We start from the raw sequence: 57,405 nt of genomic DNA, 5'->3' as shown, positions 1-57,405 counted from the left end.
CGACTCGGCGATCGAGCAATGCACCACCACTTCGTCGTGCTGAAAGAACACCAACTCGCTTCCGCTCCCGGAATTCTGGTCGTTCCTGCGGGCTCCGCTCCCTTCGTCGGAATTCCGGTCGCTCCTGCGGGCTCCGCTCCCTTCGTCGGAATTCCGGTCGCTCCTGCGGGCTCCGCTCCCGGCCAACCGTCCGCGCAGATCGGCCAACAGACACAGCGCCCACTCGGCGGCGGTGGCCTGCACGACGAAATTTCGAGTGAACCGGCCACGCGCATGGGCGTCACCGGCGGACCACCACTGCGCCGAGGGCGGTGGGCAGGCCCGTCCCAGCCAGGAACGAACGACCTCGCCCCGTTCACCGGCTCGGGCGGCCTCCTCCACCAGTGCAACGGCACCGGGGAACTTGGCCCGTAGTCGCGTCAGCAGAGCGCGCGCGTCACCCGAGGTCGCGCCGTACAGCACCCCGAGAACGGCGACCTTGGCGTGGCTGCGATCGCCGTCGAACGATTCTGCGGCCACCGGTGCGTACAGATCCGCGGTGCCTGCCGCGGCGACCATACGGGGATCGCCGGACATCGCCGCGAGGATGCGTGGTTCGAGCTGGCCGGCGTCGGCGGCCACGAAGGTGTGGCCGGGATCGGCGATCACACTGGCGCGCAGGGGTTTCGGGATCTGAAGGCCGCCCCCGCCGCGGCTGGCCCACCGACCCGACACCACAGCGCCGGGAACATAGACCGGCCGGAAACGATCGTCGCGAACCCACGCGTCGAGCCACGCCCACCCGTTCGCGGCATGCAGCTTCGAGAGGTCACGGTGCCGCAGCAGTAGCGGAACCGCCGGGTGGTCGATGTCGCGGATGGTATGCGCGCGAGTCGATGTCAGTTCGATACCGACGCGCGCGAACGCGGCCACCAACTCCACGGGCGAGGCAGGATTGACGCGTCGGCCGAACGCCGAGGAGATTTGATTCTCGAGTTCTACGAGGGCCGGGGGAGGGGATCCATCGAGCGGCCGGGTACCGAGCATCGTCTCGAGATGACGGCGATGCGCCGCCGCCGAGAACGGCAACCCGTCGAAGGTCATCTCCGCTGCGGCCAGCCCTCCGGCCGACTCGGCTGCTGCCAGCAGGTGCAGTGCGCGATCGTCGCCGATGTCCCGGAGCTGACGCCGATACTCGGCAAGCACCGCCGCCGGATCGGAGTTCGGGTTCGCGTCGAACAGACCCGGCCTCAGGTCGGCGGGAGCCGACGGCACAGTCGCCGAGCCGGCCCGCATCGCCAGAATGGCACCGACCAGTGCGAGGTCGTGACAGCGGCGTACGCGGACTCCTCGTTCGAGCAGCCGAGGGTAGATACGGCTCGCGTCTTCCAACACCCACCTCGGCCGTTCGTCGCGCTCGAGCTCGGCTACGGCCGCGACGATATCCTCGGCCACGGTGGGATCGCTCAGCGTCGAGCCGTCGTCGGCGAGGTGAGTCAGCACGGCCTGCTCGCCCTGAGGGACGAGCAGAACCTTCATCGGACTCGGCCGGGTCTGCGATCGGTCACGAAGAGCAAGTCTGCTCCACTCGTCGGCCGAGGTGTGGAGGGGGCTCTTCCGGACCCCACTCGACGGTGCCTCGGCCGCTCCCGACGCGTCCACGGCGTGGTTTCGGCGGCTCTGAGCAGCCGATTTGGAGAATGGGTAGTCACCTTTGATAGTCTCTATCCCGGCTCGAAACGCAGTGCACATCGATCGTGATGAGCAATTCGATTCAAGTCCATTGGGGTATGGTGTAATTGGCAACACAGCGGTTTCTGGTACCGCCATTCTAGGTTCGAGTCCTGGTACCCCAGCGAGCAGGTGAAGGCGATTTTGTCGCCGAGGCCGAGGCAGTTAAGCTGACTCAGTACGTACAAGCTCGAACACAATGCAGGTGAAGTTCCTGGCCCCGTCGTCTAGCGGCCTAGGACGCCGCCCTCTCAAGGCGGTAGCGCGGGTTCGAATCCCGTCGGGGCTACAACTGACAACACCCTCTCGATCCGCGGATCGAGAGGGTGTTGTCGTTTCGGTGCGTGCGTCTCAGACGCTCTTGCGGCGGAACATCTTCTGATGGTCGGCCGGACCGTGGACGTTGTTGACCTTCGGTCCACCGTCCTTGTGTTCTACGGAATTGTGGGACTTGCTGTTCTTCTGTTCCAGAACCTCGCGGAACTTCTTCTTCAGTTCTTCACTGCCGGATTCGGGCATGGGGTGACTCCTCGCAGTCGTCGACCGACCGGGTAGGCCGCTCGAGACGAAGGTACCCCACTCTCGCAGCTCGATCAGCTCGTTTTTTCTCGGGCCGGCGGGGCTGCGGTTTACCTCAGAGTCGCTTGTGCAGAGCGTCCGCGGCGGCAAGAAGATCCGCGGCCCACCGCGCTCCGGGCTTGCGTCCGATTCGATCGATCGGTCCGGATACCGAGATCGCCGCCACCACAGTGTCGTTGCCGTCTCGCACGGGCGCGGCGACGCTCGCCACGCCCGGTTCTCGCTCGCCCGCACTCTGTGCCCATCCGCGCCGCCGAACTTCGAGCAGGACGCGCTCGCTGAATTCTGCATCCGGCAGAACTGTTCGTTGTGTCTGCGAATCTGCCCATGCGAGAAGGACTTTGGCTCCCGATCCAGCCGTCATCGGCAGACGTGCGCCGACGAGTACGGTGTCTCGAAGTCCGGTCGGCGGCTCCATGGATGCCACGCACACCCGCACCGTCCCTTCGCGCCGATAGATCTGCACACTCTCACCGGTGATTTCGCGCAGGCGTGGGAGGATCGAGGCGGCAGCGTCGAGCAGGGTGTCCGATGCGCTCGCCGCAAGCTCTCCCAGTCCCGGGCCGGTCCGCCACAGGCCGTCGGCATCCCGTACGAGAAGGCGGTGGGTCTCCAGTCCTACCGCGAGGCGGTGGGCCGTTGCCCGGGGCAGGCTCGTTCGAGCGCACAGGTCGTTGAGATTGCAGGGCGTCTCCGCCACCGCGTGCAGCACCGTCATCGCCTTGTCGAGGACACCGATACCGCTCGATTTGTCGACGAGGCCATTGGGGCTATGCTGTCTCATAGAACGATATTAGCCTCCCGAATGCTGAGATTGCACAACTACGAGATCTTCAGTGCGTGCCGGGGGCATGATGTCGAGACGATCACGCGAGGTGGACCAGCGGAGTTCATCGGCGCGACGACGACAGGGAAGACGAGGTCCGCGACAGCGATGTCCGAAACACCGAAGACTTTGGCGGAGAAGGTATGGGACCAGCACGTGGTGGTCCGAGGCGGCGGAGAAGGCGGAGCGCGTGAGCCGGATCTGATCTACATCGATCTCCATCTGGTGCACGAGGTCACCAGCCCGCAGGCGTTCGACGGCCTTCGGCTGGCCGGCCGCGGACTCCGACGTCCGGATCTGACGATCGCAACCGAGGATCACAACGTCCCGACGGCCGACATCTTCGCGCCCATCGCAGATCTGGTCTCGCGCACACAGGTCGACACTCTTCGCCGCAACTGCGAGGAATTCGGTGTTCGGCTCTACCCGATGGGCGATCTCGATCAGGGCATCGTGCACATCATCGGGCCGCAGTTGGGTCTGACCCAGCCCGGCATGACCGTGGTGTGCGGAGACAGCCACACCTCGACGCACGGTGCCTTCGGCTCGATCGCAATGGGCATCGGTACCAGCGAGGTCGAGCACGTCATGGCGACGCAGACACTGTCGCTGCGTCCTTTCAAGACGATGGCGATCAACGTCGACGGTGAGCTCGCCCCCGGTGTGACGAGCAAGGACCTGATACTTGCCGTCATCGCACAGATCGGCACCGGCGGTGGCCAGGGCTACGTCCTCGAGTACCGCGGTGAGGCCATTCGCAAGCTGTCGATGGAAGCGCGAATGACCATCTGCAACATGTCGATCGAGGCCGGTGCACGGGCAGGCATGATCGCACCCGACGAGATCACGTACGAGTACCTGAAGGGGCGCCCGCACGCTCCTCGCGGAGCCGACTGGGACGCGGCGGTGGCGGCGTGGGACGAACTGGCGACCGATCCGGATGCAGTGTTCGACAACGAGGTCCACATCGATGCCGACACGTTGACGCCGTTCGTCACCTGGGGAACGAATCCGGGTCAGGGTGCGCCACTGGGCGATACGGTGCCCGATCCGGAGGCGATGGTCGACGAGAGCGAGCGAGCGGCAGCGCAGAAGGCTTTGCAGTACATGGGCCTCGAAGCGGGTACACCCATCCGCGAGATCGCTGTCGACACCGTGTTCGTGGGCTCGTGCACCAACGGTCGAATCGAGGATCTGCGGGCCGTCGCATCCGTTCTCGAAGGACATCGGGTTGCCGACGGAGTGCGAATGCTGGTGGTACCCGGGTCCATGCGGGTGCGAGCGCAGGCGGAGGAGGAAGGCCTGGGTGAGATCTTCACGGCCGCAGGAGCGGAGTGGCGTCAGGCCGGTTGCTCGATGTGCCTGGGAATGAATCCGGATCAGCTGGCGGCGGGCGAGCGATCGGCGTCGACGTCCAACCGGAATTTCGAGGGTAGGCAGGGCAAGGGCGGTCGCACTCATCTCGTGTCGCCTCTGGTTGCCGCCGCTACCGCAATCCGCGGAACCCTGTCCTCTCCGGCGGATCTCGCGTAACGCGCGTCCTCGCTCGGATCGATCGAACGCATAGGAGCACATTCGATGGAAGCTTTCACTCGACACACCGGTATCGGAGTTCCGCTACGGCGGTCCAACGTCGACACCGACCAGATAATCCCCGCGGTCTACCTCAAGCGTGTCACGCGCACCGGATTCGAGGACGGGTTGTTCGCGGCCTGGCGCTCGGACCCGAACTTCATCTTGAATCTCGAGCCCTACAACCGAGGTTCGGTGCTCGTTGCCGGGCCCGATTTCGGTACGGGATCATCACGCGAACATGCCGTCTGGGCACTCTCGGACTTCGGATTTCGGGTTGTGATCGCCTCTCGCTTCGCCGATATCTTTCGCGGAAACTCGGGAAAAGCCGGGCTGTTGGCCGCCGAAGTCGATCAGTCGGACGTCGAATTGCTGTGGAAAGCCTTAGAAGAACAGCCCGGTCTGGAAGTAATTGTCGACCTCGTCGACAAGACCGTAACGGCTGGAACGTTGGTGGTGCGCTTCGCGATTGACGACTACACGCGGTGGCGTCTGCTGGAGGGTCTCGACGACATCGGATTGACGTTACGCCAGGTAGAGGCCATTACGGAGTACGAAAAGTCAAGGCCTTCATACAAACCCCTGACCCTCCCGGCGCGGATCGAGACACCCTCCGAAAGCTGACCTGGCACCGGTCCGACACGCTTTGGGGCCGTGAACCATTCCGCGACACCGGAATGAAAATTGGCGTGGCGCATAGACTCTTGACGACTTGGGGTTTACCGTTGTAGTAGTCGGTCCGACGATGGACCACCATATAGCGGAGGAAATCCATGAACAAGGCAGAGCTGATTGACGCCCTGACCGAGAAGTTGGGGTCTGATAGGCGGAGCGCCACAGAGGCTGTCGAGAACATCGTCGACACCATCGTGCGCGCAGTGCACCGCGGCGAGAGTGTCACGATCACGGGCTTCGGCGTGTTCGAGCAGCGTCGTCGCGCAGCGCGTGTCGCCCGTAACCCCCGCACCGGTGAGACCGTTCGCGTGAAGCCGACCAACGTGCCGGCATTCCGTCCGGGTGCACAGTTCAAGGCCGTCATCGCGGGCGGACAGAAGTTGCCCGCAACCGGACCTGCCGTCAAGCGCGGTTCGGCTGCAGCTCCGGCCAAGAAGACTGCGGCAGCGAAGAAGACGGCCGCCAAGAAGGCAGCGGTGAAGACGACCGCCCGCAAGGCCACCACCGCGGCAGCCAAGAAGGCAACTCCGGCAAAGACCGCCGCCAAGAAGGCAGCTCCCGCAAAGACGGCCGCCAAGAAGGCAGCTCCCGCGAAGACCACCGCGCGCAAGACCACGACGGCTGCTGCCAAGAAGGCTCCGGCCAAGACGACCGCTCGCAAGGCCGCAACCACTACGGCTCCTGCCAAGAAGGCTCCGGCCAAGACAGCGGCCAAGAAGACCGTCGCCAAGAAGGCCCCGGCCAAGAAGGCTCCGGCCAAGAAGGCACCCGCGAAGCGCGCAGCGAAGAAGTAGAGCCTGCAGGTTTTCACTCGTCACTCACGCTGCCGCTGACGCGGCAGCGTGAGTGAGACAGGCTGTGAACGGTAGAAGGCCCCCGACTCGAAGATCGAGTCGGGGGCCTTCTGTTTGTCGTTTGCGCCGCTCAGCCGTCGGCGGCGAGGGTGGGCAACGGACTGGCGATGTGATCGGCCGAGATGAGCCTGCCGTCGCGGCGTGAGAGCACCCACACGCTGCCCTTGCGATTTCTGTTGGCCGGCAACGTGATTCCGTCCTTCTCGGCCCACCAACGCATCAAGTCCGGGATCACTTTTCCCTGGCTGCAGACAACGGGGGTGCCGGGAAGTTCGGCGATGTCGCGAGCGCGATGGCGGCCCTTGCGCGGGTCGTCGGCATACCCTTCCTCGGACAAGAGATGCTCGGGAGTGATGTCCACCCCCAACGATTCCGCGAACGGAGCAACGGTCTGCACACATCGAGCACGGTCGGCTGCGTACACGGCATCGCCGCCGAAAGCCCGAAGCAACGACACCAAGGATTCGGCCTGTCGGCGCCCGATCCTGTCGAGTGGACGGTCGACGTCGTTGCCCTTGAACCGTGAGCGCGACCCGGCACTGCCGTGCCGAACCAACAGCACTGTGGAGGTGTCGGCAGGCTTGGCCACGAACCGGCGAAGGATCTTGTGGTCCATGGGATACGAGAGTTCGCGGCCGACGTCCTCGGGCGCTACCCAGCGCAGTTCGTCCACCTCGACATTGGGGACGAACTCGCCCCCGGTGACCTCCGCTGCCCAGTACAGAACTTTCTTGACCCGACGGTGCCCCGGAATCGGGTACGTGACGTAGGACAGAGACCGTCCCAGTCTCGAGTCGAATCCGGTCTCCTCCTTGACCTCTCGGACTGCTGCGTCGACAGCTGTTTCACCGGGATCGAGCTTTCCCTTGGGGAACGACCAGTCGTCGTATTTCGGCCTGTGCACCAAGGCGACCTCGACGCCCGAGCCGCCGCTCGGTGAATGTCGCCACAGGATCGAGCCCGCCGCGAAGATGTTGGCGCGGGGGGAGCCGTCGGAAGTGCCCATCAGGAGCCCTGATTCCTCCGACTGCGCATCAGGTCCACCTGATGCTCACGAACTTTCTCACCCCGAGCCGGTGACGCGACCCAGCCGCCGTCCGGTCCCAGCTCCCAGCATCGAGTGGTGGGGTCGAGGGCAGAATCGAAGATGTCGCTCAGCTGGTTCGCCAACCGAGGATCCTTGACCTGAGCCATCACCTCGACTCGGCGATCGAGGTTGCGGTGCATCATGTCTGCGCTGCCGATCCAGAACTCGTCCGCACCCTGGAAGTGCAGAACACGCGAGTGTTCGAGGAATCGGCCGAGGATGGAACGCACTTCGATGTTCTCCGACAGACCGGGAACTCCTGGCTTGAGAGCACAGATTCCGCGCACCACCACCTTCACCGGCACTCCTGCCATCGATGCTCGGTAGAGCGCGTCGATGACCTGCTCGTCCACCAAGGCGTTGGCCTTGAGGCGAATTCCGGCGCTGCGGCCCTCCTTGAGGTGCTCGACCTCCGCCTCGATGCGCTCGACGATGCCGCGCCGAACTCCGTACGGTGCGACGAGAAGGTTGCGGTACTTGGACTTTCGCGAGTATCCGGTCAGCGAGTTGAACAGATCGGTGAGGTCGGCCCCGATTTCGGGCGAGGACGTCAGCAGGCCCACGTCCTCGTAGATGCGCGCTGTCTTGGGGTTGTAGTTGCCGGTACCAATGTGGCAGTACCGGCGAATGACGGATCCCTCTCTACGCACCACGAGGCACGTCTTGCAGTGCGTCTTGAGGCCGACGAGGCCGTACACCACGTGCACGCCCGCCTTTTCGAGCTTGCGGGCCCACTCGATGTTCGCCTGTTCGTCGAAACGCGCCTTGATCTCGACCAGCGCAACCACCTGCTTGCCCGCGCCTGCGGCATCGACGAGCGCGTTGACGATCGGGGAATCTCCGGAGGTCCGATAGAGCGTCTGCTTGATGGCGAGCACCTGCGGGTCGGCCGCGGCCTGCTCGATGAAGCGTTGAACGCTGGTGGAGAAGGAATCGTACGGATGATGGACCAGGACGTCGCCGTCGCGCAGGGTGGAGAAGACGCTCTTGGGTGTCTCGCGCTCACCGAATGCCGGGTGAGTGGCCGGAACGAAGGGGGCGTCCTTGAGGTTGGGGCGGTCGACGCTGTAGACCTGCCACAGGCACGACAGGTCGAGCAGTCCGGGCACCTGAATGACGTCGCCTGGATCGACATCGAGTTCGCGAAGCAACAATTCCAGCATGTGCTCGGTCATGTCGTCGGCGATCTCGAGGCGGACCGGAGAGCCGAAACGCCTACGGGCGAGCTCTCGCTCCAGTGCCTGGAGGAGGTCCTCGTCGCGGTCTTCCTCGACCTCGAAATCGGCGTTGCGCGTGATACGGAACGCGTGAGACTCGACGACCTCCATCCCGGGGAAGAGCACGTCCAGATGAGCCGAGATCAACTCCTCCATCGACAGGAAGGCGTCGATGCGGTGGTTGCCCTCGCCGCGCTTGACCCGCACGAAGCGATCGACGTTGTCGGGCACCTTCACGCGGGCGAAGTGCTCACCTGTGGTGGAGTAATCCTTCACTGTCACAGCGAGATTCAGGCTCAGCCCGCTGATGTAGGGGAAGGGGTGGGCCGGGTCGACGGCCAGCGGTGTGAGAACCGGGAAGACCTGCTCGGTGAAGTACTCCGACAGCCGGGAGCGCTCGTCACTGTCCAGGTCGGACCACCGGATGATCGCGATGCCCTCGGCGGTGAGCTCGGGCAGGATCGAATCCAGCAGCACTCGCGCATGTTTGAGCGCGAGCTCCTGGGTGCGTTGACCGATCACCGCGAGCTGCTCGCGTGGGGTCATGCCGTCGGCGGAGCGGACCGACAGTCCGGTTTCGTCACGGCGCTTGAGACCCGCAACCCGAACCATGTAGAACTCGTCGAGATTCGACGCGTAGATCGCGAGGAACTTCGCCCGTTCGAGCAAGGGGAGCGACGAGTCCTCCGCGAGCGCGAGAACGCGGGAGTTGAAATCGAGCCAGCTCAATTCCCGGTTGAGATAGCGATTTTCGGGGAGCACGGTGGCAGCGTCGACGGATTCCGGTGTGGCGGCCGGAAGCGCGGAGGGAATACTCGGCATCGTCGCCGCGATCGGAGCGCTCCATGCCGGGTCCGAACCGGTGGCCTTTCCGGTCTCGATCGGAGGATCCTGGTTCGCTGACTGCGCGTCGTCTTTGCTCACCGCACGATCATCCCCCATACCGGGCGTCGGTGAAACTCCGATGGCAGAACTCGAGTCTCCGTTCACTCGACTCCCACGGCGGTCCGCGCCATCAGGCAGTCGTCGCCGATGCTTCGTCACTCCACCCGAGCGAGTGGAGGACGGCCGCCGTCGCCGGTCCGACTCCCAGACGGTGCGCTCTGCGGACGTCGTCGGCGGTGTCCACGTCCAGTCGAAGACCCGGCCAGGTGCCGTCGAGTTCCCGTGCGCCCGAGACGGTGTGGCGACGGGCGGAGTCCCGTCCGAACAGTGGTGCCAACTCGTCGGGGGAGTCCTTGAGGATCAGGGCGGCGGTCCCCGTGCCGTGATGGTCGACCACGAGCGATCTGCCTCCCCGGCGGGCCCCGGCGTAGGCCTGCGCGAGTTCTGCCGAACGCATCGCAGGCAGGTCTGCTTGCAACGCGATGATGTCGACGCGGCGCGCGGCGACGGTCTCGCCCCCACCGACATCCACACCGACATCCACACCGACGTCACCGTGACGTAGTACGTGCGCTGCGGCCGCGAACGCGTGGTTGAGGCGTTGGTCCGGTTGCAGCGCAGGATCGCGGACCGGTTCGTCGAACACCAGTGCGCCGATTCTTCGGGCCGTCTCTGCGACGAGAGGATCCGGGGTGACCACCGTGACCGAATCGACCACCGAGACGGCGTCGGCGGCCGCGACGGTGTCGCTGAGCATCGCGAGCACCAATCGAGTCCGATCGGGTGCCGAGAACTCCGTCGCCAAGCGCGACTTCGCCGCGGTGAGATCTTTCACCGCGATGAGAACCCTGACGACACGGTCGCCGTCGTCGTCTCGTGATGCACCCATGGTGCTCGATCCTGCCAGCGTCACCGATCTGTGCCGACTCCGACCGCCCGAGCAGGTCTGCGAGTTAGGGTGATGCGCGCGTGGACAGGGCATCGGCGAAGTAGGCGAGGGGTTGGCGGAATGAGCAGAGCAGCGGTATTGGGGTCGGGTTCGTGGGGGACCGCATTCGCCAAGGTGTTGGCCGATGCCGGAACGGACGTCACCATGTGGGCCCGCCGCGAGGAACTCGCTGCATCCATCACCGACGACCACGAGAACAAGGACTACCTTCCGGGAATCGAGCTACCGTCGTCCATCCGTGCGACGAGTGATCCGGTGCGTGCCCTCGACGGAGCCGACATCGTGGTTCTCGCCGTGCCGTCGCAGAGTCTGCGGGCCAATCTGGGGGCGTGGACCGACTCGATCCCGCCGCAGGCAACGCTGCTCTCCCTGGCGAAGGGAATCGAGACCGGAACGCTCATGCGGATGAGTCAGGTGATCTCTCAGGTCACCGGTGCCGATCCCAGCCGGGTGGCGTGCCTGTCCGGGCCGAATCTTGCGCGCCCGATCGCCGAGGGGCAGCCCGCAGCCACCGTCATCGCCTGCTCCGACTCCCAGCGAGCCCTCGAGATTCAGAAGTCCTGCGCCACCGGATATTTCAGGCCTTACACCAACAGTGACGTCATCGGCGCCGAGATCGGTGGTGCCTGCAAGAACGTCATCGCCCTCGCCTGCGGGATGGCCGCAGGCGTCGGATACGGCGAGAACACCCTCGCGTCGATCATGACCAGGGGTCTGGCCGAGATCATCCGCCTCGGAGTGGCGCTCGGTGCCAAGCCGTCGACGCTCTCGGGCCTGGCCGGTGTGGGCGACCTGGTCGCCACCTGCTCGTCGCCTCTCTCGCGCAATCGCACGTTCGGAGAGCGACTGGGTTCGGGCGGCTCCCTCGAGAGTGCGCAGGAGGCAGCGCACGGGCAGGTGGCCGAGGGCGTCAAGTCCTGCACCTCGGTGCGAGCCCTCGCCGAGAGTTACGACGTCGAGATGCCACTGACCGACGCGGTGCATCGGGTGTGTCACGGTGGCATGTCCGTTCCGGACGCGGTCGGGCACCTGCTGGGACGTCGTATCAAGCCCGAGTGAGGCAGTGATGGCGGTCTCGCGACGAACAGGGCGAATCCGCGTTCGATGAGCCGCGGCGGTACGGTTTCTCATCGTGAGTACTCCCCGCATCAAAGTTGCCGTCGTCTTCGGTGGCCGCAGCAGCGAGCATGCCGTGTCCTGTGTATCGGCAGGTAGCGTGCTGCAGAACCTCGATCCGGCCAAGTACGAGGTGGTTCCGGTGGGGATCACCGCGGACGGTGCCTGGGTACTCGGCTCCTCCGACATCGATGCGTTGGCGATTCACGACCGGGTGCTGCCGACCGTCGACAAGACGGGAGCCGCGCTTGCGCTCAGTACGGACCCCGGCCACGCCGGTGCTCTTCTCGCCCTCGGCGAGGGGGAAGGCGGGACGGTGCTCGCATCCGTCGACGTCGTGTTCCCCGTTCTGCACGGACCGTACGGCGAGGACGGCACCCTGCAGGGTCTGCTCGAACTGGCCGGCGTTCCGTACGTCGGGCCGGGCGTGCTGGCCAGCGCTGCGGGCATGGACAAGGAATTCACCAAGAAGCTGCTCGGAGCCGAAGGACTGCCGATCGGTCGCCAGGTCGTACTCCGACGCGCGGTCGACGACCTGACGGCTGCCGAGCGTGAGCGAATCGGCCTGCCCGCATTCGTCAAACCGGCCCGAGGTGGATCGTCCATCGGAATCTCGCGCATCACCGCGTGGGACCAACTACCCACCGCGATCGCCGTCGCACGCGAACACGACCCCAAGGTGATCGTCGAGGGCATGATCCACGGCCGCGAGGTCGAGTGCGGGGTGCTGGAATTTCCCGACGGCACCGTGCGCGCGAGCGCCGTCGCCGAGATCCGAATTCCCGACGCGGACATCGACGATCATGCTTTCTACGACTTCGACACCAAGTACCTCGACGATGTCAGTGAGTTCGACATCCCGGCGGCACTCGACGACGCCACGAGCGACCGCATACGTGAACTCGCCGTCGCGGCCTTCCGAGCGTTGGACTGCCAAGGCCTGGCGCGGGTGGATTTCTTCGTCACCGAGAACGGTCCGGTCATCAACGAGATCAACACGATGCCCGGGTTCACCTCGATCTCGATGTACCCCAAGATGTGGGCGGAATCGGGCGTCGACTACCCGACGCTCATCGCGACTCTGATCGACACCGCCCTCGCCCGCGGCACCGGTTTGCGCTAGAGCCGTTGCGGCCCAGCGCTACTGCAACGGAGCCGGGTCGAGAGGTTGTTGGGGCAGCGCATCCGACACGGCCGAGGACGCGTCCTGCAACGGGGTGGGGCCCGAGTCGCCCGGAATCGTCAGGGCAACGTACACGCCGCGATCGACGACGAACCATGTGCTGGCATCGATCCCGTCGTCTTCCCCGGACACCTCGAACCACTGAACGCCGTTGATCACCTGCAGAGGTGCGGCCACATCGAACCCGATGGGCCGGGGCAGGCCGCACCGCAACACGACCGGCTCGGCGTTCTCCACGTCCGAGGCCCACGCGCGGACTCCGACCGGGGCCGGGTCGGCCAACTCGGCCCTGGTGTAGTCGCCGAGGTTCTCGGGCAAGGCGTCGAGCAGGGACGTGCACTGCGCGCTCGCGGCATCGGGGGAGTCGACCGGGCCCAGCGCGACCGGATCGCGAACGGGTGAGCGGTTGACCGCGATGGCGGCAACCAGAACTCCGACGACCAGCGCGACCGGCAACGCGATCGCGGTGGCGATGACTGCGGGATGGCGCTGCTCGCGAGTGCTCTCGGTCTCGGCCGGGCTGTCTTCGGTGCCGGCGTCGTTGCCGGTGTCGGGTGAATTCACGAGCTATCCGACGGACGTCGTCGACTGCGGGGCCACGGGGCAGGTGAGGGTACGAGTGATGGCATCGACCTTCTGGATGCGGGAGACGATCTCGGCGATCTCGGCGTCGGAGGCACCGTCGGCGCGCGCGATCACGTCGTAGGGCCCGACCACTGCCTCCGCCGACACGACACCGTCGACGGCCTCGATCTGCTGTGCGACGGCCGTCGCACGGCCCACCTCGGTCTGAACGAGAACGAATGCTTGCACCATCGGTGGTCCCTTTCCCCTGCCGGACTTCTCGACTGTAGGTTGGTTCGACTACGTTCTCTTCGCACGTAACCTGCTGCATCGGTACTGTCCCGACCGCCGCTAAAAGGTACCGCAGGCTCGGCGCGCGCTCCGCGTGAGACCGTCGCGCACGCACCGCGTTCTCAGGGAGGAACATCATCGACGACACCGTCACCGACTCGTCCACCGGCAGCGAGCGCACCGTCGCGCAGGTCGGTGAATTCGACGTGATCGCCCGCGCCGTGGCAGACCGTGTGCAGCCACCGTCGACCATCGTCGGGCCGGGTGACGACGCAGCCGTCGTCGCCGCGTCCGACGGTCGGATCGCGGCGTCGACCGATATGTTGGTGCACGGCAGGCACTTTCGGCTCGACTGGTCGAGTCCGATACAGATCGGCCGCAAGTCGATCGCGCAGAACGGCGCGGACATCGCCGCAATGGGCGCGCAGTGCTCGGGTTTTCTCGTCTCGCTCGGGTGCCCGGCCGACACGCCGGTGAGCGTGACCGACGGCCTCAACGAGGGCATGTGGCTCGAGGCGGTCGCTGCTGGATCGGCCATCGTCGGCGGCGATGTGGTGCAGTCGCCGGAGCTGGTGATCTCGATCACCGCGCTCGGCGACCTCCAGGGCCGGGCACCGGTTCTTCGGTCGGGGGCGCGTGCCGGTGACGTGATCGCGTACGCGGGACGGCTCGGCTGGTCGGCGGCCGGACTCGCCCTCCTGCTCGGCGACAGGGACAGAACCGGCCACGACGCCGTGGTGGACGCGCACCGAGTGCCCGTCCCTCCGTATCGCGCCGGGATCGACGCGGCAGAGGCGGGAGCGACCTCTCTCACCGACGTTTCCGACGGCTTGTTGGCCGATCTCGGCCACATCGCCGACGCGTCGGGCGTTCTGCTGGACGTCGATCCCGACCTGCTGGACATACCGGTCGAAGTACGTTCGGCCGCAACACTGATGGGTCACGATCCGCTGGACTGGGTGCTCACCGGAGGCGAGGATCACGCTCTCGTCGGCACCTTCCCCGATACCGCAGGCGTTCCCCGGGGATGGACGGTGATCGGACGTGTCCAGCACGGCGGTGACGGACAGGGCCCGCGAGTGACGGTCGGCGGACGCCCCCATTCGGGTAGATCGGGATGGTCGAGTTTCGAGGGCGAGTGAACGCGGTCGGGTTCATCGGGTCGGCTAAGTTGCAGAGATGGCTATCTACGCACTCGGTGATCGCGAACCCGACATCCACCCAGACGCCTACGTCCATCCCGACGCCGTCGTCATCGGAGCGGTGACTCTGGCGGCCGGATCGTCGGTGTGGCCCACTGCCGTTCTGCGGGCCGATTACGGCACCATTTCGATCGGCGAGGGCACCAACGTGCAGGACGGGACCGTGGTGCACTGCACCCCGATCGACGCAACGGTCATCGGTTCCGGGTGCGTACTGGGCCACAACGCGCACGTCGAGGGTGCGACCATCGGGAACAACTGCCTCATCGCCTCGGGCTCGGTGGTACTGAACGGCTCGAAGATCGGTGCCGGCTCGATCGTGGGGGCAGGCGCAGTGGTGCCGTTCAAGTTCGTCGTTCCCGAACGCTCCATGGCGCTGGGGGTTCCGGCGAAAATTCGCGAGGGGTACGAGGTTCCCGAAGGGCATGTCGACATCAACGTGCAGATGTACTCGGCCAACGCCGCGTACTACCGCGACGCGCTGCGCCGGATCGATCGGTGACGCCGCGTCCGCTCGCCGAGAGCGTCGAATCGGGGTGGGCGGCCGCCCTTGCACCGGTCGAGTCGAATGTTGCTGCCATGGGCGACTTCCTACGGGCAGAACTCGCCGCAGGCCGTCATTACCTCCCCGCCGGCGAGAACGTACTGCGCGCTTTCCGCCACCCCTTCGATGGAGTTCGCGTCCTCATCGTCGGTCAGGATCCGTATCCGACGCCGGGACACGCAGTGGGGCTGAGCTTTTCCGTTGCCCCGGATGTGCGACCCGTACCGCGCAGTCTGAGCAACATCTTCAAGGAGTACTCGGACGATCTGGGGTTGCCCACGCCCAGCAACGGTGATCTGACACCCTGGGCGGACCGCGGGGTGATGCTGCTCAACAGGGTGCTCACCGTAGAGCCGGGTCAGGCTGCGTCGCACCGGAAGAAGGGGTGGGAAGCGGTGACCGAGCAAGCAATTCGTGCACTCGTCGCCCGGGCCGAGAATCCCGACGCGCCCGGACTGGTCGCCGTTCTGTGGGGACGTGACGCGGCGAGCCTGAAGCCGATGCTCGGATCGGTGCCCTACATCGAATCCGCGCACCCGTCTCCGCTGTCCGCGTCACGCGGATTCTTCGGATCCAAGCCTTTCAGCCGTGTCAACGAATTGTTGGTCGAGGGGGGAGACGAACCGATCGACTGGACGCTGCCGTGATCGAATCAGGAGAAGTCGGGCCGACGCTTCTCGACGAACGCGTCGACGCCTTCACGTCCGGCAGGTGACGACGCGGCTGCGGAAATCGAGGCGGCTTCGGCGTCCAACTGCTGTGTCAGCGTGACCGATTCGGCGGCCCGCAGCAGAGTCTTGATTCCCTGATACGCCGATGTCGGCCCGACGGCAAGGGTTCGCGCCAGGCGCTCGGCCTCGCTGTCGACGATGTCGTCGCCCACCAGGCGGCTGAGAATCCCGAGACGAACTGCCTCCTCGCCGTTGATGATCGAGTCGTTGAGAAGGATGTCCATAGCGCGGCCCGAACCGACGATTCGGGGGAGTGTCCACGACATGCCACCGTCCGGAGTGAAACCGATCGAGGGATACGCGGGGCGAAGCTTGGTCGACGGCCCGCCGATGGCGATGTCGGTGAGGCAGACCAGGCTCATTCCTGCACCGGCAGCCCAACCGTGCACACCGGCCACGACCGGGACGCTGACGGCGGCCAATTCACGAACGAAGGCGTGGAACGTGTCGGCGACAGAACCGACGAAGGCGCCCCGATCGGCCGCACCGGCGAAATCGCGAACATTGCCACCTGCGCAGAAATTCGGCCCTCGACCGATGAGCAGGACGCTTCCGATCGCGGTGCTGCCGTCGTTGACGGAGCTCAGAGCCGCGGTGCCGTCGGCGATACCCTCCAGGTCGAGCGACGCACCGCCGGCGTCGGTGGCGACGACGATGCGCAGTACACCGTCCTCGATGCGGACCTTGCTGGAAATGTCGGCGTCCGAATAAGTCACGTTCCGGACTCTAACCGACGTCGTGATTCCGCCGTGGGGCCGCGGTGCCTCGGTACGGATCCGCGATCCCGCTTCCGGCACTTACCGGCTGTGTAACAGAACGGAACGGAACGGGCCGGAAGCACGAACGACTGTGCCCCGCCTCCGAAAATCGGGGGCGGGGCACAGTGCTCGCACGCAGTCGAGGCCGTGGAGGAAATCGAAGAGCGAGGCCGAAATCAGCCCCGGACCACCTTGCCTGCCTTCAAGCAGGAGGTGCACACGTTCATGCGCTTGGAGTTACCAGGCGCAACCTGAGCGTGAACGGTCTGGATATTCGGGTTCCAACGACGGTTGGTCCGTCGGTGCGAGTGCGAGACCGACTTACCGAAGCCGGGCCCCTTGGCGCATACGTCGCAGACGGCAGCCATAGTCGCGAACTCCTTGATAGATGTTGATCGATACATGTGGTCGAAGACATCGAAACGAACTACGAGCAGATGCAAGGATTGCAATGCGTGAAGATCGCCTCGAGGCAACCCTGCAAGAATAGCGGCGCGGCCCGCAATCACCAAACCGCCACGGCAGACGCTGCGTGAGGGCTCACGGACGGCGCGCCACCGATCATGCCCGACTAAGCTTCGGGAACTGTCCGCGAGGGAGTTCGGACCAGGTAGCGGATGTGACGCGGGGGGAGGCTGCTCGACGTGGTCGACGTTCTCGAATCGATCGATGCGGCGGCCCTACGACGGTGGGCCTACCGCTGTGTCGATTCTCTGACCGCGCGGTGCGACGAGATCGATGCACTCAACGTGTTCCCCATACCCGACTCGGACACCGGCACCAATCTCATGTTCACCTTCCGTGCCGCGGTGGAGTCGATGCGCGCAGCCGGGCCCACTGCGGACGCCCGCGCCATCGGACGGGCACTGGCCGTGGGGGCGGTCGCGGGCGCGCGGGGCAACTCGGGAGTGATCGTGTCGCAGTTGTTGCGCGCTGTTGCCGAGGCCTCAGCGGACGGCCCGCTCGACACGGTGTCGATCCAGGCGATGCTGCGACGCGCGAAAGTCCTGGTCGCAGCCGCAGTGAGCGTTCCCGTCGAGGGCACGATGCTCACGGTTCTGGACGCCGCCGATCGGGAGGCCTCCGCCCACGACGCCAACGTCGGCCTCTCGACGCTGGTGGTCGACATAGCCGAGGCCACCGCTCGGGCTGTCGACAGCACGACCGATCAACTCGCCGAACTCCGCGAGGCGGGAGTGGTGGACGCAGGCGCTCTCGGTCTCTCGGTGATCATCGATGCCCTCGTGGAGGTGGTGATCGGCCGCACCCCGCCGCGCCGGCGTTACCGTCGCCCACACGAGCACGAACGCCGGGCGGTGACCGGTGCGTCGAACGTGTCGTCGGAGTGCGGCGGTGCACCCGAGAGTGTGTCGGGGTACGGGTCGAGTCGCCCTCTCGGGTACGAGGTGGTCTACGTCGTGCACGGCCCGAACGACGCGAGGGCGGCGGAACTTCGACGGGATCTGGCCGACATCGGAGATTCCGTCGTGGTCGCCGGTGACGGTTCCGGGGCATGGTCCGCACATGTGCACACCACCGATCCCGGCAGTGCCGTGGATCTCGGCATCGCAGCCGGAGATGTTCACGGAGTGCGCATCTCGTGTTTCGGATTCGCCGAGTTCGACGGGGCGGTGAGCCCCCGAGCGCACGACGAAGCAGCGTTGTCGGTGGGTCGCGATATTTTGGCGCTGGTGGCCGGTGAGGGTGCCGCGGATCTCTACGTTCAGGAAGGCGCGACGGTGGTGCGGTGCGACGAGGCGATCGACTCCTCGGTGCTGCATCGTGCGATCGTCGGGATGAAGCACCGCGAGGTGTTGGTGTTGCCGAACGGCGCTTTGTCCGCGCAGGAACTGGTTGCCGTCGGCGCAGCTGCCCGAGCGGACGGCAAAGACGTGGTGATGTTGCCGTGCTCGGCCATGGTGCAGGGTTTGGCCGCGCTCGCGGTGCACGATGCAGCCAGGGCTGCGGTCGACGATGCATTCACGATGTCCGAGGCGGCGGCGGGCACGAGATGGGGATCTCTGCGTATCGCGCGGGAGCGATCGCTGACGTGGGTCGGCACGTGTGAGCCGGGCGACTGCATCGGGCTCGCGGGGCAGGAAGTGGTGATCGTCGCCGCTCGTCCGCTCGATGCGGGGTGTCGGTTGATCGATCAGCTCCTGGCGACGGGCGGGGAGATGGTGACAGTGCTCGTCGGTGCCGAGGCGTCGGAGGATTTCGGCGATCAGTTGGCCGAATACGTGGCGGGCGCACACCCCGGAGTCGACGTGGTGGTCTATACAGGTGGGCAGCCGGGGGATCTCGTGCAATTCGGAGTGGAATAGGGAATCTCGGACAATGGCAACGTTGGTGGACCGGCTCGATCACGTCCTCGGAGCCGCGGCGGCGACGCCGCTGGCCGACGTCTTCGGTATTCACACCGTCGAGGATCTGCTTCGGCACTATCCGCACCGCTACATGACGCACGGTTCGGAGCTGGGAGAGAAGGAGCCGCCCGAGGGCGAGCACATCACCATCGTCGCGACGGTCGAGTCCGCGACGCTGCGGTCGATGAAGAACCGCAACGGCCAGTTCCTCGCGGTGACACTCGCCGCCGACGGACAGCGCATCGAAGCCACCTTCTTCAGTCCGCACAAGCTCAAGCATGTGGTGGTGCCGGGTCGACGCGGGATGTTCTCCGGCAAGGTCAAGTATTTCGGCAAGCGGTGGAATCTCACGCACCCCAGCTACGTGATTCTCGGTGGCGACGACAACGACGGTGCCGTCGTGCCCGCAGGTCGAATCGTCGGCGGCGGCACCCTGGCCGGACTCGCTCGTGGCTCGGTCGATTCCTCCGGAGCCGTCGACATGTCGGTGTTCGATCGAGCATTCGTGCCCATCTACCCGGCCGCGAAGGACGTCGAGAGCTGGACGTTCATGCGCTGCGTGCGGCAGGTGCTCGACCAACTCGACGCAGTGGTCGATCCGCTGCCCGAGTCGGTACGTGCGCAGCGCGGTCTCGTCGACATCGACACCGCACTGCGGTCGATCCATTTCCCGGACACCGCACAGGACAAGGACTCCGCGCGCGAGCGGCTCAAGTTCGACGAGGCGCTCGCCGTTCAACTCGTCCTCGCCGACCGCCGACGCGACGCATCCACCCGGGTGGCAGCGCGATGCCCACCGATCACCGACGGTATCGCGGCGGAGTTCGATCGGCGTCTGCCGTTCGAGTTGACGGCCGGTCAGCACCAGGTCGCGGCCGAGATCGCCCACGATCTGTCGGCGCCGCATCCGATGTCGCGGCTGCTGCAGGGTGAGGTCGGCTCGGGTAAGACGATCGTCGCGTTGCGGGCGATGCTGCAGGTCATTGACGCCGGACACCAATGCGCGTTGCTGGCACCGACGGAGGTGCTCGCCTCCCAACATGCGCGCTCGATTCGCTCGATGCTCGGAAGCCTCGCAGCCGGTGGGGAACTCGGATCGCACGAGCTGGCGACCAAGGTCGCCTTGTTGACCGGCTCGATGTCCACTGCGGCCAAGCGGTCCGCGTTGCTCGATGCGGTCACCGGTGATGCAGGCATCGTGATCGGTACCCACGCCCTGATCGAGGACCGAGTGGAGTTCCTCGATCTCGCGATGGTCGTCGTCGACGAGCAGCACAGGTTCGGCGTCGAGCAACGAGATGCGTTGCGCGCGAAAGCTCGCGACAACACCAGTCCGCACTTGCTGGTGATGACCGCCACCCCTATCCCACGCACCATCGCGATGTCGACCCTCGGCGACCTCGAGACGTCGGTGCTCACCGAACTGCCCCGCGGCAGATCGCCCATCGTCAGCAACGTGGTGCCCGCCAGGAGCAAACCGGGCTGGGTCGATCGAGCGTGGCAGCGTATTCGCGAGGAAGTGGCAGCAGGTCGGCAGGCGTACGTGGTGTGCTCCCGCATCGGCGACGACGAGGACACCGAGACCGGGAAGAAGAGCGCTGCGAAGAAGAAGAGCGCGAGCGCGGAGGACGGCCCCGAGACGACGGCAGCGGTCGACCTGTACGAGACCCTCTCCACCGGACCGATGCACGATCTGCGCGTGGGGCTGCTGCACGGACGACTGTCGGGGGACGACAAGGACATCACCATGTCCGAGTTCAACTCCGGCGAGATCGACGTCCTGGTCTGCACCACGGTGGTCGAAGTGGGCGTGGACGTTCCCAACGCGACGGTCATGGTCATTGTGGACGCGGACCGATTCGGCGTGAGCCAACTGCATCAGTTGCGAGGGCGAATCGGCCGAGGCGGGCACCAGGGCCTGTGCATCATGATCAGCTATCTCAGCCCCGCGGGCGGCTCCTTCGCCCGGCTCGAGGCGGTAGCAGCGACCAACGACGGCTTCGAGTTGGCCAAGCTGGATCTGGCCACTCGTCGCGAGGGCGACGTTCTCGGTGCCGCACAGTCGGGCACGGTCAGCGGGTTGCGACTGCTCTCGTTCATCGACGACGAGGGCATCATCGCCGACGCTCAGGACTGCGCACGATCGCTGTTCGCGCGGGACCCGTCGCTGGCAAACGATCCCGGCATCGCGTCGATGATGCGGTCGGCCTGGAGATCGGATCGAGTCGACTACCTGCAGAAGTCCTGACGGGGCAGGAGTGGAGCCTGCAGGAACGACAGGGGAAGGCAGGAGTGGAGCCTGCAGGAACGACCGGGAACGATCAGGAACGGCCGTCGGGATGCACTGCACCGTTTCAGTCGGCCGATTCGACCAATTCGTCTCGAATGGTGAGATCAGTACACCTCGGTGGCTCACTCTGCCGGGTAAGTTGAGCCAATGTTCTCCAAAGTTTTGGTTGCCAACCGCGGCGAAATCGCCATCCGCGCCTTCCGCGCCTCCTACGAACTCGGGGCCTCGACCGTTGCGGTGTTCCCGTTCGAGGACCGGAACTCGGTGCACCGGACGAAGGCCGACGAGGCGTATCAGATCGGGGAGAAGGGGCATCCCGTTCGCGCGTATCTCTCGGTCGACGAGATCGTCGCCGCTGCCAAGCGCAGCGGCGCGGACGCTGTCTACCCCGGCTACGGATTCCTTTCCGAGAACCCGGATCTGGCCGCAGCGTGCGCCGAGGCCGGCATCACCTTCGTCGGCCCGTCCGCCGACGTGCTCGAACTGACCGGCAACAAGGCGCGGGCCATCGCGGCAGCCAAGGCCGCAGGACTGCCGGTGCTGGCGTCGTCGGAACCGTCGTCCGACGTGGACGAGCTGGTCGCGGCGTCCGAGACCATGACGTTCCCGTTGTTCGTCAAGGCGGTCGCCGGTGGCGGCGGTCGCGGGATGCGCCGGGTGGCCGAGCCCGAGCAGCTACGCGAATCCATCGAAGCTGCTGCGCGCGAGGCGGAATCGGCCTTCGGTGATCCGACGGTGTTCCTCGAACAGGCCGTGATCGATCCTCGGCACATCGAGGTTCAGATCCTCGCCGACGGCCAGGGCAACGTGGTGCACCTGTTCGAGCGCGACTGCAGTGTGCAGCGTCGGCATCAGAAAGTCATCGAGCTCGCTCCGGCTCCCAATCTGCCCGAAGGATTGCGAGAGAAGATCTGCGCCGATGCCGTGGCGTTCGCGAAGCAGATCGAGTACTCGTGTGCCGGTACCGTCGAGTTCCTGCTCGACACCCGCGGCAATCACGTCTTCATCGAGATGAACCCTCGAATCCAGGTGGAGCACACCGTCACCGAAGAGGTGACCGATGTGGATCTGGTGCAGTCCCAGCTGCGGATCGCCTCGGGAGAGACGCTCGCGGATCTGGGTCTGCAGCAGGAGAACATCGTGCTGCGCGGTGCGGCGCTGCAGTGCCGCATCACCACCGAGGATCCGGCGAACGGATTCCGTCCGGACGTGGGACGCATCACTGCATACCGCACGCCGGGCGGTGCCGGAGTGCGTCTCGACGGCGGAACCACGTTGGGTGCCGAGGTCGGGGCCTACTTCGACTCCATGCTCGTCAAGCTCACCTGCCGCGGCCGTGATTTCGACACCGCTGTGGCTCGTGCCCGACGCGCGTTGGCGGAGTTCAGGATTCGCGGTGTGGCCACGAACATTCCGTTCCTGCAAGCGGTTCTGGTCGATCCCGACTTCACGGCCGGTCGCGTCACCACCTCGTTCATCGAGGAGCGCCCCGAACTGCTCACCTCGCGATCCTCGGGCGACCGCGGCACGAAGATCCTCGCCTACCTCGCCGATGTGACGGTCAACAAGCCGCACGGCGAGCGTCCGTCTCCGGTGTACCCGCACGACAAGCTCCCCCCGGTCGACTTCTCGGCACCGATTCCCGACGGTTCGAGGCAGCGTCTGCTGGCGCTCGGACCCGAGGGCTTCGCTCGCGATCTGCGGAACCAGAAGGCTCTCGGCGTCACCGACACCACGTTCCGTGACGCACATCAGTCGTTGCTGGCGACGCGAGTGCGGACGAGCGGACTGCTCGGCGTCGCCCCGTACGTGGCGCGCACGACGCCGCAGTTGCTCTCGATCGAGGCGTGGGGCGGTGCCACCTACGACGTGGCACTGCGATTCCTGCACGAGGATCCGTGGGAGCGACTGGCGAGCCTGCGAGAGGCCGTGCCCAACATCGCAATTCAGATGTTGCTGCGCGGCAGGAACACCGTCGGCTACACCCCGTATCCGGAGAAGGTGACCCGCAGCTTCGTTGCCGAGGCCACCGACACCGGCATCGACATCTTCCGAATCTTCGACGCGCTCAACAATGTCGATCAGATGCGTCCGGCCATCGATGCCGTGCGCGAGACCGGCACGGCGCTCGCCGAGGTGGCACTGAGCTACACCGGTGATCTGTCGAACCCGAACGAGAACCTCTACACCCTCGACTACTACCTGAAGTTGGCCGAGCAGATCGTCGACGCAGGCGCGCACGTGCTCGCGATCAAGGACATGGCAGGACTGCTTCGCGCACCTGCAGCCAAGACCCTGGTGACGGCGCTGCGCTCGAATTTCGATCTACCCGTGCATGTTCACACGCACGACACCCCCGGTGGGCAGCTCGCGACGTACCTGGCGGCCTGGGAGGCCGGGGCGGACGCCGTCGACGGTGCCAGTGCGGCGATGGCAGGCACCACCAGCCAGCCCGCGTTGTCCGCGATCGTTGCGGCGGCGGCACACACCGAGCGCGACACCGGTCTTAATCTTCAGGCGGTCTGCGACCTGGAGCCGTACTGGGAAGCCGTGCGAAAGGTGTACGCGCCGTTCGAGTCCGGGCTGCCGGCACCGACGGGGCGCGTTTACACCCACGAGATTCCCGGTGGACAGCTCTCGAATCTACGGCAGCAGGCGATTTCGCTCGGGCTCGGTGATCGGTTCGAGACCGTCGAGGCCAATTACGCTGCAGCCGACCGTATGTTGGGCCGCCTGACCAAGGTGACCCCGAGCTCGAAGGTCGTCGGCGACCTGGCTCTGGCTCTGGTCGGTGCAGGCGCGTCCGCCGAGGAGTTCGCCGAGAACCCCGGTCGTTACGACATCCCCGATTCGGTGATCGGCTTCCTGCGCGGCGATCTTGGTACGCCCGCGGGCGGATGGCCGGAACCGTTGCGGACCAAGGCGCTGGAGGGGCGCGGTGAGGGCAAGCCGGTGACACCACTCACCGAGGAAGACGAGAAGAGCCTCGACGGAACGTCGGCTCAGCGCCGCGAGACTCTCAACCGTCTGCTGTTCCCCGGTCCCACAGCCGAACTCGCTGCTCATCGCGAGAAGTACGGCGATACGACGCGGCTGTCGGCCAATCAGTTCTTCTACGGCCTGCGGCAGGGCGAGGAGCATCGCGTGGCACTGGAGAAGGGCGTCGAACTGCTCATCGGTCTCGAGGCGATCTCCGACCCCGACGAGCGCGGTATGCGTACCGTGATGTGCATTCTCAACGGACAGTTGCGTCCTGTCTCGGTGCGTGACCGGTCCATTTCGAGTGAGGCACCCACTGTCGAGAAGGCAGACCGATCGAATTCCGGTCATATCCCGGCACCGTTCGCCGGTGTCGTGACGCTCTCCGTCGAAGAGGGACAGAAGATCTCGGCCGGTGACACCGTCGCCACGATCGAGGCCATGAAGATGGAGGCCGCGATCACCGCACCTCGCGGCGGCACCGTGACCCGTCTGGCGATCTCGGGCGTGCAGCAGGTGGAGGGCGGCGATCTGCTCGTCGTCATCGGTGGGGGGTCGACGGGCGAAGAGGCCGGCAGCGAATGACGCGGATCGTGGCGGGTGTCGCGGGCGGTCGACGTTTGTCGGTACCCGGCCAGGGCACCCGCCCCACCTCCGAGCGAGTGCGCGAGGCGCTGTTCAGCTCCCTGGAGAGTCGGATGGAACTGGGTGGTGCCGCGGTGCTGGATCTGTTTGCGGGATCGGGGGCACTGGGGCTCGAAGCACTCTCGCGCGGCGCGTCGTCGGCGGTGTTGGTCGAGTCGGACGCCCGAGCGGCAGCGGTGGTGCGAAAGAACATCGAATCCGTGGGTCTGCCCGGCGCGTCGGTCCGGTGTGCCCCGGTGGCCTCGGTACTGGCCGGGGCCGCGGACGCGGCGTACGACCTGGTGTTGGCGGACCCGCCGTATGCGGTCACCGACACTGCCGTCGCCGGTCTGCTGGACAGGCTCGTCACCGGGGGGTGGCTCACCCCCGACGCGGTCGTCGTCCTCGAGCGCTCGTCGCGGTCGCCGGAGACCCGATGGCCGACCGGACTCGTTCCGGAGAAGTCGAAGAAGTACGGCGAGAGTCGGATCGAGATCGCGGCACGCGCGTGACGGGTGAGTCCGGGATCGGCTGATAGGTTCGCGGGCATGACTGGCGCACTCTGCCCTGGATCCTTCGACCCGGTGACCAACGGTCACCTCGACATCTTCGAGCGCGCAGCCGCCGCCTTCGACGAGGTGGTGGTCACGGTGATGGTGAACAAGAGCAAGAAGGGCATGTTCAGCATCGACGAGCGGATCGAGATGCTCGAGGTCGCCACGGAGCATCTGCCCAACGTCAGAATCGGTTCTTGGTACGGCTTGTTGGTCGATTATGCTCGGCAAGAAGGCTTTTCGGCGATCGTCAAAGGTCTGCGCAGTGCCAACGACTTCGATTACGAGTTGCAGATGGCGCAGATGAACAGAACGTTGACCGGTGTGGACACGCTGTTTCTTCCGGCGAATCCTGCGCACAGCTTCCTGTCGAGTTCGTTGATCAAGGAGGTCGCGACCTTCGGGGGAGACGTCACCGGCATGCTGCCGCCGTTCGTTCAGGACCGACTGCTGGCCCGTATCGCCGAGCGGGCGGCAGACTAGTTCGAGGAGCGACACACCGGGCCGGTATAGCGCAGACGCGCGCGTCGGCGGGCAGACTGGGTAGCGCAGCACTGCGAGTGAAGACCGCGCAGTGGCAGATTCGACGATTGGGGTAACCGGTGTACCGCGTATTCGAGGCGCTCGACGAGCTCGTCGCCATTGTCGAGGAGGCGCGCGGCGTTCCGATGACTGCCGGGTGTGTCGTCCCTCGCGGCGACGTCCTGGAACTGCTCGACGACGTCCGAGACGCCATCCCCGGCGAGCTGGACGACGCCCAGGACGTACTGGACCATCGCGACAAGCTCGTCGGCGATGCCAGGGCCACCGCGGAGAAGACGGTGAGCACCGCCAATGCCGAGGCCCAGGACACGGTCGAGAACGCCAGGGATTCGGCCGATCGCATTCTCGCCGACGCCAAGGCTCAGGCGGATCGCATGGTGTCCGAGGCGTCGGCGCACGCCGACCAGCTCGTGGCCGATGCCGAGGCAGAAGCAGAGCGCACGGTGCTGGAAGGCCAGCGTGAGTACGAGGCACTGACCGTTCGCGCCCGCACCGAAGCCGATCGGATGATCGAGTCCGGTACGGCGTCGTACGAGCGGTCGGTCGCAGACGGCACCGCCGAACAGAACCGTCTCGTGTCGGAAACCGAGGTCGTTCAGGCGGCCCACGCCGAGTCGGCTCGGGTGATCGACAGCGCGCACGCCGAATCGGATCGGATGCGCAGCGAGTGCGACGTCTACGTCGACACCAAGCTGGCAGAGTTCGAGGAGTTCCTCAGCGGCACCATCCGTTCGGTGGGCCGTGGGCGTCAGCAACTGCGAACCGGCTCGGGTGTACCGGAATACGGCAGCGAGCCGTACGGCGAATCGGCGTACGGAAGCCCGGAGCAGGGGCGTCGAAGCCGCCACTGAACGGCAGCAATTTGCCCTCGTATGCGTGTATGCGTATCGTTGTGAGGTTGCTTACCGACAGTAGGCATACCGACAGTAAGGAAGATCAGCCGTGCCCCCGCCCAAGAGAACGACCCGTCCGGAATTGGACGACGGATTCGTTCTGGACATTCTCAACCTCGGTCGTCGACCCGGGTCTACGAAGGCCATCGAGCGGACGGTTCCGGCTCCTTCCCGAATCGGCCTCGATGCCATTGCCATCGAAGCCGGTGTACCGGTCTCGCTCGATCTGCAGTTGCAGGCGGTCTCGGAGGGCGTTCTCGTCACCGGCTCCGTACGAGCAGCCACGGCCGGAGAGTGCACACGGTGCCTCGACCCGGTCAGTGGCAACGTCGACGTCTACCTGACCGAGTTGTTCGCTTACCCGAACAGCATCACCGAGGAGACCACCGATGCGGACGAGATTCACCGCATCGCCGACGACCTGATAGACCTCGAACCCGTCATCGTCGACGCGGTCGGTCTGGAGCTTCCACTCCACCCCGTCTGCAGTGACGAGTGCGAGGGATTGTGCCCAGAATGCGGCGTTCGCCTGGCGATTGCTGAATCCGGCCACTCTCACGATACAATTGATCCTCGCTGGGCTGGTCTTGCAGCCAAATTTGGCGTGGATCCAGAACCGAGCACAGAACTTGTGAACAACGAAGCCGAGGAGAAGTAAGTGGCTGTCCCGAAGCGCAAAATGTCGCGTTCCAACACGAGGTCGCGTCGTGCACAGTGGAAAACCACTGCGCCCACCCTCGTGACGTGCCCCAACCGCGGTTGTGGCGAGAAGACCTTGCCCCACATCGCGTGCCCCTCGTGCGGCACCTACAAGGGCCGCCAGGTCGTCGCAGCGGTCTGATTTCCGCTTACGTGACACACGAAGTAGTGGATCGGCACAACAGCGGTTCACAGAAGAATAGCTCCACTGCCGTCAGCGGCGGGGACGACCGAGAGTCGCTCCTCGCCGCTATCGGTGTTTCCCTGTCGGAACCGTTGTTGACATTGGCTCTGACGCACCGATCGTTCGCGTACGAACACGGTGGTCTGCCGACCAACGAGCGTCTCGAGTTCCTGGGGGACTCCGTCCTCGGTCTTGCTGTCACCGAGCACCTCTACGCGGTGCACCCCGCGAAGTCCGAAGGTCAGCTGGCCAAGATCAGGGCGAGCGTGGTCAACATGCATGCCCTGGCCGAGGTCGCGCGTGGACTCGGCGACGGCGGCCTGGGTCGCCACCTGCTGTTGGGCAAAGGTGAGGAGCAGACCGGTGGACGCGACAAGCCGAGCATACTTGCCGACGGCATGGAGTCGTTGCTCGGTGCAATTCACCTGCAGCACGGCATCGACGTTGCGCGCACCGTCGTTCTGACGTTGTTCGCAGGCCTCCTCGACCGGGCTCCCAAGCTCGGTGCAGGACTGGACTGGAAGACGAGCCTCCAGGAATTGACCGCCGAACGTGCACTCGGCGTTCCCGCGTACGAAATCTCGTCCACCGGGCCCGATCACGACAAGGAATTCACTGCGACCGTGCTGGTCGGTGGATTCCCCCGCGGCGTCGGTATCGGCCGATCGAAGAAGGAAGCCGAACAGAAGGCTGCCAGTCTGGCGTGGAATGCGTTGTCGGACAACGACACTGCGATTCCGGCCGAGTCGGCCCCAGACCCTTCCTGATGCCGGAACTACCCGAGGTCGAGGTCGTCAGGCTCGGTCTGGAATCTCATGTCGTCGGCAAAACGATGCGGTCGGTGGAAGTATTGCACCCCCGCGCCGTGCGGCGTCACGATCTCGGTGGTCTCGATCTGATCGGCCAGTTGCGCGGTCGACGCATCTCCTCCGCTCGACGGCGCGGAAAATACCTCTGGCTGGTGATGGAACCCGGCGATTTCGCGACCGTCGTGCACCTGGGTATGAGCGGGCAAATGCTGGTGCAGCCGCCGTCCGCCCCGGACGAGAGGCACCTGCGCATTCGTGCTCGACTCGACGACGGCACCGATCTGCGCTTCGTGGATCAGCGCACGTTCGGCGGCTGGGCACTCGCCCCGATCGTCACCGTGGACGGCACCGAGGTACCCGAACCGGTCGCACACATCGCCCGCGACCCGATCGATCCTCTGTTCGACGCCGAATCGGTGGTGAACGTGTTGCGCGGCAAGCACACCGAGATCAAGCGGGCACTGCTCGATCAAACCGTGCTGTCGGGCGTGGGCAACATCTATGCCGACGAGGCGCTGTGGCGTGCGAAGATCCACGGCAATCGAATCGCGGAGACTCTGACACGGCCGGCGCTGCGGCGCCTTCTCACAGCGGTGCACGCGGTGATGGGCGAGGCCTTGGCACAGGGCGGAACCTCGTTCGACGCGCTGTACGTGAACGTCAACGGTCAATCCGGCTACTTCGATCGATCCCTCGACGCCTACGGGCAGGAGGGCCTGCCCTGCTCGCGATGCGGAGCCCCGATCAGACGCGAGAAGTTCATGAACCGCTCGTCGTTCAGCTGCCCCACCTGCCAGCCGCGACCCCGACACGTGCGCGGCTGACAGGGAACAAATTGTTCCGCAGGCTCCACTCCTGTGCGAAGGGTCGTTCCGCAGGCTCCACTCCTGAGCGCACGGGTCGTTCCGCAGGCTCCACTCCTGAACCGCCCGCCTAGTATTTCGGTCATGGCAGAACAGAGCACGCCGACCAACCTCTGGGTCGAGCGCACAGGCACACGTCGATACACCGGTCGTAGCTCGCGAGGAGCCGAAGTGCTCATCGGGTCCGAGTCGGTCGAGGGCGTCTTCACCCCCGGCGAGCTGCTCAAAATCGCCCTCGCAGCGTGCACCGGGATGAGCTCGGACCTACCGCTCTCGCGTCGACTGGGAGACGACTACTCCGCCACCGTCGAGGTGTCGGGTGCCGCGGATCGGGAGAACGAGCTGTACCCGGAACTGAACGAGATTCTCCGGGTCGACCTCAGCGAAATGGACCCCGAGGCACAGGAGCGGCTGCTCACCGTCGTCCAGCGCGCCATCGACAAGGTGTGCACGGTAGGCCGGACCCTGAAGGCCGGCACCACCGTCACCCTGGACATCGACGTGGACGCCTGATGAAAGCCAGAGCAGCCGTGGACGTCACGGGTCTGCTCCTCGGCGCGGCGACTGCTCCGGCTCCCGCCGGATCGGGCGCTCTGCGTACCGTCGCTCCGAGCGGTGACCGGGGCACACTCGTTGCCGACGTCGATTCGCCGGGCAGACTGGTCACCGACGGTGACACGCTGTGTTTCACGACCGGAAACAGCGCTGCCGCAAAGCTTTTCGATACGCGAACCGGCACCGGTTTCGATGGAAACGTCCGAAAGTTGGCTCGCGAATGAGCGAAGAACGGCTGACGGCGTGGGTGCACGGGCTCGTTCAGGGCGTCGGGTTCCGGTGGTGGACGCGCTCGCGCGCACTCGAACTCGGACTGGTCGGTCACGCGACCAACCACGCGGACGGACGGGTCCTGGTGATAGCGGAGGGCCCACGTGAGCGTCTCGAGGCACTGCTGGCCTTGCTCCGAGGCGATAAGACGCCGGGCACGGTCACGCTCGTGGTGGAGAGTTGGGACACCGCCCGCGGAGATCTGGAGGGGTTCGTCGAACGCTGATCGTCCGTTGCGTGAGGCTCGGCGCGCTTTCGCGCAGCGTGCCGGTAAAGTACGGACGCTATGTATCTCAAGAGTCTGACGCTGAAGGGCTTCAAGTCCTTTGCTTCGGCGACGACTCTGCGTTTCGAGCCGGGAATCACCTGTGTAGTCGGCCCCAACGGCTCGGGTAAATCCAATGTCGTGGACGCCCTGACCTGGGTGATGGGTGAACAGGGTGCCAAGGCGTTGCGCGGCGGGAAGATGGAAGACGTCATCTTCGCGGGCACCTCGGGGCGCGCCCCGCTGGGCCGCGCAGAGGTCACTCTGACGATCGACAATTCCGACGGCGCACTTCCGATCGATTACTCCGAGGTCTCGATCACTCGGCGAATGTTCCGCGACGGCGCGGGTGAGTACGAGATCAACGGCAGTTCGTGCCGTTTGATGGACGTCCAGGAACTGCTCAGCGACTCCGGTATCGGCCGCGAGATGCATGTGATCGTAGGGCAGGGCCGGCTCGCCGCGATCCTGGAATCGCGGCCCGAGGACCGGCGAGCCTTCATCGAGGAAGCAGCCGGGGTACTCAAGCACCGCAAGCGCAAGGAAAAGGCCGTCCGCAAGCTCGACGCGATGCAGGCCAACCTGGCGCGGTTGACCGACCTGACGACCGAATTGCGCCGCCAACTCAAGCCTCTCGGCAGGCAGGCCGAGGTTGCGCGCCGCGCGCAGACCGTCCAGGCCGACCTACGTGATGCCCGATTGCGACTGGTGGCCGACGATCTGGTGGCCAGGCGCGAGGAATTCGCGAACCAGACCCAGGACGAGGAAGCGGCACGCGAGCAGTACGCGATGGTGCAGGACGCCCTCGAAGCCGGCTCGGTGGCACTCGGCGAACACGAGCAGGCGGTCGCCCGGCTGACCCCCAGTGCCGAAGCGGCCGGGCAGACGTGGTTCCGCCTGTCGGCCCTGGCCGAGCGCGTCAACGCGACGGTGCGCATCGCACACGAACGGGCTCGGCATCTCGACGCCGTTCGATCCACGGGTCGAGGGCAGGACCCGGACGAGCTCGAAGCGCAGGCCGAGCGGGTCGCCGAAGAAGAGATGGAACTCGTCGAAGCAGTCGAGATGGCACGTGAAACCCTCGAGGCGGCACGCGAGCAGCTGGCCGAGCGCGAAGCGGCCGCTGCGGCCGCCGAGCGCGCCCACCTCGCCGCTGTACGCGCGGTGGCCGACCGCCGTGAGGGGTTCGCTCGCCTGTCCGGCCGAGTCGACACCTTCCGAACCAAGGTCGAGTCGATCGACTCGGAGGTGGAGCGCTTGTCGGTGGCCATCGACGAGGCCCGAGAGCGGGGCGAATCGGCTCAGCGTGAGTTCGAGAGTGTGCAGGATCAGATCGGTACCCTCGATGCGAGTGAACTGAGCCTCGACACCAATTACGAACGAGCCGTCGCCGCGCTTCGACATGCCGACGCTCGAGTGACCGAACTGCAGGCCGAAGAACGCATCGCGGGCAAGAAGGTGGCGTCGTTCGAGGCCAGGATCGAAGCGCTCACGATGGGCCTCGAACGCAAGGACGGTGCCGGGTGGCTGGTGGAGAACCAGCAGGACGGTCTGTCGGGTCTGCTGGCCGGCCATCTCACGGTCGAGCCTGGATACGAGGTCGCGGTGGCAGTGGCCATGGGTCCGGCCGCCGATGCCGCACACGCCGAGTCGTTCGACGCCGCGCGGGATGCCGTGCTGGCGCTGCGTGCGGCCGACGGCGGGCGCGCGTCCATCGTGCACGGCAGTGTCGCTGCAGCGCAGTCGTTTTCACGTCCGGAACTGCCGGACGGCGCTCGATGGGTGCTGGACCTGATCGAGTATCCGGACCGGTTGGCCGGAGCCATGGCGGCCCTGCTCGACGGTATGGTCGCCGTCGAATCGCTCGACGCTGCACACCGTCTCGTCTCCGAATCCGGTGATCTGCGTGCGGTCACCAAGGACGGCGACGTCGTCGAGCCAGGCTGGGTCACCGGCGGCTCGGATCGTCGTCCGAGCACCCTTGAGGTGCAGTCGGCGATCGACACGTCCACCGTGGAGTTGGCAGCGGCAGTCCGCCGCGCGGAGGAACTCGACGCAGCGCTGTCGGGAGCGTTGGACGAACAACGGGACCGGCGCGAATCGGCCGAGCAGGCGCTCGCGGCGCTCAACGAATCCGATGCTGCCATGGCAGCGGTGTACGAGCAGTTGGGCCGATTGGGTCAACTGGCGCGTTCGGCGCATGCCGAGTCGGCGCGATTGACGACGCAGCGTAGCTCTGCCGAGGCCAGCCGGGAGGAAGCGATTGCGCGGCTGGCCGAGCTCGAGGAAAGTCTGCGGACGGCCGAGGACGAACAGTCGGGTTTCGCGGGAGACGGCGAGAGCAGTGACGCAGCGACCACGATGGAACGGGAGATGGCGGCAGCGGCACTGACCGAAGTGCGTGCCGTGGAGGTCGAGGCTCGGTTGAACGTACGGACCGCCGAAGAGCGCGCACAGTCCGTGCGCGGTAAGGCGGATTCGCTTCGACGGGCGGCGCGAGCCGAGCGTGAGGCCAGGGCGCGAGCCGAGCGTGAGAGCGCGGCGCGTCGGCATGCGGCCGCAGTGGCGGCGGCGGTCGGAGAATCGGGCGAGGAAGTCGCTGCGCGGTTGGCCACGGTCGTGGCAGCCGCTGCCCGTAGACGAGACGAGCTTTCTGCCGAACGTGCAACGCGCACAATCGAACTCGACAAGGTCAAGGAGCAGGTTCGAGCCCTGCAGGGGCAGCTGGCGTCGATCACCGACGCCGTGCACCGGGACGAGGTGGCCCGCGCCCAGGCCGCGCTGCGGATCGAACAACTCGAGACGACGATTCTCGAGCAACACGGCATCGGCCTCGACGATCTGGTGGCCGAGTACGGGCCCGACGTGGCCCTGCCACCCACCGAACTCGAGATGGCCGAGTACGAGGCAGCCAAGCAGCGGGGCGAGCAGGTGGTGGCACCGGCCCCGATGCCGTTCGACCGCGCCACTCAGGAGCAGCGCGCCAAACGCGCCGAGCGTGACCTCGCGACACTCGGCAAGGTGAACCCGCTCGCTCTCGAAGAGTTCGCCGCCCTAGAGGAGCGCTACAACTTCCTGTCCACCCAGCTCGAAGACGTCAAGTCCGCGCGCAAGGACCTGCTCGGCGTGGTCGCCGACGTCGACGAACGGATTCTGCAGGTCTTCACGGAGGCGTGGCTCGACGTCGAACGAGAATTCACCGGGGTGTTCGCCAAGCTTTTTCCCGGCGGCGAAGGACGACTGATCCTGACCGACCCGTCGGACATGCTCACCACCGGAATCGAGGTCGAGGCCCGCCCACCCGGCAAGAAGGTCAAGCGGCTCTCGCTGCTCTCCGGTGGCGAGAAATCGCTGACCGCGGTGGCCATGCTGGTGGCCATCTTCCGCGCCCGACCGTCACCGTTCTACGTCATGGACGAGGTCGAGGCAGCACTGGACGACACCAACCTGCGTCGACTGATCGGACTGTTCGAGCAGCTCCGCGAGAAGTCGCAGTTGATCGTCATCACGCACCAGAAACCGACGATGGAAGTGGCCGATGCGCTGTACGGCGTCAGCATGCGCGGCGACGGAATCACCACGGTCATCTCGCAGCGGTTGAACCGAGAACGCGTCGCAGTGGACGCAGTACAGCCGGACCCGACCGAGCCGGATGCGGTCGCTGAATCCGACACCGTCTCCTGAGCAGCGTCCTCCGTGGCTACTGCTTCGGGTAGAGCTGTTCGGCGTAGGACGGACCGTAGTATTCCCGCAGTTCCTCCACCGTCTCGGGAGCCTGAGGAATCAACGCTTTCGTCAGCGTCGCGACGTCGGGGATGGCGTCGGCATCCCAGGTCTCGGGCTGCCACAGCTTTGACCGCATGAACGCCTTCGCGCAGTGATGGAATACCTGCTCGATGTCGACGACCAGACACATGATCGGGCGGTGGCCCTTGACCTGCAGTTCGTCGAAGAACGGGGCGTCGGTGACCAAGGAAGCGCGACCGTTGACGCGGAGGGTGTCACCGCGACCGGGGACGAAGAAGTTCAGCCCGACGAACGGGTTCTCGAGAATGTTGCGATAGCCGTCCATCCGGCGGTTGCCCGGCCGTTCGGCGAGAGCGATCGTGGCGTCGTCGAGGACGTGCACCAGGCTCCCGGGCGGATCGCCCTTGGGCGAAACGTCGCATCGCCCGCTCGCGTCCGAGGTCCCGATGAGGCAGAACGGTGAGGCAGCGAGCCACTGCACGTCCAGAGGGTGCAGCGTGCGCCGGTCCTTGTTGGCGGCTCGGAAGCTCGGCTCTCCGAACATCTCGGTCAGTTCGGCGGCGTCGCGCACCGTGGTCCACTCCATGACCGTGAATGTTATCGACACGGACTTGCGGGCGGGAAGCGCATTTTCACGGTCGGTGCACCACCGGTGACGAACGGACGCGATCGCCTGAGAGGATGTTCCACGTGAGTAACCAAGCGTGGATCATCGTCGCGGCGATCGCTGCCGTCCTGCTCGTCGTCCTCGTCGTCGGGCTGGTTCTCTCCCGTCGCCGGAGAGTGTCCCTCAAGTCGGACGAGGCAGCGCGAATCGAGGGCGCGGCCACCAAGGACAAATCCGGTGGCTACACCGCGGGTAGCGGCTTCTCGTTCAGTCAGGGAACGGCGACAGCCGAGCCTGTTGCCCCGAAGGCCCCCAGGCCCGAGCCGAAGCCGGTCGTGCCGAAGCCTGCCGAGGCGAAGCCGGTCGAGAACATTCCCGTCGAGTCCACGCCGGTCGAGCGGCCGCCGGTGGTACCCACGCCTGAACCGGTCGAATCGGAGACCGTCTGGATCGAACCGGAGGTGTCCGAGCCGGAGGCCCCGGCAACCGATGCCACCGTCGAAGATCCCGTTGCTCCCGAGCCGTCGGTGGCCGACACCGTTGCTCCCGCGCCTCGCCGCTTGGACACCATCGAACCGACCGAGGGACGACTCGACCGTCTCCGTGGCCGGCTGGCACGATCTCAGTCCGCGGTGGGCAAGAGCCTGCTCGGCCTCCTCGGCGGCGGCGACCTGGACGAGGACTCGTGGGAAGAGGTCGAGGACACCCTCCTGATCGCCGATATCGGTTCGGCCACCACCGCGGAGATCATGCGGACGCTGCGTGAGCAGATGGCGGCGCGCAGTATTCGCACCGAAGCCGACGCCAGGGCTCTGCTGCGCGAGATCCTCGTGGCGCAGCTGCACCCCGAGTTCGATCGTTCGATTCGCGCGTTGCCGCACGACGGCGCGCCCGCGGTGTTGCTGGTGGTGGGGGTCAACGGAACCGGCAAGACCACGACCACGGGCAAACTGGCTCGCGTGCTGGTCGCGGACGGGCGGCGGGTGTTGCTCGGTGCCGCCGACACGTTCCGCGCCGCTGCGGCCGATCAGCTGCAGACCTGGGCCGAGCGAGTGGGTGCCGAGGTGGTTCGCGGCAAGGAGGCCGCGGATCCGGCTGCTGTCGCCTTCGACGCGGTGAGCAAGGGGATCGAGAACGGCGTCGATGTGGTTCTGATCGACACCGCGGGACGATTGCACACCAAATCGGGTCTGATGGACGAACTGAGCAAGGTCAAGCGAGTCGTCGAGAAGCGTGCCCGCGTGGACGACGTTCTGCTCGTTCTCGACGCAACCGTGGGCCAGAACGGACTGACGCAGGCCCGTGTCTTCGCCGAAATCGTGAACATCACGGGAGTCGTGCTGACCAAGCTCGACGGAACCGCGAAGGGTGGCATCGTTTTTCAGGTGCAACGTGAACTCGGAGTGCCCGTCAAGCTCGTCGGTCTCGGCGAGGGTGCCGACGATCTGGCACCGTTCGAGCCGGGTGCCTTCGTCGACGCGTTGCTGGGCTGATCTCGACTCGGGGGCAGTTCCCGAACCGGGGCAAAAGCACAAACGCCAGCACGAAACCTTTTTGCAACAGAATTCGGTCATGCGTTCACATGCCCGAAACACCCGAGTGTCACGGATGAAACTTCGTGAAACCACTCTTCTTGCGTAACGGCGCGCCAACCGGTGTGCAGGAGAATGGAGGGTGTACGTGAGTCCCGAGGATATGTTGGCCAACTCCGGCAACGCCGCGTGGATGCTGATGGCAGCATCGCTGGTACTGCTGATGACGCCGGGCTTGGCGTTCTTCTACGGCGGTATGTCGCAGTCGAAGTCCGTGTTGAACATGATGATGATGTCGTTCGGAGCAATGGCCGTCGTCTCGATCATCTACTTCCTGTGGGGATGGTCGATGTCCTACGGAACCCAGGACATCGGCGGTGTCTTCGCCAACCCGTTCGAGTTCTTCGGACTCAAGGATTCGATCACCGATGCCGACGGTAACTACATCGCCGGCGCATGGGGCTACGCCAACATCATCGACGTGGCATTCCAGGTCACCTTCGCCATCATCACGGTGGCACTGATCAGCGGCTCGATCGCCGGCCGTGTCAAGTACGGCACCTGGCTCGCCTTCGCCGGTATCTGGGTCACCCTCGCCTACTTCCCGCTGGCTCACATGGTCTGGGGCGGCGGACTGCTCTCCGGATCCGAGAACGGGCTGGCGGCAATGATCTTCGGAACCACCGACGACGGAGAGGGCGGACTCGTCGCCAGCGTCGCTCCGATCGACTTCGCCGGTGGCACGGTGGTGCACATCAACGCCGGTATCGCCGGCCTGATTCTGGCGATCATCATCGGCAAGCGCGCAGGCTTCGGCAAGGTCGCCTACCGCCCGCACAACCTTCCGTTCGTCATGCTCGGCGCAGCGCTGCTGTGGTTCGGCTGGTTCGGATTCAACGCAGGCTCCGCCTTCGCCGCCGACGGCATCGCCGGCGTGGCCTGGGTCAACACCACCGCCGCCACGGCAGCCGCGATCGTGGGCTGGCTCATCACCGAGCGCATTCGTGACGGTCACGCCACCAGCCTCGGCGCCGCCTCGGGCATCGTCGCAGGTCTGGTCGCCATCACTCCGGCCGCAGGCACGCTCACGCCGGTCGGTGCCATGATCCTCGGCGTCGTCGCCGGTGTGCTCTCCGCACTCGCGGTCGGACTGAAGTTCAAGTTCGGCTACGACGACTCGCTCGACGTCGTGGGCGTTCACCTCGTCGCAGGACTGTGGGGAACGATCGGAATCGGCTTCCTCGCATCCGAGACCGGCCTGTTCTACGGCGGCGACTACAAGCAGCTCGTCGTGCAGATCGTCATCGCACTGTTCGCGCTGGTCTTCACCGCCATCGTCACCGCGGTCATCGCGTTCGCGCTCAAGCCCCTCGGCTGGCGCGTCTCCGACGAGGAGGAGGCGAACGGCATCGACGAAGCCGAGCACGCTGAGACTGCATATGATTTCGCCTGACAAGGTAGAGATAGACGTGAACGCTGCACCGTACGACAACGGGCACTCGAGGTCTTGTGAAGGGAAGCAAAAATGAAGCTGATCACGGCAATCGTCAAACCGTTCACCCTGGAGGACGTCAAGACGGGGCTGGAGCAGGCCGGCGTACTCGGAATGACAGTCAGTGAAGTTCAGGGATACGGCCGCCAGAAGGGCCACACCGAGGTGTACCGAGGTGCGGAGTACTCCGTCGACTTCGTCCCGAAGGTCCGTGTCGAGGTAGTCGTCGACGACGCCGCTGTGGAGAAGGTCGTCGAGGTCATCGTCGAGGCTGCACGCACCGGCAAGATCGGTGACGGCAAGGTCTGGGTTTCCCCGGTCGACTCGGTCATCCGAGTCCGCACCGGAGAACGTGGCGCTGATGCACTCTGACCCCAAAGGGTCTCGGGCCGTGGGCCCCGGTTCTGGCGCGAAAGCGTCAGGATCGGGGCCTTCGGTCTCCATGGGCTCCGCATCGAAGGGCACGAGCGATGCTGCAGCAGATCTCGCTCGGGCCAGAAAACAATTGCTCGACGGCGGAACACGCAATCGTCGACTCGATGCACCCTCGCTCCGGCAGGCTCTGGTCGATCTGCACGAGTTCTGGCTGACCACCAAAGGTGCAGAGCTCGGGATCAAACCGGACTCCGGTTTCGCGATCGTCGCCGTAGGCGGTCTTGCTCGACGCGAACTGCTGCCGTACTCGGATCTGGACCTGATACTGCTGCACGACGATCTCGAACCACGCATCGTCTCCGATGTCGCCGACAAGCTCTGGTACCCGTTGTGGGACGCACACATCAAGCTCGACCACAGCGTGCGAACGGTGCCACAGGCTCTGCAGGTGGCGGCGGCCGACATGACGGCATCTCTCGGCATGCTCGAGGCGCGGCACATCGCCGGCGACGTCGAATTGAGCAACCTCCTCATCGGCGGCGTACGTCGCCAGTGGCGCAACGGTATTCGAGGGCGCTTCGACGAGCTGATCGAGCAGACCCGCGGGCGGTGGTCGCGCAGCGGTGAGATTGCACACCGCGCCGAACCCGATCTCAAGAGCGGCCGCGGAGGGCTGCGTGATGTTCAGTTGCTCGACGCCCTCTCCATCGCGCAGTTGACCGACGGCATGCCCGGGCTCGGGCCCGAATCGCCCGGTGGCGGTTTGGCCTTCGCACACGGACGCCTGTTGGACGTGCGCACCGAACTGCACCGCGTCGCCGGTCGAGCACGGGATCAACTGCGGGCGCAGGACGCCGACGAGATCGGTGCCGCGCTGCGGATCGGAGACCGCTTCGATCTCGCTCGCGTACTGAGCGATTCGGCCCGCACCATCAGCTACTCGGTCGACGTCGGACTGCGCACCGCCGGCAATTCGCTTCCCCGAAAGGGTCTTTCACGCCTTCGTCGAGTTCCGATCCGGCGGCCGCTGGACGAGGGGGTCGTCGAACACGGCGGCGAGGTCGTTCTCGCCCGCGACGCGCGGCCGAACAAGGATCCGGGTCTGATCATGCGTGTCGCTGCGGCGTCGGCGCAGACCGGAATGCCGATGTCGGCCTCGACCCTGAACCGACTGTCCGACAGCGCGCCCGAGCTCCGCGAACCCTGGCCGAAGGAAGCCCTCAACGATCTGCTCGTGTTGCTCGGATCGGGTCGCAAAGCCATCGCGGCCATCGAAGCTCTCGATCGAACCGGACTGTGGGGCAGGCTCATTCCGGAGTGGGGCGCGGTACGCGATCTGCCACCGCGAGATGCCGTGCACACGTGGACAGTCGATCGGCACCTGGTCGAAACTGCAGCCTACGCAAGCGCATTGACCACCCGAGTTGCGCGTCCGGACCTGTTGGTGCTCGGCGCGCTGATCCACGACATCGGCAAGGGACGCGGCGGCGACCACAGCGTCGTCGGTGCAGATCTGGCCATCCAGATCGGCAACAGGCTAGGACTGTGGCCGTCCGACGTGGCACTGCTGACGTCGATGGTGAGATACCACCTGCTGCTGCCGGAGACCGCCACCAGACGCGACCTCGACGACCCGGCAACCGTGCAAACCGTCGTCGACGCCCTCGGTGCCGACACCATCTTGCTCGAGCTGCTCCACGCACTGGCGGAGGCGGATTCGCTCGCCACCGGACCGGGGGTGTGGGGCGACTGGAAGGCCTCGCTCATCCGCGAGCTCGTGCGCCGTTGCCGATTGGTGATGGCGGGGGAGAGTCTGCCCTCTCCGGATCCACTCGACCCTGCGCACGTCGAACTCGCAGCGCGGGGAGGCGTCCATGTCGACATCGCGCCGACCGACGGGCTGCACACCTTCGTCGTCACCGTCATCGCCCCCGACACGCCCGGTCTGCTCTCCGACGCCGCAGGAGTCCTCGCGCTGCATTCGCTTCGCGTTCTCTCGGCCTCCCTCGGAAGTCACGAGGGATCGGCGATCAACTCGTTCGACGTCGCGCCGCTCTTCGGATCCCCGCCACAGGCCGGTCTGCTGCGGCAGGAAATCATCCGAGCCCAGGCCGGCGAACTCGACCTCGTCGCCGTGCTCGACGCCAAGGAACGCGACGCCAGAGCCGAAACCGTCGAGGACGATGCCGAGGATTCTGCAGTCCCGGTTCTCTACGCCCAAGCTCCGCCTCGGGTGCTGTGGTTCGACGACAACGAACCCGGGCAGGTGGTGCTCGAGCTACGAGCAGAGGACCGGCTCGGTCTGCTCTGCCGACTGGCCAGTGCGATCGAACAGCAGGGATCGGACATCCGGTGGGCCCGCGTCTCGACCCTGGGTAGCTCGGTGGTCGACTCCTTCTGCATCGACCTTGCGGGAGCCGACAGCAGGGCGGTTCGCGAGGACCTCGAGCGCGCGATCCTCGCGGTGGTACCTGCCCCGGAACCGCCCAAGCCCCCGGAAAAGCCCGAAGGCACCTGACCGCGGGTCGGAATGCGAGAGCAGACCGACTCGCGCTGGTGACTATTCACGAACTTCCGGCCACCGGGCCTTGCGCCGATGCCGATTTGTTACATTCGTCCCAGACGCAGAAACGACACTCTCGACCGTTCGAGCGACCACCACACTGCTCGAACCACGTCGTTCCTGCAGGCTCCACACTGCTCGAACCACGTCGTTCCTGCAGGCTCCACACTGCTCGAACCACGTCGTTCCTGCAGGCTCCACTCCTGATCTTTCGAGAGGCACCAACTGTGGGATCCCACCGACGGTCGACCGTCCACACACCGACCGACATCGCGGCGCGTCCGACGAGCGGCAGACACCGCGCCGTACAGGACACACCCGACCTCGGCCGACGGGCGGCAACCATCGTCGCCGCGACGGGCGCGATCGTCGTCGGCGCCACGACGATGGGTGCCGGTACCGCAGGTGCCGCGCCGATCCCCGAGCCACCCGCAGCAGGACTGCCGTTCGCCGTACCGGAGGGTCTGCTGCCCGCGGGATTCGAGCTGCCCCAGTTCGAGCTCCCGCAGTTCCTTCCCCCACAGTTAGCGCCACCGCCCGCACCGTCTCAGCCTGCGCCGCCCGAGGCCGCGCCTACCGCACCCGCGCCTGCTGCGGAACCTGCACCGGCACCGGCACCGACCGCCGACCCACTGGCCTCGTTCGGAGTCGCCGATCCCGGTGCTGCCGCCCAGCAATGGCTCGACGACGTCGGCCTGGGGCAGTTGGGTGCGGAGTCTCCTCTCGACAGCCTGCGCTCGCTGAAGAAGGGCACAGTGCAGCCCGTGGCAGGAGTGTTGACGTCCAACTTCGGCTCGCGATGGGGAACCCAGCACAGCGGCCTCGACATCGCGGCACCCATCGGAACGCCCATCTACGCCGCCGCTGACGGCACCGTGTCCGACGCAGGACCGGCATCCGGCTTCGGTCTCTGGGTCAAGGTGCGGCACGACGACGGCACCGAGACGGTCTACGGGCACGTCAACGACTTCTCGGTTCAGCCCGGTCAGCGCGTGGCGGCCGGTGAGCAGATCGCAACCGTGGGCAACCGCGGCCAGTCGACCGGCCCACATCTGCACTTCGAGGTACACGATCCCTCCGGCGTCAAGGTCGACCCCGCGCAGTGGCTCGCGACGCGGGGAGTTGCAGTGACGTGGAACGATTCCGCGCGCCTGGCCTGACTCGACATCGCCACGTTCGACACGACAGTCGAACGCCCCAGAGACGACGCGGCGTGCTGCCGCTAGTGTGGTGACCGTGCCGGATTCGGCTCGTTTTCGGTGATCGGCTAGCTCAGGAGTGCAATCGGTGTTCGAATCCCTTTCCGACAGGTTGACCGGGACTCTCAAGGACCTGCGTGGCAAAGGTCGACTGTCCGACGCGGATATCGACGCCACTGCCCGTGAGATCCGTCTTGCCCTGCTCGAAGCGGACGTGGCACTGCCCGTCGTACGTGAGTTCATCAGCCGCATCAAGGCCCGGGCCAAGGGTGCCGAGGTCTCGGGCGCGCTCAACCCCGCCCAGCAGGTAGTCAAGGTCGTCAACGAGGAACTGGTCGGCATCCTCGGCGGCGAGACTCGCAGGCTCGTGTTCGCCAAGAACCCGCCAACGGTGATCATGCTCGCCGGTCTGCAGGGTTCGGGTAAGACGACCCTGGCGGGCAAGCTCGCGAAATGGCTCAAGGGCCAGGGCCACACCCCACTGCTCGTCGCGTGCGACCTCCAGCGTCCCGGTGCCGTGAGCCAGCTGCAGATCGTGGGCGAGCGCGCCGGTGCCGCCGTCTTCGCGCCGCATCCGGGCACGTCCATCGGTGGCGGCGACAATGCACTCGGAGTCTCGGCCGCGGATCCCGTCGAGGTCGCTCGGGCCGGCATCGCCGAGGCTCGAAGCAAGCAGTACGACGTGGTCATCGTCGACACCGCTGGTCGCCTCGGCATCGACACCGAGCTGATGAGTCAGGCCGCGGGAATTCGTGACGCGGTCCAGCCGGACGAGACACTGTTCGTTCTCGACGCGATGGTCGGCCAGGATGCCGTCAGTACCGCCGAGGCGTTCCGTGACGGCGTCGGCTTCACCGGTGTCGTTCTCACCAAGCTCGACGGCGATGCTCGCGGCGGTGCCGCGCTGAGTGTCCGCGAGGTCACCGGCCAGCCGATCATGTTCGCGTCGACCGGTGAGAAGCTCGAGGACTTCGACGTCTTCCACCCCGATCGCATGGCCAGCCGCATCCTCGGCATGGGCGACGTGCTGAGCCTCATCGAGCAGGCCGAGCAGCACTTCGATGCCGAGCAGGCCGAGGCGACGGCCAACAAGATCGGCTCGGGGCAACTCACGCTCGACGACTTCCTCGAGCAGATGATGGCCGTCCGCAAGATGGGACCCATCGGAAACCTGCTGGGTATGCTGCCCGGTGCCGGGCAGATGAAAGAGCTCGCCAACGTCGACGAGAAACAACTCGACCGCGTGCAAGCGATCATCCGCGGCATGACGCCACAGGAGCGGAACGACCCGAAGATCATCAACGCGTCGCGTCGACTCCGTATCGCGAACGGCTCGGGCGTCAAGGTCTCCGACGTCAATCAGCTCGTCGACCGATTCTTCGAGGCGCGCAAGATGATGTCTGCGATGGCCGGTCGGATGGGAATGCCGGGCGCGCGCAAGCAGGTGCGGAACAACAAGAAGGGCAAGAAGGGCAAGAAGGGTGCACGCGGCCCGACGCAGCCGAAGATCCGCGGTGGATTCCCGGGCATGCCGGGCGGAATGCCTGCCGGAATGCCCGACCTGTCGTCCATGCCCAAGGGCCTCGACCAGTTGCCACCGGGGCTCGAAGGCATCGATCTGTCGCAGCTGAAACTACCCAAGAAGTAAGCGCGCACGTGTCGGCGATGCGGGTGCGGGGCCGCGGACTGCCGGACGGGTCCGAGATCGATCTGTGGATCGAGGGTGGCGTCCTGTCCACGGAGCCGATCGCGGATGCCGATCTCGTTCACGACGGCGGCTGGATTCTGCCCGGTCTGGTGGACGCCCACTGCCATGTCGGAATCGAGTACGGCGGGGGACACACGGACCTGATCGGGTCGATCCGCCAGGCCGAGACCGAGCGAGGCGTCGGCGCGCTGCTGTTGCGCGACGCCGGGTCTCCGGTGGACACGCGCGAGCTGGACGAATACGAGGACCTTCCCCGCATCATCCGAGCGGGCCGTCACATCGCATCACCGAAGCGCTACATCCCGGGTCTGGCAATCGACATCGAGGACGAATCGCAGCTGCCCGAGGCGGTGGCCCAACAGGCACGATTCGGCGATGGCTGGGTCAAGCTCGTCGGCGACTGGATCGATCGTTCGGTGGGAGATCTCCGACCGCTGTGGAACGACTCGATCCTCGTCGACGCCATCGCCGCTGCCCACGCCGAGGGCGCGCGGGTGACCGCACACGTCTTCGGTGAGGATGCCCTGCCCGGATTGATCGCGGCGGGAATCGATTGCATAGAACACGGCACCGGCCTGACCGACGAGACCGTCGAGATGATGGTCGATCACGGCACCGCACTGGTACCGACGCTGATCAACATCGAGACGTTCCCCGGCATCGCCGACTCCGCCACCCGGTATCCCGTCTACGCCCGGCACATGCGGGCGCTGCACGAACGCGTCGCCGATACCGTCGGACGAGCTCACGACGCAGGCATTCCGATCTACGCAGGCACCGACGCAGGCGGTTCGATCGCGCACGGTCGTATCGCCGACGAGGTCGCCGCACTCGCGGCCGTCGGACTCTCACCGACCGATGCACTCGGTGCCGCCTGCTGGGAGGCCCGGTCGTGGCTGGGTCGACAGGGGCTCGAACACGGCGCGCCCGCCGATCTCGTGGTCTACGCCGAGGATCCGCGAGGCGGACCGGATGTGCTGTCCAACCCGGATCTGGTGATCCTTCGCGGACGAGTGACCGACCGGCGTGGTCGCACGACGAGTGGATCGACGGTCCGGGGGTGACCGACCCGGGTGACGGCGCAGGACGAGCCGATCCCGACCGCCCCAGCTGGGCCGGTCTGGCTCCGATGAATCACGTTCATCAGCAAGGATCGGGACTGTCCGAAACCTACTGGCGCGCCGAGCAGGCCGCGCTCGAACGCAGACGCGACCAACGGTGGGGACTGCCGGCCGCGGCACTGGTGCTGGGGCTCAATCTGGCCGGATTCCTGGTGCTCGGCCTCGTCGTGACGTCGGACGCCTCGGCCGTCTTCGTGGTGGGCATCATGATCCCGAGCCTGCTCGCCACGGGAGTGGCGGTGGCCATCTCGAAGTCGCGGGGCAACGGCCCCGTCGTCGACTTCGGCCTCCCCAGATCCATCCCCGAATTTCTCGGGCACCTCCGATCCGGGTTGGCGTGGGGTGGCGTCGCCGTGGTCGGCGGCATAGTGCTGGCTCTGATTCTGTTGTCCCGTATCGAAGTCGGCGACCCGACGCCCCTCGGCGCGGTCACGGATACGGCCGTCGGCTTGAAAATCGTTCTGGCCCTGTGGATTTGGCTCGGTGCACCGATCTGCGAGGAAACGATGTTCCGCGGCATGCTGTGGGGAGCGCTCGAGAAACGCACCCGCCCGATGCCGATGGCCTGGTTGGGCAACCGATGGGTGGTCCTGGCGATCACCGCGGTGTTGTTCGCGGTGTGGCACCGAGAGTGGTGGCGCCTGGTGGTGCTGTTGTGGGGAGGATTCGCAATCGGCATCGCTCGAATGCGTTCCGGTTCGATCGTCGCGTCGATCACGGCACACTCGTTGAACAACACCCTTCCTGCCCTGGTGGTCCTGCTCGCCTGACGGGAGTGGTTCTGCGGGCCCGATTCACCGATAGTGCGACCCGTCTGGCACAATGAACAGCTGTTCGCCCGTCATCCGGTTACGTACCGAGCGGCGGTCACAACACCCTTCAACGCAAAACCGGGTTCGCATGCCGTGCGGACCGCTGAATTGCGCCGTGACCAACTTTCGAAAGGCTCCACCAGAACATGGCTGTCAAGATCAAGCTCATGCGTATCGGCAAGATCCGCACCCCGCACTACCGCGTCGTCATCTCCGATGCCCGCACCCGTCGTAACGGCCGTGCGATCGAGACCATCGGCACGTACGAGCCCAAGCAGGACCCCAGCATCATCGAGATCAACTCCGAGCGGGCGCAGTACTGGCTGAGCGTGGGCGCACAGCCGACCGAGCCGGTCGAGGCTCTGCTCAAGATCACCGGCGACTGGCAGAAGTTCAAGGGCCTCCCCGGTGCCGAGGGAACCCTCCGCCTCGCCGAGCCCAAGCCGTCCAAGCTCGACCTGTTCAACGCCGCACTGGCGCAGGCCGATTCCGAGCCCCAGGGCGAGGCCACCACCGCCAAGAAGAAGAAGGCTCCCAAGGCCGACGACGCCGCTGCGGAGACCACCGACGCTGCAGCAACCGAGACGGCAGACGCGCCGGCCGCCGAGGCTGCTGAGAAGTGAGTGCCGTTGTCGCCGATGCCGTCGAACACCTCGTTCGCGGCATCGTCGCCAATCCCGATGACGTTCGCGTCGAGATGATCACCGGCCGTCGGGGCCGCACCGTGGAGGTCCACGTGCACCCCGACGATCTGGGCAAGGTCATCGGCCGTGGCGGTCGTACCGCTACGGCACTGCGCACTCTCGTCTCGGGAATCGGTGGTCGCGGCATCCGCGTCGACGTGGTCGACACGGACCAGTAGGTCACGTACCCATCATGGAGCTGGTCATCGGCCGTGTCGCGAAGTCGCACGGCATCAAAGGCGAAGTCGTCGTCGAGGTCCGCACCGACAACCCCGACGACCGCTTCGCCGAAGGAACCGTTCTGTCGGGCCGCAAGCCTCGATCGAACGCCGAGCCAGCCTCGTACACAGTGGACGCCGTCCGGGAACACTCCGGGCGGCTTCTGCTGCGTCTGAACGGTATCGACGACAAGACGGCCGCCGACCAACTCAGGGGCATTCTGTTCGTCGTCGAATCCACCGATCTTCCGCCGTCCGACGACCCGGACGAGTTCTACGACCACGAACTCGAAGGGCTCACGGTGATCCTGACCGACGGCACCGTCGTGGGAACGGTCCGCGAAGTTCTCCACTCCGCAGCGGGGGAGCTGCTCTCCATCACGCCGAATCCGAGGCCCGGCGAAGCAGCACGCGCCGAAATCCTCGTGCCGTTCGTAGCGGCCATCGTGACGACGGTGTCGTTGGCAGACAAGACGATCGAGATCGATCCGCCCGAGGGTCTGCTGGATCCGGAGTAGATCGTGCGCCTCGACGTCGTCACCATCTTTCCCGAGTACCTCACGCCGCTCCGAACCGCGTTGCTGGGCAAAGCAATCGACCGCGGCCTGGTCTCGGTCGAGGTCCACGATCTGCGGTCGTGGACTCATGACGTGCACAAGGCCGTCGACGATTCGCCCTACGGCGGCGGACCGGGAATGGTCATGAAGCCGACCGTCTGGGGAGACGCACTCGACGACGTGCTGACCGACGATTCTCTCCTCGTCGTTCCGACGCCTGCCGGCGTCCCGTTCACCCAGCGGACAGCCGAGCGGTGGTCCTCCGAAAAGCATCTCGTATTCGCCTGCGGCCGATACGAAGGCATCGATCAACGAGTGTTCGACGATGCCGCACGTCGGGTCCGTGTCGAGGAAGTCAGCATCGGCGACTACGTGCTCATCGGCGGCGAAGCGGCTGTTCTCGTCATGGCCGAGGCCGTGGTGCGGCTGATGCCAGGGGTTCTCGGCAATCAGCAGTCGCACCAGGAGGATTCGTTCTCCGACGGTCTGCTCGAGGGGCCGAGTTACACGCGTCCCGCACAGTGGCGTGATCTCGACGTTCCGCAGGTACTGCTCTCGGGTGATCACGCCAAGATCGCTGCGTGGCGCCGACAGCAGTCACTGGACAGGACCGCCGAGCGTCGTCCGGACCTGTTGCAGGACTGACGAATTCAGCTGACGGTGCCGTCGGGGAAGAGCATCGAGACGAATCCGGTGAGAGTGTCCCTGGCATGCAGCGCGCTGGCGTCGTCACTGACGTCGACCACCGCGGTGTCCGGATAACTTTCCAAGTCGTCGGCGTAGAAGATGTCCTCGCGTGACGACAGAGCCAGAACGTAGCGGTTGTCGACACCGATGGTGCCCGTCGACAGGTGTACCCACCGATCGGACACGCAGCACATCCAGCCCTGTTTCACAGCGTGCACACTCTCGCCGGGCAAACCGTCGACGATCCCGAAGTGCTGCTTGTAGCCGTCCGCGGCAATCGGTGCCGAACGGCGCAGCATTCCGATCACGATGTCCGTGGATGCCGTGGTCAGACCGCCGCTGCCGTTGAGCAACCCCGCGTAGTAACCGACCAGGTCGCTGGGCGTGGTCTCGGTGTTGTACCACTCGTCGTCCCCGGGCGGCGTGGTGCTCGTCAAGCCGTAGCGAGCCGCGACCGTGCGCACGATCTCCGACGAGCCGTAGCGATACCAGAGCGTGTACGCGGCGTTGTCGTCGGACAACTCGAGCATGCTCGTCATGGTGGTCAGGTCGTCGGCAGAGACAGGACGGTTCTCCGACTGTGCTCGGAACAACACCTCGTCGGCGATGAACAGCTTGGATACCGATGCGGTTTCGACCTGGATATCGGCATTGCTGCTGTAATAGGAGCCCGTCTGACGATCCAACAGTGCGAAATCGACGTCGGCACCGCGGGCCTGGGCCGACGCGATCGCCATCGGGATACGAGCTTCGAGGGCTACGCCGTCGACCTTTTTCATGTCGGGAAAGGGCGACGCCGACGTCTCGGCGGTGTCCTTCGAGGCGGAGTCACCGACCTGGTCGTCGGGAGGAGCCGAGCATCCGGCCAGTATCAGGGAGGCGCAGGCTGCAGCCAGGAACCGAGACCCCCTGACCATCCGCGTATCTCTCCCACACGTTGAACCGCTGACCGACTTGTCCCACAGTAGCGGTAGGGTCCATCGCCGTGACCACTGCTCTGAAATCTGTGAACAAGCGCATAGCCGAAGAACTCGACGTTCGTGAAGAACAGGTTCGTGCCGCCGTGGAACTGCTCGACGGCGGGTCGACGGTCCCGTTCATCGCGCGCTACCGCAAGGAAGTCACCGGCACTCTCGATGACACGCAACTGCGTCAGCTCGATGAGCGACTTCGGTATCTGCGCGAGCTCGACGAGCGCAGAGACGCCGTCATCGAGTCCATCCGCTCGCAGGGCAAGCTCGACGACGCGCTGGAGCAGTCGCTGATGCTGGCCGACACCAAGGCGCGCGTCGAGGACATCTATCTGCCGTTCAAGCCCAAGCGTCGAACCAAGGCTCAGATCGCGCGTGAGGCCGGGCACGAGCCCGTCGCCGACGCTCTGTTCTCCGACCCCACCACCGACCCGGCCCAGTTCGATCAGGAGCAACTCGACGGCGCACGGGCGATTCTCGTCGAGCGCTTCGCCGAGGACGCGGACCTGGTGGGCGAGCTGCGCGAACTGATGTGGACATCCGGCAAGCTCGTCGCGTCGGTTCGCAAGGGCAAGGAGGAGGAGGGTGCCAAGTTCTCCGATTACTTCGAGTTCTCGGAACCGTTCACGAGCCTGCCCTCGCACCGAATCCTCGCCACGCTCAGAGGCGAGAAGGAAGAAATACTTTCCCTCGGTTTCGAGCCCGAGCGCGACGAACCGACCCCCGGGGTGCCGAGTGTCTACGAAGGTCGGATCGCGACCAAGTTCGGGATCGAGAATCGAGGACGGCCTGCCGACAAGTGGCTGCTCGATACCGTCCGATGGGCGTGGCGCACCAAGATGCTGGTGACCGTCTCCCTCGACACTCGTATGCGACTGCGTCAGTCGGCCGAGAAGGACGCCGTCGACGTCTTCGCGAGCAACCTCAAGGATCTGCTGCTCGCCGCACCGGCCGGCAACCGCACCACCATGGGCTTGGACCCGGGCTTCCGTACCGGCACCAAGGTCGCCATCGTCGACGCCACCGGCAAGGTCGTCGACCACGACACCATCTACCCGCACAAGCCGCAGGGCAAGTGGGATCAGGCGGTGGCCACCCTCGCCGGCCTGGCCGCCAAGCACAAGGTCGAACTGATCGCCATCGGCAACGGCACCGCATCGCGTGAAACCGACTCGCTGGCAGCAGAATTGATCGCCAAGTTCCCTGCCGCCAACCTGACCAAGGTGGTGGTGTCCGAGGCCGGAGCGTCGGTGTACTCCGCTTCCGCGTACGCCTCGAGCGAGCTGCCCGAACTCGACGTCTCGATCCGCGGTGCCGTCTCGATCGCCCGCAGGTTGCAGGATCCGCTGGCCGAGTTGGTCAAGATCGATCCCAAGTCCATCGGCGTCGGGCAGTACCAGCACGACATCTCCGAAACCCTGCTGGCCCGTTCCCTCGGGGCCGTCGTCGAGGACGCGGTGAACGCCGTCGGCGTCGACGTCAACACCGCGTCGGTTCCGTTGCTCTCGCGGGTCTCCGGTATCGCCGGCTCTCTCGCCGAGAGCATCGTGGCGCACCGCGACCAGAACGGTCCGTTCTCCAGCCGCAGCACGCTCAAAGATGTACCTCGTCTGGGCCCCAAGGCTTTCGAGCAGTGCGCCGGATTCCTTCGTATCTCCGGGGGAGAGGATCCCTTGGACCGGTCGAGTGTTCACCCGGAGGCGTATCCCGTCGTGCGGCGCATCGTCGGCAAGGCAGGCCTGGGTGTGCGCGAGGTAGTCGGTAACACGGCTCTGCTGAGAGGTCTCGACCCTGCCGAATTCGTGGACGAGCGATTCGGTCTGCCCACCGTCACCGACATCATTTCCGAACTCGAGAAGCCGGGTCGCGACCCTCGCCCCGAGTTCAAGACCGCCACCTTCGCCGCCGGTATCGAGAAGGTCGCCGATCTGAAGCCGGGTATGACGCTCGAAGGTGTCGTGACCAACGTGGCAGCGTTCGGCGCGTTCGTCGACGTCGGTGTGCACCAGGACGGGTTGGTGCACGTCTCGGCGATGTCGCACAACTTCGTCAAGGACCCCCGCGAGGTGGTCAAGTCCGGTGACGTGGTGCGCGTCAAGGTCATGGAGGTCGACCTCCCGCGGCAGCGCATCGGCCTGAGTCTGCGGCTGGACGACGAGCCCGGTGCCGGTGGCGGCAAGGACGCCTCTCGCGGACAGCAGCCCGACCGGCCCCGAGGCCAGGGCAGAGCTGCGGGCAGCGGCCAGAGCAACCGAAGTCGAGACGTGCGCCCACAGCGCGGCGGCGGCCAGTCGGCAGCACCGGCGGCCGGTTCCATGGCCGATGCGCTTCGGAAGGCGGGATTCGGAAAATAGCGGGCGGATCCTCGGGTCGATGCTGCCCTGGGCGGTCCCGAACACGAATAGTGTGAACGGTGATTCGCCGGTCGTTCGGCCGTTCGGCAGGAAGGACGTGAGCCACACGTGAGGTGGTTGCAACACGGGGTCATCGATCACGGCCGCCTGCCGCTGCTGTGCTTCCTACTGGGGCTGTTGCTGGGGTTCCTGCTGATCCGACTCAGCGTCAGGATGATTCGCGCAGATGTGAAGTGGTGGCCGGGAAACATCACGCCCGGCGGTCAGCACATCCACCATGTCGTCTTCGGGATCGTGTTGATGCTGCTGGCGGGGATCGGCTTGATCGCGGTGTACGTCGACGGTTCCGAGTCGGTCGGGGCGATGCTGGCCGCGATCTTCGGTATCGGGGCAGCTCTCGTCCTCGACGAGTTCGCGTTGATCTTCTATCTCCGCGATGTCTACTGGTCCGAACAGGGGCGCACGTCGGTGGACGCCGTGTTCGCGGCAGTGGGATTCACCGGCCTGCTGCTGCTCGGCTTGCACCCTCTGGAGCTGCTCAGCCCGGCCGGCTTCCGGGCCGATCCCGACCCGTGGGTGCGCGGCACCCTTGCGGTGTTGGCCCTGGCCAATCTCGCGCTGGGTGTCGTCGTACTGCTCAAAGGAAAGATCTGGACCGGACTGCTCGGGCTGTTCGTCCTGCCGATCCTCGTTCTGGCCGCAGTGCGGTTGAGCAGGCCGAGTGCCCCGTGGGCGAGGTGGCGGTACACCACCAGGCCGAAGAAGATGGAACGCGCACTGCGCCGGGAGAAGCGGTGGCGACGGCCGATCATTCGGGCCAAGATCTATCTTCAGGACGCGATCGCAGGCAAGCCGAGCATCGTGCATGCACGTGAGGCCACGGAGCAAGAATTGGCGCGGACGGTACTGCCTGCGCCGATGCCGAGCGGGACGGCGGCGAGCCGAGAAGCGCCGATTTCGTCGAACGCCTGATGGTCTGGCACAATGGTCGGGTTGCCTCTAGCAGGCACGGACCTCACTCGGAGTACGAACCAGTCGAGCCGCTGTGTCAGCGAGCCGCTCGGTTCCTCTACTCATGCGCAGAACGCAAGGATGGCACAACCGATGAACACTCTGGACTTTCTCGACAATCAGTCGCTGCGTAGCGACATCCCCGATTTCCGCCCCGGCGACACGCTGAACGTGCACGTCAAGGTCATCGAAGGCTCGAAGGAGCGCATTCAGATCTTCAAGGGCGTCGTCATCCGACGTCAGGGCGGTGGCGTTCGCGAAACGTTCACGGTCCGCAAGGTCTCGTTCGGCGTCGGTGTCGAGCGCACCTTCCCGGTGCACAGCCCCAACATCGCTCAGTTCGAGGTCCTCACCCGCGGTGACGTCCGTCGCGCCAAGCTCTACTACCTCCGTGATCTGCGTGGCAAGGCCGCCAAGATCAAGGAAAAGCGCTGACCGGTTCCGCCCGGACACATCAGTTCACACCATGCCGCGTTGCCCGTCAGGGCGACGCGGCATGGTGCGTTCTGCCCGCGATCGGCCCGCATTCAACCCTGCCGACGGGCGGATCGAGAGCCGCGAACCGCCCATGCGCAGACCGTCCGGCCGTGCGGGTGACGGTTCCGGCTAACCTGATCACGTGACGCAGTCCCCACAGGATCCAACCGACGAGCCCGACGACGAGTCTTCACGGATCAAGCGTCGGGAACGCAAGCCCCGATCGTTCTGGCGTGAGCTCCCCATTCTGATTCTGGTAGCGCTGGTACTGAGTTTTCTGCTCCAGACATTCGTCGCACGGGTGTATCTGATCCCGTCCGAATCGATGGAGCCGACCTTGCACGGCTGCACCGGCTGCACCGGTGACCGCATCGTGGTGGAGAAGATCGGATACCGGTTCGGCGACCCGAAGCCCGGCGACATCGTCGTCTTCCGTGGCCCGGATTCGTGGAACGACGAATTCGTGTCACAGCGGTCCGACAACTCGGTGATTCGTGGCGCCCAGGAAGTCGGCTCGTTGATCGGAGTCGTCGCGCCCGACGAGAACGATCTGGTCAAGCGCGTCATCGCCACCGGCGGTCAGACCGTCGAATGTTGTGACGACCAGGGAAGAGTGCTCGTCGACGGACAGCCGTTGGACGAGCCGTACATTCAGATGGATTTCCCGTTCACCCCGGGAACGATGACGTGCGACACCGAACTGAAGTCCGGACGATGCTTCGACCCCGTCACCGTGCCGGAGGGCAACGTCTGGGTCATGGGTGACAACCGGAGCAACTCGCGAGATTCCCGGTATCACGTCACCGACGAATTCACCGGAACCGTTCCCCTCGACAACGTGATCGGGAAGGCCGTGTTCATCGCGCTGCCGCCGTCACGAACCGGCATCCTGGATTCTCCCGACATTCAGGGTCGATGACGGCAACCCCGCGACGTGCGCCGCGTGCGCGCGCAACTCTGACTCGGTCGTCGTGGCCGCCGCGTCCGATCATCCGACGAGCGGCCGGATTGCGGACGATGGAGTCTGCGTTGGAGCGGGGCGGACTCGGTCCGGTCGCAGGAGTCGACGAAGCGGGAAGAGGAGCCTGCGCCGGTCCGTTGACGGTCGCAGCGTGTGTTCTCGGGCCGCGCGCACATGCCGCCCTGGCGGATCTGGACGACTCGAAGAAGTTGACCGAGCGACGACGCGAAGAGCTCTTTCCCAAGATCCAGAGGCTGGCACTGGCATGGAGTGTGGTGTCGATCGATGCGGCCGAGGTCGACCGCATCGGGGTCCACGTGGCGAACATCGAAGGAATGCGACGCGCTGTTGCCGGGCTCGGCATGAACCCGGGCTACGTACTCACCGACGGCTTTCGGGTGCCCGGCCTTCCGGTTCCGTCGCTACCGGTGATCGCCGGTGACGCCACCGCAGCGTGCATCGCCGCGGCGAGCGTGCTCGCGAAGGTCTCCCGGGACCGATTGATGGTGCAGTTGGACGAAACGATTCCCGGCTACGGATTCGCCGTGCACAAGGGGTACAGCACCCGTGCTCACTCGGCCGCCATGACCGCTCTCGGGCCCAGCCGCGAGCATCGAATGTCCTACGCGAATGTCGCAGCGGCCGCCGCGGGGCTTTCTCCTGACGCCGTCGACGCCCTGGGGCGAATGGACTGCCGCGACGCCGGTACGCGATGATTGCTGTTCACGCCCGACTGGAGGATGAAAGAGACCGATGAGTGCCGAAGATCTCGAAAAGTACGAAACCGAGATGGAGCTCTCGCTGTATCGCGAGTATCGGGACATCGTGGGTCAGTTCAACTACGTCGTCGAAACCGAGCGGCGGTTCTATCTGGCGAACTCCGTAGAACTCATTCCGCACAACGCCGACGGTGAAATCTACTTCGAATTGCGCATGTCCGACTCGTGGGTGTGGGACATGTATCGCCCCGCCCGTTTCGTCAAGCATGTCCGGGTGATCACCTTCAAGGACGTCAACATCGAAGAGTTGGACAAACCAGATCTTCGTCTGCCGGAATAGCTCCTCGTCCGAGGCTGGGGCCTGACGGAGTCGCCCTGAGCGTCGGATGTCGGATCAGCCTGCTGCGGACCACCCGATGCGATGCGGTCGTGCTGTACCGATCGTTTTGCCACCCGAAAAATTGGACGCCCGGCCAAATCGGTCCGCATGTCCTGTTTCCGTGTTCGGTGTCACGGAAAGTTGTTCCCCGTCCAATGGTGCACGGCGGTTGCGATCGGGTTTCCCGTGTGAAATCGATTGCGCAACAAAGCTATTCGAATTGGTCGATTAGTCGCTCGAAATGCTGGACAATTTCTGCACCGATATTCGTCGATTCGACACGTCACGAAACGCCTGCAGTTCTTTGCGTGGATACGAGAATGGGTGGTAGAACTTGAATATCACATCCCCCAGACGTGTAAGAGGTACGAGATGGCACGCAAGACGCTTGTGCAGATGATCGACGATGTGGACGGATCGGTCATCAAAGACGGTCAAGGTGAATCCATCGAATTCGGCATCGGTGGAAACCAGTACCGCATCGATTTGAACCTCAAACATGCCAACGAATTGCACGAACAGTTGGCATTCTGGATCGAGCACGCCGAGAAGATTTCCGGACGCCGCACCCGTAAGGGCGGCGCTGCGTCGGCACCGGCTCGCGGCAAGGTGGATCTGCAGGACATTCGAGCATGGGCCCGCGAGAACGGTCACGAGGTCAGTGCCCGCGGCCGTATCAGTCAGGATGTGCAAGCGGCCTACGAGGCTGCTCACTGACCGTCCTTTCGCGAACCGAGGCTCGGTGTCTCGGCAGCACGTTTTGCGTATCGGCACTTTCGATGTCGGTATCGACAAGCCGCATCAGCTCCGTCCGATTCTTTGAATCAGGACGGAGCTTTTTGCGTATCGAGTCCGCTTTCGCCCGGCGGCTCGGACACGCTACGAGCCATAGCACGGCGGTCCGACACGGTGGACTGATCGCCGCCGACAATCGGACCGTTCGTCCACAGTCGAGCAGTTGTCCACAGGGCAATTTCCCACCTGCGCTTTCTTCGCTTCTCCTCTTTCGGGTCGTGCCACCGTCGAGACGACCGAATCGGCCGCAATGCACGGTCGGAGAGTGGAGGAATGGCGGACATGGCAACCAACCAGAAACTCGGTGCGCGCGGTGAGGAACTCGCGGTGCGCCATCTCGAGGACATCGGTCTCGAGGTGATCGAGCGGAACTGGCGGCATCGTTCCGGAGAACTCGACATCATTGCGCGCGATGGCGAGACGGTGGTGTTCGTCGAAGTGAAGACTCGATCGGGAATCGGATACGGAACACCCGCCGAAGCGGTGACGTACACGAAACAGACTCGAATCAGAGGGCTGGCGCTGCGGTGGCTTTCGCTGCAGCAGGGACCGTGGGTGCAGATCAGATTCGACGTGATCGCGATCGTGGTCGGTCGCCACGAGGAACCGGTCATCACGCACGTTCGGGCCGCGTTCTGATGCCACTCGGGAGAGCGCATTCGGTGGCGGTCAACGGGGTCGACGGTGTGCTGGTGGAAATCGAAGCCGATATCGGGCAGGGCCTACCTGGCACACATCTTGTCGGTCTTCCCGATACTGCGCTGAACGAATCGCGTGACCGGGTCAAAGCCGCTGTGAAGAACTCGGGCGGTACCTGGCCGGACAGTCGGGTGATTCTCGCTCTGTCGCCCGCGACGTTGCCCAAGGGCGGATCGGTGTACGACCTCGCACTCGCGTTGTCGGTTCTCGATGCCGCGAAGGCGATTCCGCGTGGATGCCTGTCCGAGACCGTGTTTCTGGGTGAGCTGGCACTCGATGGGAGGCTGCGCGCAGTCCGTGGGGTCCTGCCCGGGGTGCTCGCGGTCAAGAGTGCGGGCTGGCAGCGAGTGGTCGTTCCGCTGCAATGTCTGCCCGAGGCGGGTCTGGTGGACGGAATCGAGGTGCTGGGTGCGGGTTCGCTCGGGGACGTGGTGGCCTGGCTTCGTGGTGAGCAGGCCCTCGAATCACCCGTCCCGACCGAATGGCACGAGGAGATCTATCCGGACCTCAGTGATGTTGCCGGACAGGCCGATGCGCGATGGGCTCTGGAGGTCGCCGCCGCAGGCGCACATCACATCATGTTGACCGGGCCACCGGGCATCGGAAAAACGATGTTGGCGCAACGTCTTCCGGGGATTCTGCCGCCGCTGACCGAATCCGAAGCGCTCGAAGTGACAGCCATCCACTCGGTGGCGGGCCTGTTGACCACGGCGCGGCCGCTCATCACGTCACCGCCGTTCATCGCGCCGCATCATTCGACCTCGGTGAGTGCCTTGGTCGGGGGCGGAACCGGAATGGCCAAACCGGGGGCAGTCAGCCGCGCACATCGCGGAGTCCTGTTTCTGGACGAGTGCGCCGAGATGAGCGTCCGGGTACTCGAGGCGTTGCGTACTCCGTTGGAGGACGGAGAGATTCGTATTGCCCGTCGTGACGGTGTGGCCAGGTATCCGGCCAGGTTTCAGTTGGTTCTCGCAGCCAATCCGTGTCCGTGTGCGCCTGCGCGGCAGGTCGACTGCGTCTGCCCGCCCACAGCGCGACGCAAATATCTCGGCAAGCTGTCCGGGCCATTGCTGGATCGCGTCGATCTGCGAATTCAGATGA

55 protein-coding genes and 2 tRNA genes (2 of these 57 cut by a window edge) are annotated in these 57,405 nt (G+C 65.5%); 45 read left to right on the top strand and 12 right to left on the bottom strand.

Features of this window, described 5'->3' with window-relative positions:
• A protein-coding gene (locus CH283_RS21320; protein ID WP_094642250.1) for a bifunctional 3'-5' exonuclease/DNA polymerase crosses the window boundary here: on the bottom strand, positions 1 to 1,518 show its 5' portion. Its footprint begins 147 nt before the window's first position; the window shows 1,518 of its 1,665 coding nt (coding positions 1–1,518); the start codon lies at positions 1,516 to 1,518; its stop codon lies off the left edge, out of view.
• Between the two features lie 245 nt (positions 1,519 to 1,763).
• Between CH283_RS21320 and CH283_RS21315 the strand changes: the two genes are divergently transcribed.
• Both CH283_RS21315 and CH283_RS21310 read left to right on the top strand, forming a co-directional pair.
• Positions 1,764 to 1,835, top strand: a tRNA-Gln gene (locus CH283_RS21315).
• A gap of 91 nt (positions 1,836 to 1,926) precedes the next feature.
• Positions 1,927 to 1,999 (top strand) — tRNA-Glu (locus CH283_RS21310).
• Between the two features lie 62 nt (positions 2,000 to 2,061).
• Here the strand turns inward: CH283_RS21310 and CH283_RS28415 are convergent.
• Positions 2,062 to 2,229 (bottom strand): DUF5302 domain-containing protein, encoded by a 168-nt coding sequence (locus CH283_RS28415; RefSeq protein ID WP_176460484.1) that lies wholly within the window; start codon positions 2,227 to 2,229, stop codon positions 2,062 to 2,064.
• Between the two features lie 115 nt (positions 2,230 to 2,344).
• Positions 2,345 to 3,073: an IclR family transcriptional regulator gene (locus tag CH283_RS21305; protein ID WP_094642249.1), complete on the bottom strand. Its 729-nt coding sequence runs from the start codon at positions 3,071 to 3,073 to the stop codon at positions 2,345 to 2,347.
• A gap of 150 nt (positions 3,074 to 3,223) precedes the next feature.
• Between CH283_RS21305 and leuC the strand changes: the two genes are divergently transcribed.
• From leuC to CH283_RS21290, 3 genes are all read left to right on the top strand, one after another.
• Positions 3,224 to 4,648: a 3-isopropylmalate dehydratase large subunit gene (gene leuC, locus CH283_RS21300; protein ID WP_094642441.1), complete on the top strand. Its 1,425-nt coding sequence runs from the start codon at positions 3,224 to 3,226 to the stop codon at positions 4,646 to 4,648.
• Between the two features lie 45 nt (positions 4,649 to 4,693).
• On the top strand, positions 4,694 to 5,311 hold the full coding sequence (gene leuD, locus CH283_RS21295; RefSeq protein ID WP_094642248.1) for a 3-isopropylmalate dehydratase small subunit: 618 nt from the start codon (positions 4,694 to 4,696) through the stop codon (positions 5,309 to 5,311).
• Positions 5,312 to 5,460: 149 nt separating this feature from the next.
• Positions 5,461 to 6,156, top strand: coding sequence for an HU family DNA-binding protein (locus CH283_RS21290; protein WP_094642247.1), 696 nt, complete (start codon positions 5,461 to 5,463; stop codon positions 6,154 to 6,156).
• A gap of 130 nt (positions 6,157 to 6,286) precedes the next feature.
• Here CH283_RS21290 and CH283_RS21285 read toward each other — a convergent pair whose 3' ends face one another.
• From CH283_RS21285 to CH283_RS21275, 3 genes are all read right to left on the bottom strand, one after another.
• Positions 6,287 to 7,222 carry an NUDIX hydrolase gene (locus tag CH283_RS21285; RefSeq protein WP_094642246.1) on the bottom strand — a complete coding sequence of 312 codons (936 nt, stop codon included), beginning with the start codon at positions 7,220 to 7,222 and terminating at the stop codon, positions 6,287 to 6,289.
• Positions 7,222 to 9,342: an RNA degradosome polyphosphate kinase gene (locus CH283_RS21280; protein WP_255183299.1), complete on the bottom strand. Its 2,121-nt coding sequence runs from the start codon at positions 9,340 to 9,342 to the stop codon at positions 7,222 to 7,224. Before CH283_RS21280 ends, CH283_RS21285 begins: the two co-directional genes overlap by 1 nt.
• A 193-nt stretch (positions 9,343 to 9,535) precedes the next feature.
• Positions 9,536 to 10,312: a 2-phospho-L-lactate guanylyltransferase gene (locus CH283_RS21275; protein WP_373454818.1), complete on the bottom strand. Its 777-nt coding sequence runs from the start codon at positions 10,310 to 10,312 to the stop codon at positions 9,536 to 9,538.
• Positions 10,313 to 10,414: 102 nt separating this feature from the next.
• On the opposite strand from CH283_RS21275, the gene CH283_RS21270 reads away from it, so the two are divergent.
• Both CH283_RS21270 and CH283_RS21265 read left to right on the top strand, forming a co-directional pair.
• Positions 10,415 to 11,413: an NAD(P)H-dependent glycerol-3-phosphate dehydrogenase gene (locus tag CH283_RS21270; RefSeq protein WP_094642242.1), complete on the top strand. Its 999-nt coding sequence runs from the start codon at positions 10,415 to 10,417 to the stop codon at positions 11,411 to 11,413.
• Positions 11,414 to 11,486: 73 nt separating this feature from the next.
• Positions 11,487 to 12,593, top strand: a complete 1,107-nt coding sequence (locus CH283_RS21265; RefSeq protein ID WP_094642240.1) for a D-alanine--D-alanine ligase family protein — start codon at positions 11,487 to 11,489, stop codon at positions 12,591 to 12,593.
• A gap of 18 nt (positions 12,594 to 12,611) precedes the next feature.
• Here CH283_RS21265 and CH283_RS21260 read toward each other — a convergent pair whose 3' ends face one another.
• Both CH283_RS21260 and CH283_RS21255 read right to left on the bottom strand, forming a co-directional pair.
• Entirely contained in the window at positions 12,612 to 13,217 is a 606-nt protein-coding gene (locus CH283_RS21260; RefSeq protein WP_094642238.1) for a DUF3515 domain-containing protein, read from the bottom strand.
• Positions 13,218 to 13,220: 3 nt separating this feature from the next.
• Positions 13,221 to 13,469 (bottom strand): Lrp/AsnC ligand binding domain-containing protein, encoded by a 249-nt coding sequence (locus CH283_RS21255; RefSeq protein ID WP_037189711.1) that lies wholly within the window; start codon positions 13,467 to 13,469, stop codon positions 13,221 to 13,223.
• A gap of 173 nt (positions 13,470 to 13,642) precedes the next feature.
• Here CH283_RS21255 and CH283_RS21250 point away from each other — a divergent pair, with 173 nt between their 5' ends.
• Genes CH283_RS21250 through CH283_RS21240 form a run of 3 tightly spaced genes read left to right on the top strand, consistent with a single transcriptional unit; the run spans position 13,643 to position 15,901 of the window.
• Complete coding sequence (locus tag CH283_RS21250; RefSeq protein ID WP_094642236.1) at positions 13,643 to 14,650, top strand: thiamine-phosphate kinase; 1,008 nt, start codon at positions 13,643 to 13,645, stop codon at positions 14,648 to 14,650.
• Between the two features lie 37 nt (positions 14,651 to 14,687).
• Positions 14,688 to 15,212 (top strand): gamma carbonic anhydrase family protein, encoded by a 525-nt coding sequence (locus tag CH283_RS21245; protein WP_094642234.1) that lies wholly within the window; start codon positions 14,688 to 14,690, stop codon positions 15,210 to 15,212.
• Entirely contained in the window at positions 15,209 to 15,901 is a 693-nt protein-coding gene (locus tag CH283_RS21240; protein ID WP_094642232.1) for a uracil-DNA glycosylase, read from the top strand. The genes CH283_RS21245 and CH283_RS21240 overlap by 4 nt, the downstream gene beginning before the upstream one ends.
• A gap of 5 nt (positions 15,902 to 15,906) precedes the next feature.
• On the opposite strand, the gene CH283_RS21235 is transcribed toward CH283_RS21240, so the two are convergent.
• Positions 15,907 to 16,701: an enoyl-CoA hydratase/isomerase family protein gene (locus CH283_RS21235; RefSeq protein WP_082898647.1), complete on the bottom strand. Its 795-nt coding sequence runs from the start codon at positions 16,699 to 16,701 to the stop codon at positions 15,907 to 15,909.
• A gap of 218 nt (positions 16,702 to 16,919) precedes the next feature.
• The gene (gene rpmB / locus CH283_RS21230; RefSeq protein WP_008717389.1) at positions 16,920 to 17,111 is read right to left on the bottom strand and encodes a 50S ribosomal protein L28; all 192 of its coding nucleotides are present in this window, start codon (positions 17,109 to 17,111) and stop codon (positions 16,920 to 16,922) included.
• Positions 17,112 to 17,387: 276 nt separating this feature from the next.
• Here rpmB and CH283_RS21225 point away from each other — a divergent pair, with 276 nt between their 5' ends.
• From CH283_RS21225 to smc, 14 genes are all read left to right on the top strand, one after another.
• Positions 17,388 to 19,067, top strand: a complete 1,680-nt coding sequence (locus tag CH283_RS21225) for a DAK2 domain-containing protein (RefSeq protein ID WP_094642230.1) — start codon at positions 17,388 to 17,390, stop codon at positions 19,065 to 19,067.
• 13 nt (positions 19,068 to 19,080) lie between these two features.
• A complete protein-coding gene (recG, locus tag CH283_RS21220) occupies positions 19,081 to 21,357 on the top strand; it encodes an ATP-dependent DNA helicase RecG (protein WP_094642228.1) in 2,277 nt (758 codons plus the stop codon).
• A gap of 189 nt (positions 21,358 to 21,546) precedes the next feature.
• Entirely contained in the window at positions 21,547 to 24,963 is a 3,417-nt protein-coding gene (locus CH283_RS21215; RefSeq protein ID WP_068049552.1) for a pyruvate carboxylase, read from the top strand.
• Positions 24,960 to 25,514, top strand: coding sequence for a 16S rRNA (guanine(966)-N(2))-methyltransferase RsmD (gene rsmD, locus CH283_RS21210; RefSeq protein ID WP_094642226.1), 555 nt, complete (start codon positions 24,960 to 24,962; stop codon positions 25,512 to 25,514). The genes CH283_RS21215 and rsmD overlap by 4 nt, the downstream gene beginning before the upstream one ends.
• 36 nt (positions 25,515 to 25,550) lie before the next feature.
• On the top strand, positions 25,551 to 26,039 hold the full coding sequence (gene coaD, locus CH283_RS21205; protein WP_094642224.1) for a pantetheine-phosphate adenylyltransferase: 489 nt from the start codon (positions 25,551 to 25,553) through the stop codon (positions 26,037 to 26,039).
• Positions 26,040 to 26,158: 119 nt separating this feature from the next.
• Entirely contained in the window at positions 26,159 to 26,950 is a 792-nt protein-coding gene (locus tag CH283_RS21200) for a DivIVA domain-containing protein (protein ID WP_094642222.1), read from the top strand.
• A 91-nt stretch (positions 26,951 to 27,041) separates the two neighbouring features.
• Positions 27,042 to 27,650, top strand: coding sequence for a YceD family protein (locus CH283_RS21195; protein WP_176460482.1), 609 nt, complete (start codon positions 27,042 to 27,044; stop codon positions 27,648 to 27,650).
• Positions 27,651 to 27,833 carry a 50S ribosomal protein L32 gene (gene rpmF, locus CH283_RS21190; protein ID WP_032397784.1) on the top strand — a complete coding sequence of 61 codons (183 nt, stop codon included), beginning with the start codon at positions 27,651 to 27,653 and terminating at the stop codon, positions 27,831 to 27,833.
• Between the two features lie 26 nt (positions 27,834 to 27,859).
• Positions 27,860 to 28,642: a ribonuclease III gene (rnc, locus tag CH283_RS21185; RefSeq protein WP_068049558.1), complete on the top strand. Its 783-nt coding sequence runs from the start codon at positions 27,860 to 27,862 to the stop codon at positions 28,640 to 28,642.
• Positions 28,642 to 29,508 (top strand): bifunctional DNA-formamidopyrimidine glycosylase/DNA-(apurinic or apyrimidinic site) lyase, encoded by an 867-nt coding sequence (mutM, locus tag CH283_RS21180; protein ID WP_094642220.1) that lies wholly within the window; start codon positions 28,642 to 28,644, stop codon positions 29,506 to 29,508. Before rnc ends, mutM begins: the two co-directional genes overlap by 1 nt.
• Before the next feature lie 123 nt (positions 29,509 to 29,631).
• The gene (locus CH283_RS21175) at positions 29,632 to 30,060 is read left to right on the top strand and encodes an OsmC family protein (RefSeq protein WP_094642218.1); all 429 of its coding nucleotides are present in this window, start codon (positions 29,632 to 29,634) and stop codon (positions 30,058 to 30,060) included.
• Positions 30,060 to 30,326, top strand: coding sequence for a hypothetical protein (locus tag CH283_RS21170; protein ID WP_094642216.1), 267 nt, complete (start codon positions 30,060 to 30,062; stop codon positions 30,324 to 30,326). The genes CH283_RS21175 and CH283_RS21170 overlap by 1 nt, the downstream gene beginning before the upstream one ends.
• Positions 30,323 to 30,598: an acylphosphatase gene (locus CH283_RS21165; RefSeq protein ID WP_068049568.1), complete on the top strand. Its 276-nt coding sequence runs from the start codon at positions 30,323 to 30,325 to the stop codon at positions 30,596 to 30,598. Before CH283_RS21170 ends, CH283_RS21165 begins: the two co-directional genes overlap by 4 nt.
• 60 nt (positions 30,599 to 30,658) lie before the next feature.
• Positions 30,659 to 34,321 carry a chromosome segregation protein SMC gene (gene smc, locus CH283_RS21160; protein WP_094642214.1) on the top strand — a complete coding sequence of 1,221 codons (3,663 nt, stop codon included), beginning with the start codon at positions 30,659 to 30,661 and terminating at the stop codon, positions 34,319 to 34,321.
• A gap of 16 nt (positions 34,322 to 34,337) precedes the next feature.
• On the opposite strand, the gene CH283_RS21155 is transcribed toward smc, so the two are convergent.
• On the bottom strand, positions 34,338 to 34,970 hold the full coding sequence (locus CH283_RS21155) for a pyridoxamine 5'-phosphate oxidase family protein (RefSeq protein WP_068049570.1): 633 nt from the start codon (positions 34,968 to 34,970) through the stop codon (positions 34,338 to 34,340).
• Positions 34,971 to 35,074: 104 nt separating this feature from the next.
• Between CH283_RS21155 and ftsY the strand changes: the two genes are divergently transcribed.
• The 12 genes from ftsY to trmD all read left to right on the top strand — a co-directional run bounded on the left by ftsY (position 35,075) and on the right by trmD (position 47,896).
• Positions 35,075 to 36,484, top strand: a complete 1,410-nt coding sequence (ftsY, locus tag CH283_RS21150) for a signal recognition particle-docking protein FtsY (RefSeq protein WP_068049579.1) — start codon at positions 35,075 to 35,077, stop codon at positions 36,482 to 36,484.
• Positions 36,485 to 36,686: 202 nt separating this feature from the next.
• Entirely contained in the window at positions 36,687 to 37,976 is a 1,290-nt protein-coding gene (locus CH283_RS21145) for an ammonium transporter (RefSeq protein ID WP_176460509.1), read from the top strand.
• A gap of 72 nt (positions 37,977 to 38,048) precedes the next feature.
• On the top strand, positions 38,049 to 38,387 hold the full coding sequence (locus CH283_RS21140) for a P-II family nitrogen regulator (protein ID WP_019664269.1): 339 nt from the start codon (positions 38,049 to 38,051) through the stop codon (positions 38,385 to 38,387).
• Positions 38,377 to 40,908 carry a [protein-PII] uridylyltransferase gene (locus tag CH283_RS21135; protein WP_094642435.1) on the top strand — a complete coding sequence of 844 codons (2,532 nt, stop codon included), beginning with the start codon at positions 38,377 to 38,379 and terminating at the stop codon, positions 40,906 to 40,908. Before CH283_RS21140 ends, CH283_RS21135 begins: the two co-directional genes overlap by 11 nt.
• 272 nt (positions 40,909 to 41,180) lie before the next feature.
• Positions 41,181 to 42,113 (top strand): M23 family metallopeptidase, encoded by a 933-nt coding sequence (locus tag CH283_RS21130; protein ID WP_094642212.1) that lies wholly within the window; start codon positions 41,181 to 41,183, stop codon positions 42,111 to 42,113.
• Positions 42,114 to 42,240: 127 nt separating this feature from the next.
• Complete coding sequence (gene ffh / locus CH283_RS21125; RefSeq protein ID WP_068049621.1) at positions 42,241 to 43,800, top strand: signal recognition particle protein; 1,560 nt, start codon at positions 42,241 to 42,243, stop codon at positions 43,798 to 43,800.
• Between the two features lie 17 nt (positions 43,801 to 43,817).
• Positions 43,818 to 44,924 (top strand): amidohydrolase family protein, encoded by a 1,107-nt coding sequence (locus tag CH283_RS21120; protein WP_094642433.1) that lies wholly within the window; start codon positions 43,818 to 43,820, stop codon positions 44,922 to 44,924.
• A complete protein-coding gene (locus CH283_RS21115) occupies positions 44,921 to 45,751 on the top strand; it encodes a CPBP family intramembrane glutamic endopeptidase (protein WP_176460480.1) in 831 nt (276 codons plus the stop codon). The genes CH283_RS21120 and CH283_RS21115 overlap by 4 nt, the downstream gene beginning before the upstream one ends.
• Before the next feature lie 188 nt (positions 45,752 to 45,939).
• Positions 45,940 to 46,416: a 30S ribosomal protein S16 gene (gene rpsP / locus CH283_RS21110; RefSeq protein WP_037189654.1), complete on the top strand. Its 477-nt coding sequence runs from the start codon at positions 45,940 to 45,942 to the stop codon at positions 46,414 to 46,416.
• Complete coding sequence (locus CH283_RS21105; RefSeq protein WP_027496687.1) at positions 46,413 to 46,655, top strand: RNA-binding protein; 243 nt, start codon at positions 46,413 to 46,415, stop codon at positions 46,653 to 46,655. Before rpsP ends, CH283_RS21105 begins: the two co-directional genes overlap by 4 nt.
• Positions 46,656 to 46,669: 14 nt before the next feature.
• On the top strand, positions 46,670 to 47,212 hold the full coding sequence (gene rimM / locus CH283_RS21100) for a ribosome maturation factor RimM (RefSeq protein ID WP_094642210.1): 543 nt from the start codon (positions 46,670 to 46,672) through the stop codon (positions 47,210 to 47,212).
• Positions 47,213 to 47,215: 3 nt separating this feature from the next.
• Entirely contained in the window at positions 47,216 to 47,896 is a 681-nt protein-coding gene (gene trmD / locus CH283_RS21095; protein ID WP_068049592.1) for a tRNA (guanosine(37)-N1)-methyltransferase TrmD, read from the top strand.
• 5 nt (positions 47,897 to 47,901) lie between these two features.
• On the opposite strand, the gene CH283_RS21090 is transcribed toward trmD, so the two are convergent.
• The gene (locus CH283_RS21090) at positions 47,902 to 48,855 is read right to left on the bottom strand and encodes a serine hydrolase (RefSeq protein ID WP_094642209.1); all 954 of its coding nucleotides are present in this window, start codon (positions 48,853 to 48,855) and stop codon (positions 47,902 to 47,904) included.
• A 68-nt stretch (positions 48,856 to 48,923) separates the two neighbouring features.
• Between CH283_RS21090 and CH283_RS21085 the strand changes: the two genes are divergently transcribed.
• The 9 genes from CH283_RS21085 to CH283_RS21045 all read left to right on the top strand — a co-directional run.
• Positions 48,924 to 51,263, top strand: a complete 2,340-nt coding sequence (locus tag CH283_RS21085) for a Tex family protein (RefSeq protein ID WP_094642207.1) — start codon at positions 48,924 to 48,926, stop codon at positions 51,261 to 51,263.
• A 117-nt stretch (positions 51,264 to 51,380) separates the two neighbouring features.
• Positions 51,381 to 52,235, top strand: a complete 855-nt coding sequence (locus CH283_RS21080) for a hypothetical protein (protein ID WP_094642429.1) — start codon at positions 51,381 to 51,383, stop codon at positions 52,233 to 52,235.
• A gap of 132 nt (positions 52,236 to 52,367) precedes the next feature.
• Positions 52,368 to 52,709, top strand: coding sequence for a 50S ribosomal protein L19 (rplS, locus tag CH283_RS21075; RefSeq protein WP_027496692.1), 342 nt, complete (start codon positions 52,368 to 52,370; stop codon positions 52,707 to 52,709).
• Between the two features lie 238 nt (positions 52,710 to 52,947).
• Entirely contained in the window at positions 52,948 to 53,670 is a 723-nt protein-coding gene (gene lepB, locus CH283_RS21070) for a signal peptidase I (RefSeq protein WP_255183298.1), read from the top strand.
• Positions 53,667 to 54,428: a ribonuclease HII gene (locus tag CH283_RS21065; protein ID WP_217901127.1), complete on the top strand. Its 762-nt coding sequence runs from the start codon at positions 53,667 to 53,669 to the stop codon at positions 54,426 to 54,428. The genes lepB and CH283_RS21065 overlap by 4 nt, the downstream gene beginning before the upstream one ends.
• A gap of 37 nt (positions 54,429 to 54,465) precedes the next feature.
• Positions 54,466 to 54,771, top strand: coding sequence for a DUF2469 domain-containing protein (locus CH283_RS21060; protein WP_008717288.1), 306 nt, complete (start codon positions 54,466 to 54,468; stop codon positions 54,769 to 54,771).
• 411 nt (positions 54,772 to 55,182) lie between these two features.
• Complete coding sequence (locus tag CH283_RS21055; RefSeq protein WP_068049609.1) at positions 55,183 to 55,527, top strand: histone-like nucleoid-structuring protein Lsr2; 345 nt, start codon at positions 55,183 to 55,185, stop codon at positions 55,525 to 55,527.
• Between the two features lie 360 nt (positions 55,528 to 55,887).
• The gene (locus tag CH283_RS21050; RefSeq protein ID WP_094642426.1) at positions 55,888 to 56,244 is read left to right on the top strand and encodes a YraN family protein; all 357 of its coding nucleotides are present in this window, start codon (positions 55,888 to 55,890) and stop codon (positions 56,242 to 56,244) included.
• Positions 56,244 to 57,405: the 5' portion of a YifB family Mg chelatase-like AAA ATPase gene (locus CH283_RS21045; protein ID WP_068049610.1), read on the top strand. 344 nt of this gene lie beyond the right edge of the window; 1,162 of the gene's 1,506 nt are visible here — the first part of the coding sequence; its start codon is at positions 56,244 to 56,246; the stop codon falls past the right edge of the window. The genes CH283_RS21050 and CH283_RS21045 overlap by 1 nt, the downstream gene beginning before the upstream one ends.

Source organism: Rhodococcus sp. 05-2254-2, assembly GCF_002259095.1.
In the GTDB taxonomy this organism is placed as follows: domain Bacteria; phylum Actinomycetota; class Actinomycetes; order Mycobacteriales; family Mycobacteriaceae; genus Rhodococcoides.
Note: the sequence above shows the minus strand (reverse complement) of the source record. Positions and strands in the feature narration are given on the sequence as shown.

What these genes read in the sequence shown, in the direction of transcription:
- CH283_RS28415 (WP_176460484.1), bottom strand. Translation starts at nt 2,229, where the DNA reads ATGCCCGAATCCGGCAGTGAAGAACTGAAGAAGAAGTTCCGCGAGGTT.
- CH283_RS21305 (WP_094642249.1), bottom strand. Translation starts at nt 3,073, where the DNA reads ATGAGACAGCATAGCCCCAATGGCCTCGTCGACAAATCGAGCGGTATC.
- leuC (WP_094642441.1), top strand. Translation starts at nt 3,224, where the DNA reads ATGTCCGAAACACCGAAGACTTTGGCGGAGAAGGTATGGGACCAGCAC.
- leuD (WP_094642248.1), top strand. Translation starts at nt 4,694, where the DNA reads ATGGAAGCTTTCACTCGACACACCGGTATCGGAGTTCCGCTACGGCGG.
- CH283_RS21290 (WP_094642247.1), top strand. Translation starts at nt 5,461, where the DNA reads ATGAACAAGGCAGAGCTGATTGACGCCCTGACCGAGAAGTTGGGGTCT.
- CH283_RS21285 (WP_094642246.1), bottom strand. Translation starts at nt 7,222, where the DNA reads ATGGGCACTTCCGACGGCTCCCCCCGCGCCAACATCTTCGCGGCGGGC.
- CH283_RS21280 (WP_255183299.1), bottom strand. Translation starts at nt 9,342, where the DNA reads ATGCCGAGTATTCCCTCCGCGCTTCCGGCCGCCACACCGGAATCCGTC.
- CH283_RS21270 (WP_094642242.1), top strand. Translation starts at nt 10,415, where the DNA reads ATGAGCAGAGCAGCGGTATTGGGGTCGGGTTCGTGGGGGACCGCATTC.
- CH283_RS21255 (WP_037189711.1), bottom strand. Translation starts at nt 13,469, where the DNA reads ATGGTGCAAGCATTCGTTCTCGTTCAGACCGAGGTGGGCCGTGCGACG.
- CH283_RS21245 (WP_094642234.1), top strand. Translation starts at nt 14,688, where the DNA reads ATGGCTATCTACGCACTCGGTGATCGCGAACCCGACATCCACCCAGAC.
- rpmB (WP_008717389.1), bottom strand. Translation starts at nt 17,111, where the DNA reads ATGGCTGCCGTCTGCGACGTATGCGCCAAGGGGCCCGGCTTCGGTAAG.
- recG (WP_094642228.1), top strand. Translation starts at nt 19,081, where the DNA reads ATGGCAACGTTGGTGGACCGGCTCGATCACGTCCTCGGAGCCGCGGCG.
- CH283_RS21215 (WP_068049552.1), top strand. Translation starts at nt 21,547, where the DNA reads ATGTTCTCCAAAGTTTTGGTTGCCAACCGCGGCGAAATCGCCATCCGC.
- rsmD (WP_094642226.1), top strand. Translation starts at nt 24,960, where the DNA reads ATGACGCGGATCGTGGCGGGTGTCGCGGGCGGTCGACGTTTGTCGGTA.
- coaD (WP_094642224.1), top strand. Translation starts at nt 25,551, where the DNA reads ATGACTGGCGCACTCTGCCCTGGATCCTTCGACCCGGTGACCAACGGT.
- mutM (WP_094642220.1), top strand. Translation starts at nt 28,642, where the DNA reads ATGCCGGAACTACCCGAGGTCGAGGTCGTCAGGCTCGGTCTGGAATCT.
- CH283_RS21175 (WP_094642218.1), top strand. Translation starts at nt 29,632, where the DNA reads ATGGCAGAACAGAGCACGCCGACCAACCTCTGGGTCGAGCGCACAGGC.
- CH283_RS21170 (WP_094642216.1), top strand. Translation starts at nt 30,060, where the DNA reads ATGAAAGCCAGAGCAGCCGTGGACGTCACGGGTCTGCTCCTCGGCGCG.
- CH283_RS21165 (WP_068049568.1), top strand. Translation starts at nt 30,323, where the DNA reads ATGAGCGAAGAACGGCTGACGGCGTGGGTGCACGGGCTCGTTCAGGGC.
- smc (WP_094642214.1), top strand. Translation starts at nt 30,659, where the DNA reads ATGTATCTCAAGAGTCTGACGCTGAAGGGCTTCAAGTCCTTTGCTTCG.
- CH283_RS21155 (WP_068049570.1), bottom strand. Translation starts at nt 34,970, where the DNA reads ATGGAGTGGACCACGGTGCGCGACGCCGCCGAACTGACCGAGATGTTC.
- CH283_RS21145 (WP_176460509.1), top strand. Translation starts at nt 36,687, where the DNA reads ATGTTGGCCAACTCCGGCAACGCCGCGTGGATGCTGATGGCAGCATCG.
- CH283_RS21140 (WP_019664269.1), top strand. Translation starts at nt 38,049, where the DNA reads ATGAAGCTGATCACGGCAATCGTCAAACCGTTCACCCTGGAGGACGTC.
- CH283_RS21135 (WP_094642435.1), top strand. Translation starts at nt 38,377, where the DNA reads ATGCACTCTGACCCCAAAGGGTCTCGGGCCGTGGGCCCCGGTTCTGGC.
- CH283_RS21120 (WP_094642433.1), top strand. Translation starts at nt 43,818, where the DNA reads ATGCGGGTGCGGGGCCGCGGACTGCCGGACGGGTCCGAGATCGATCTG.
- rpsP (WP_037189654.1), top strand. Translation starts at nt 45,940, where the DNA reads ATGGCTGTCAAGATCAAGCTCATGCGTATCGGCAAGATCCGCACCCCG.
- rimM (WP_094642210.1), top strand. Translation starts at nt 46,670, where the DNA reads ATGGAGCTGGTCATCGGCCGTGTCGCGAAGTCGCACGGCATCAAAGGC.
- CH283_RS21090 (WP_094642209.1), bottom strand. Translation starts at nt 48,855, where the DNA reads ATGGTCAGGGGGTCTCGGTTCCTGGCTGCAGCCTGCGCCTCCCTGATA.
- rplS (WP_027496692.1), top strand. Translation starts at nt 52,368, where the DNA reads ATGAACACTCTGGACTTTCTCGACAATCAGTCGCTGCGTAGCGACATC.
- CH283_RS21065 (WP_217901127.1), top strand. Translation starts at nt 53,667, where the DNA reads ATGACGGCAACCCCGCGACGTGCGCCGCGTGCGCGCGCAACTCTGACT.
- CH283_RS21060 (WP_008717288.1), top strand. Translation starts at nt 54,466, where the DNA reads ATGAGTGCCGAAGATCTCGAAAAGTACGAAACCGAGATGGAGCTCTCG.
- CH283_RS21055 (WP_068049609.1), top strand. Translation starts at nt 55,183, where the DNA reads ATGGCACGCAAGACGCTTGTGCAGATGATCGACGATGTGGACGGATCG.
- CH283_RS21050 (WP_094642426.1), top strand. Translation starts at nt 55,888, where the DNA reads ATGGCAACCAACCAGAAACTCGGTGCGCGCGGTGAGGAACTCGCGGTG.